General features: G+C 40.9%; 41 protein-coding genes and 2 pseudogenes (1 of these 43 running past the window's edge). 28 read left to right on the top strand and 15 right to left on the bottom strand.

The features are described from left to right. Positions 1–957, top strand: the 3' portion of a protein-coding gene (locus CSQ79_RS25480) for a chlorophyll A-B-binding protein (protein ID WP_099703912.1). Its footprint begins 426 nt before the window's first position; the window shows 957 of its 1,383 coding nt (coding positions 427–1,383); the start codon falls outside the window, past its left edge; the stop codon is at positions 955–957. A 273-nt stretch (positions 958–1,230) separates the two neighbouring features. On the opposite strand, the gene CSQ79_RS25475 is transcribed toward CSQ79_RS25480, so the two are convergent. Together CSQ79_RS25475 and apcD are read right to left on the bottom strand one after the other, a co-directional pair. Beyond that, a complete protein-coding gene (locus tag CSQ79_RS25475) occupies positions 1,231–1,716 on the bottom strand; it encodes a bilin-binding protein (RefSeq protein WP_099703911.1) in 486 nt (161 codons plus the stop codon). 97 nt (positions 1,717–1,813) lie between these two features. Then, positions 1,814–2,290, bottom strand: a complete 477-nt coding sequence (gene apcD / locus CSQ79_RS25470) for an allophycocyanin subunit alpha-B (RefSeq protein ID WP_099703910.1) — start codon at positions 2,288–2,290, stop codon at positions 1,814–1,816. A gap of 708 nt (positions 2,291–2,998) precedes the next feature. On the opposite strand from apcD, the pseudogene CSQ79_RS25465 reads away from it, so the two are divergent. Together CSQ79_RS25465 and CSQ79_RS25460 are read left to right on the top strand one after the other, a co-directional pair. Continuing rightward, positions 2,999–4,249 (top strand): annotated as a pseudogene (locus CSQ79_RS25465) (N-6 DNA methylase); the annotation flags it as partial. A gap of 64 nt (positions 4,250–4,313) precedes the next feature. Beyond that, on the top strand, positions 4,314–4,538 hold the full coding sequence (locus tag CSQ79_RS25460) for a type II toxin-antitoxin system HicB family antitoxin (RefSeq protein ID WP_099703909.1): 225 nt from the start codon (positions 4,314–4,316) through the stop codon (positions 4,536–4,538). A gap of 292 nt (positions 4,539–4,830) precedes the next feature. Here CSQ79_RS25460 and CSQ79_RS25455 read toward each other — a convergent pair whose 3' ends face one another. Both CSQ79_RS25455 and smc read right to left on the bottom strand, forming a co-directional pair. Then, entirely contained in the window at positions 4,831–5,826 is a 996-nt protein-coding gene (locus CSQ79_RS25455) for a PRC-barrel domain-containing protein (protein ID WP_099703908.1), read from the bottom strand. A gap of 63 nt (positions 5,827–5,889) precedes the next feature. Further along, entirely contained in the window at positions 5,890–9,498 is a 3,609-nt protein-coding gene (gene smc / locus CSQ79_RS25450) for a chromosome segregation protein SMC (RefSeq protein WP_099703907.1), read from the bottom strand. Between the two features lie 370 nt (positions 9,499–9,868). Here smc and CSQ79_RS25445 point away from each other — a divergent pair, with 370 nt between their 5' ends. The 5 genes from CSQ79_RS25445 to coaBC all read left to right on the top strand — a co-directional run bounded on the left by CSQ79_RS25445 (position 9,869) and on the right by coaBC (position 16,002). Then, positions 9,869–10,474, top strand: a complete 606-nt coding sequence (locus CSQ79_RS25445) for a restriction endonuclease subunit R (RefSeq protein ID WP_099703906.1) — start codon at positions 9,869–9,871, stop codon at positions 10,472–10,474. A gap of 199 nt (positions 10,475–10,673) precedes the next feature. Continuing rightward, positions 10,674–13,670 carry an L-glutamate gamma-semialdehyde dehydrogenase gene (gene pruA / locus CSQ79_RS25440; protein WP_099703905.1) on the top strand — a complete coding sequence of 999 codons (2,997 nt, stop codon included), beginning with the start codon at positions 10,674–10,676 and terminating at the stop codon, positions 13,668–13,670. 102 nt (positions 13,671–13,772) lie between these two features. After that, the gene (locus CSQ79_RS25435) at positions 13,773–14,375 is read left to right on the top strand and encodes an alpha/beta hydrolase (protein WP_099703904.1); all 603 of its coding nucleotides are present in this window, start codon (positions 13,773–13,775) and stop codon (positions 14,373–14,375) included. Between the two features lie 131 nt (positions 14,376–14,506). Then, positions 14,507–14,722 (top strand): protein IsiD, encoded by a 216-nt coding sequence (gene isiD, locus CSQ79_RS25430; RefSeq protein ID WP_099703903.1) that lies wholly within the window; start codon positions 14,507–14,509, stop codon positions 14,720–14,722. An 80-nt stretch (positions 14,723–14,802) separates the two neighbouring features. Then, entirely contained in the window at positions 14,803–16,002 is a 1,200-nt protein-coding gene (coaBC, locus tag CSQ79_RS25425; RefSeq protein ID WP_099703902.1) for a bifunctional phosphopantothenoylcysteine decarboxylase/phosphopantothenate--cysteine ligase CoaBC, read from the top strand. 203 nt (positions 16,003–16,205) lie between these two features. Here coaBC and CSQ79_RS25420 read toward each other — a convergent pair whose 3' ends face one another. After that, on the bottom strand, positions 16,206–17,927 hold the full coding sequence (locus CSQ79_RS25420; protein WP_099703901.1) for a DUF3352 domain-containing protein: 1,722 nt from the start codon (positions 17,925–17,927) through the stop codon (positions 16,206–16,208). Between the two features lie 156 nt (positions 17,928–18,083). Here CSQ79_RS25420 and CSQ79_RS25415 point away from each other — a divergent pair, with 156 nt between their 5' ends. From CSQ79_RS25415 to CSQ79_RS25405, 3 genes are all read left to right on the top strand, one after another. Then, positions 18,084–18,443, top strand: coding sequence for a rhodanese-like domain-containing protein (locus tag CSQ79_RS25415; protein ID WP_099703900.1), 360 nt, complete (start codon positions 18,084–18,086; stop codon positions 18,441–18,443). A gap of 327 nt (positions 18,444–18,770) precedes the next feature. Then, positions 18,771–19,838 (top strand): heat-inducible transcriptional repressor HrcA, encoded by a 1,068-nt coding sequence (hrcA, locus tag CSQ79_RS25410; protein ID WP_099703899.1) that lies wholly within the window; start codon positions 18,771–18,773, stop codon positions 19,836–19,838. Between the two features lie 6 nt (positions 19,839–19,844). Continuing rightward, positions 19,845–20,519 (top strand): DUF2834 domain-containing protein, encoded by a 675-nt coding sequence (locus CSQ79_RS25405; protein WP_099703898.1) that lies wholly within the window; start codon positions 19,845–19,847, stop codon positions 20,517–20,519. A gap of 119 nt (positions 20,520–20,638) precedes the next feature. Here CSQ79_RS25405 and CSQ79_RS25400 read toward each other — a convergent pair whose 3' ends face one another. Beyond that, entirely contained in the window at positions 20,639–21,565 is a 927-nt protein-coding gene (locus tag CSQ79_RS25400; RefSeq protein ID WP_099703897.1) for a cobalamin-binding protein, read from the bottom strand. 658 nt (positions 21,566–22,223) lie between these two features. On the opposite strand from CSQ79_RS25400, the gene CSQ79_RS25395 reads away from it, so the two are divergent. Then, complete coding sequence (locus tag CSQ79_RS25395) at positions 22,224–25,109, top strand: ATP-binding protein (RefSeq protein ID WP_099703896.1); 2,886 nt, start codon at positions 22,224–22,226, stop codon at positions 25,107–25,109. A gap of 40 nt (positions 25,110–25,149) precedes the next feature. Here CSQ79_RS25395 and CSQ79_RS25390 read toward each other — a convergent pair whose 3' ends face one another. Then, a complete protein-coding gene (locus CSQ79_RS25390; protein ID WP_099703895.1) occupies positions 25,150–27,630 on the bottom strand; it encodes a glycosyltransferase family 39 protein in 2,481 nt (826 codons plus the stop codon). Further along, a complete protein-coding gene (locus CSQ79_RS25385; protein WP_099703930.1) occupies positions 27,623–28,072 on the bottom strand; it encodes a GNAT family N-acetyltransferase in 450 nt (149 codons plus the stop codon). Before CSQ79_RS25385 ends, CSQ79_RS25390 begins: the two co-directional genes overlap by 8 nt. A gap of 325 nt (positions 28,073–28,397) precedes the next feature. On the opposite strand from CSQ79_RS25385, the gene CSQ79_RS25380 reads away from it, so the two are divergent. From CSQ79_RS25380 to CSQ79_RS25370, 3 genes are all read left to right on the top strand, one after another. Continuing rightward, positions 28,398–29,804, top strand: coding sequence for a hypothetical protein (locus CSQ79_RS25380; RefSeq protein ID WP_099703894.1), 1,407 nt, complete (start codon positions 28,398–28,400; stop codon positions 29,802–29,804). Between the two features lie 410 nt (positions 29,805–30,214). Then, the gene (locus CSQ79_RS25375) at positions 30,215–30,658 is read left to right on the top strand and encodes a response regulator (protein WP_099703893.1); all 444 of its coding nucleotides are present in this window, start codon (positions 30,215–30,217) and stop codon (positions 30,656–30,658) included. Positions 30,659–31,340: 682 nt separating this feature from the next. Next, positions 31,341–32,420: a trypsin-like serine peptidase gene (locus tag CSQ79_RS25370; RefSeq protein WP_099703892.1), complete on the top strand. Its 1,080-nt coding sequence runs from the start codon at positions 31,341–31,343 to the stop codon at positions 32,418–32,420. A gap of 76 nt (positions 32,421–32,496) precedes the next feature. Here the strand turns inward: CSQ79_RS25370 and CSQ79_RS25365 are convergent, their stop codons facing one another. The 3 genes from CSQ79_RS25365 to CSQ79_RS25355 all read right to left on the bottom strand — a co-directional run bounded on the left by CSQ79_RS25365 (position 32,497) and on the right by CSQ79_RS25355 (position 34,085). Beyond that, entirely contained in the window at positions 32,497–32,820 is a 324-nt protein-coding gene (locus CSQ79_RS25365) for a hypothetical protein (RefSeq protein WP_143755503.1), read from the bottom strand. Between the two features lie 42 nt (positions 32,821–32,862). Further along, positions 32,863–33,636: an alpha/beta fold hydrolase gene (locus CSQ79_RS25360; protein WP_099703890.1), complete on the bottom strand. Its 774-nt coding sequence runs from the start codon at positions 33,634–33,636 to the stop codon at positions 32,863–32,865. Positions 33,637–33,878: 242 nt separating this feature from the next. Further along, positions 33,879–34,085 carry a hypothetical protein gene (locus CSQ79_RS25355; protein WP_099703889.1) on the bottom strand — a complete coding sequence of 69 codons (207 nt, stop codon included), beginning with the start codon at positions 34,083–34,085 and terminating at the stop codon, positions 33,879–33,881. Positions 34,086–34,680: 595 nt separating this feature from the next. Here CSQ79_RS25355 and CSQ79_RS25350 point away from each other — a divergent pair. The 10 genes from CSQ79_RS25350 (at position 34,681) to CSQ79_RS25305 (ending at position 45,008) form a co-directional block, all read left to right on the top strand. Next, complete coding sequence (locus CSQ79_RS25350) at positions 34,681–35,772, top strand: hypothetical protein (RefSeq protein ID WP_143755502.1); 1,092 nt, start codon at positions 34,681–34,683, stop codon at positions 35,770–35,772. A 174-nt stretch (positions 35,773–35,946) separates the two neighbouring features. Beyond that, on the top strand, positions 35,947–36,369 hold the full coding sequence (locus tag CSQ79_RS25345; protein ID WP_099703887.1) for a DNA-binding protein: 423 nt from the start codon (positions 35,947–35,949) through the stop codon (positions 36,367–36,369). Positions 36,370–36,506: 137 nt separating this feature from the next. Further along, positions 36,507–37,862 carry an APC family permease gene (locus tag CSQ79_RS25340; protein ID WP_099703886.1) on the top strand — a complete coding sequence of 452 codons (1,356 nt, stop codon included), beginning with the start codon at positions 36,507–36,509 and terminating at the stop codon, positions 37,860–37,862. A gap of 120 nt (positions 37,863–37,982) precedes the next feature. Next, a complete protein-coding gene (locus CSQ79_RS25335; RefSeq protein WP_099703885.1) occupies positions 37,983–38,642 on the top strand; it encodes a class I SAM-dependent methyltransferase in 660 nt (219 codons plus the stop codon). A 70-nt stretch (positions 38,643–38,712) separates the two neighbouring features. After that, on the top strand, positions 38,713–39,339 hold the full coding sequence (locus tag CSQ79_RS25330) for a fasciclin domain-containing protein (RefSeq protein ID WP_099703884.1): 627 nt from the start codon (positions 38,713–38,715) through the stop codon (positions 39,337–39,339). 72 nt (positions 39,340–39,411) lie between these two features. Then, positions 39,412–40,221, top strand: a complete 810-nt coding sequence (locus CSQ79_RS25325; RefSeq protein ID WP_099703883.1) for an SDR family oxidoreductase — start codon at positions 39,412–39,414, stop codon at positions 40,219–40,221. A gap of 70 nt (positions 40,222–40,291) precedes the next feature. Next, entirely contained in the window at positions 40,292–40,822 is a 531-nt protein-coding gene (locus tag CSQ79_RS25320; RefSeq protein ID WP_099703882.1) for a pentapeptide repeat-containing protein, read from the top strand. A gap of 24 nt (positions 40,823–40,846) precedes the next feature. Further along, positions 40,847–43,531: an MGH1-like glycoside hydrolase domain-containing protein gene (locus CSQ79_RS25315; protein WP_099703881.1), complete on the top strand. Its 2,685-nt coding sequence runs from the start codon at positions 40,847–40,849 to the stop codon at positions 43,529–43,531. 191 nt (positions 43,532–43,722) lie between these two features. Continuing rightward, complete coding sequence (locus tag CSQ79_RS25310; RefSeq protein WP_099703880.1) at positions 43,723–44,754, top strand: phospholipase D-like domain-containing protein; 1,032 nt, start codon at positions 43,723–43,725, stop codon at positions 44,752–44,754. After that, on the top strand, positions 44,751–45,008 hold the full coding sequence (locus tag CSQ79_RS25305; protein ID WP_099703879.1) for a phospholipase D-like domain-containing protein: 258 nt from the start codon (positions 44,751–44,753) through the stop codon (positions 45,006–45,008). The genes CSQ79_RS25310 and CSQ79_RS25305 overlap by 4 nt, the downstream gene beginning before the upstream one ends. 94 nt (positions 45,009–45,102) lie before the next feature. Here the strand turns inward: CSQ79_RS25305 and CSQ79_RS25300 are convergent, their stop codons facing one another. From CSQ79_RS25300 to CSQ79_RS25290, 3 genes are all read right to left on the bottom strand, one after another. After that, the gene (locus CSQ79_RS25300; protein WP_099703878.1) at positions 45,103–45,525 is read right to left on the bottom strand and encodes a hypothetical protein; all 423 of its coding nucleotides are present in this window, start codon (positions 45,523–45,525) and stop codon (positions 45,103–45,105) included. A gap of 302 nt (positions 45,526–45,827) precedes the next feature. Beyond that, on the bottom strand, positions 45,828–48,164 hold the full coding sequence (locus tag CSQ79_RS25295) for an alkaline phosphatase D family protein (RefSeq protein WP_099703877.1): 2,337 nt from the start codon (positions 48,162–48,164) through the stop codon (positions 45,828–45,830). 703 nt (positions 48,165–48,867) lie between these two features. Further along, a complete protein-coding gene (locus CSQ79_RS25290) occupies positions 48,868–52,914 on the bottom strand; it encodes a choice-of-anchor I family protein (RefSeq protein WP_099703876.1) in 4,047 nt (1,348 codons plus the stop codon). 601 nt (positions 52,915–53,515) lie between these two features. Here CSQ79_RS25290 and CSQ79_RS25285 point away from each other — a divergent pair. From CSQ79_RS25285 to CSQ79_RS25275, 3 genes are all read left to right on the top strand, one after another. Continuing rightward, entirely contained in the window at positions 53,516–54,664 is a 1,149-nt protein-coding gene (locus CSQ79_RS25285; protein WP_099703875.1) for a baeRF7 domain-containing protein, read from the top strand. Positions 54,665–54,820: 156 nt separating this feature from the next. Next, positions 54,821–56,176, top strand: a complete 1,356-nt coding sequence (locus CSQ79_RS25280; RefSeq protein WP_099703874.1) for a mechanosensitive ion channel family protein — start codon at positions 54,821–54,823, stop codon at positions 56,174–56,176. Between the two features lie 165 nt (positions 56,177–56,341). Further along, positions 56,342–57,232: a DUF3267 domain-containing protein gene (locus tag CSQ79_RS25275; RefSeq protein ID WP_099703873.1), complete on the top strand. Its 891-nt coding sequence runs from the start codon at positions 56,342–56,344 to the stop codon at positions 57,230–57,232. Between the two features lie 336 nt (positions 57,233–57,568). On the opposite strand, the pseudogene CSQ79_RS25270 reads toward CSQ79_RS25275, so the two are convergent. After that, a pseudogene (locus CSQ79_RS25270) lies at positions 57,569–57,671 on the bottom strand (IS5/IS1182 family transposase); the annotation flags it as partial.

The following is a 57,671-nucleotide window of genomic DNA, read 5'->3' as shown; positions in this document are numbered from 1 at the left end:
AATCACCTGATTTTCTTGGGAATAGGTGCGTTACTTGTTGCCGCTAAAGCAATGTTTTTCGGTGGTTTGTACGATGCTAATGTTGGTGCAGTGCGAGTTGTTACAAATCCGACACTCAATCCCTTGGTGATTGGCGATCGCATCCTTCATCTATTCGCTGTAAATAACTTAGAAGATGTTGTCGGCGGTCATATCTACGCAAGTCTACTGCTAATTCTAGGCGGAATTTGGCATCTTTCTCAAGAGCCTTTTGATTGGGTAAAACGGCGCTTTATCTTTTCTGGAAATGCTATTTTAGGGTATTCGCTATTTGGGTTAGCGATCGCGGGATTTGCTGGGGCGTTTTATTGCGGATTTAACACACTAGTGTATCCAGAAGAGTTTTACGGAGTGCGATCGCAGTTCAATTTATTTCTCCTACCACACTTTTATACTCCAGGCAATCCTGAACCGACATCGCGAATTTGGTTAGCTAACGCCTATTTCTACCTTGCGTTTGTTGTCCTTCAAGGTTCTCTTTGGCATTTTGGACTAGCTTCAAGTTACTTTGAACCAGTATTAGAATCTTGGAAAAATGCTTTCTCAGAAATTTTGCCCAATCCCAACTTGGCGTATCAAAAACACTTTAGTTACCAACCGCAGTCAAATTTAGATACATTCTACGAAACTTCCATAATTGAGCAAAAACCTACTTTTGCTTATCAGCAACCTGCAAATGACAATCTTTATCATCCTTCACACGCGAATGGTAAGTTGAGTCGGATCAACTCACAACAAAATCAAAAAGTTCTTTACGACTTTAACTATCCCAAAAATCACGCAAATCCATTTTATGAAACTCCAACTGAGGAACAATCAAATTTAAAATATCCACATTCAATGCCACGTAAACTCTACGAAACAACTTACCAACCTCGCAAGAGTTCACAACAGAAAACATTCAGGTATGGCAAATAGATAAAAAATAGGGAGATGGATTCTATTCCATCTCCCATCGGGATTGCCTACTATAGCGATCCTATTTGAGTTGTAAGATTTTTTGGAAAACGTAGACGCGGAGCGGTATGCGTAGGCTAGCACATTGGCGCAGCCTTCCCGCAGGGTAGTACACAAAGAAAAAAAGGAGAGATTCTCACAAATGATTTAGGATTACAAAATCAAAGTCCCCCACACTTGGGGGATTTAGGTTATATCTGTACAACTTCAGACATTCTGGAAGAAACAAACGGTTTAACTTAAACCATTACAGATGTGATCGAAATACATCCCAATTTCTCCACCCGCTTCAGTACCAACCATGCGAGTTGTTACTTCCTTCATTGCTTGAATTGCTTGTATGGTTGGTTGGATAGGAACACCTAACGAATTGTAAGTTTCCTTCAGTCCATCAAGTACTCGCTCATCCAAAATGGAAGGATCAGCAGCTAGCATCGCATAAGTAGCATAACGTAGAAAGAGAGTTAAATCGCGGATACAAGCAGCGTAACGGCGAGTAGGATACATATTCCCACCAGGACAGGTAATATCACCGTACAGTAACGAATTTGCTACAGATTCGCGGATAATATTAGCAGCATTGTTACTAATTGCAGAGGCAGCTTTGACACGTAATTCACCTGATTGGAAATATCTTCTAAGTTTTTCCAACTCCTCGGTTTCCAGATATTTACCGCGTTGATCTGCAGGATTGATAAGCGAAGTAATCGTATCTTGCATTGCTTTTTTCTCAAACTAAATTGGTAAAAAGATTGCAGAAATGAGATTCAAAAAATGAATTGCGTAAAAAAAGACTCCTATAATTTCAGGAGTAGAGTTAATACATTGCGCGAATCAGATAATCAAAATAAGGCTTGGCGATCGCAGCTTCTTCACTACTCATCATGTTACTGGCAACTTCTTTGAGGCAGCGCATACAATTGCCAATGTTACCGACAGGAACACCTAAAGAAGTATACATTTCTCGCATGCCATCTACGCCAATATCTTCCAGAGGCTTCATATTTCCTGCTAAGACAGCGTAGCTAATCAATCGTAAATACCAGCTTTGATCTCTTTGACATAATGCTGTCTTTTTAGGATCGCCGCTATTACTTGGTGTATTCGGAACTACTTGCCAAAAGCGGCGGCTACCTTCTTCCACAATTTTTTGTTCATTTTGTGTCAAGATTTGAGCAACTTTTAGCCGTTGTTCTCCTGTTCTGAAAAAGTCTTGTAGCTTGTCTAGCTCAGTATTACTTAAAAAGCGATTAGCATCATCAGATTGAGCTATTACTTGTGCTACTATGCTCATTTGTTGTCCTCCATCTAATTGAGAACTTTAATTATCTTTTTTGTAACTGTTATTTCTAGAAAAGTCAGCAAAAATTCTCACAAGTTAATAAAGCATTTTATAACTTAATAAATAAGATTTTCTTGGGTTTAATATAGAGTTTAATCTATCGATAAGGCTAAAATTTTTGTATCTTATGAAAGACAATAAAAGCTTTTATTTATCTGTGAAGCTATCATTTCAACTTGTTTAAAATATAAATGCCAAATCAGAATTGCGGACTTAATAAATGATAATTGATTTATGTAAGCTACGTTACCAAATTACAATTCTATTGAATTAAATGTATGATAGCCATCTCGGCTGTCTATACCAATTTATACGGAAGCACTAAGGTAAAAAAAATAACTTTAAATCTCACCGTAATTATTCTATTTATTGCCAATATCAGAAAATTTACTATTAAGGTTTTATAAAGATATCTGTAAGCTAGTCAAAGTTGCTTAAGTATGAATACGGGCATTTATTACATACCCATTTCAGAAAATAAATACCATGTATATTTATGGAATTTACTAGCTATATTATTAAATTTGCTTTTTGTAGTTATCTTGAAATAGAAGCGATCGCAATATAAGATCTCTACTTTTAATAACGTATTTTTTCTGAAGAAGCTTTGTCTTCTAACAGGTTAGTTTTGACATAACTATAAATTATATTTTTCTAGTAATATCATTATTGTTAATTAATAAATATCATGCAGAAGTTGATAAGTTTATCCAGTATAGCGGTTCGCGCAAAGAAACATCAATTAGAACTGCTTTTCAAAACTTACTAAATGAGTAGTGTAAACCGAGAGAATTTTTATTAGTTTCTGAACTTGATTATAAAACAAAGAATGGTAAAGTAGTTTATCCTGATGGTACTGTTAAAGATGCTTTACGTCTAGATTGGGGATATTGAGAAAGTAAAGATCAATATGACAATTTAGATCAAGCAATAGATAAAAAGCTGGCAAAAGGTTATCCCGATAGTAACCTTCTGTTTGAAGATTCCCAGACAGCCGTTTTAATTCAGAGTGGTAATGAAGCAATGCGTGTTCCCATGCGAGATGCGGAAGGGTTAGATAGTGCTATTACAACATTTATTAATTACGTTCGCCCTGAAGTTAAAGATTTTCGCGCTGCTATTGAGACATTCAAGTAAGATTTGCCGACAATTCTTGTCACTCTAAGAGATATGATTGCTCAGCAACAAGAAACGAATGCGGAGTTTTGCAAATGTAGAGATAATTTTTGGAAGATATGTCAAGAATCTATTAATCCTGAGATTACATTATTGGATGTGCGAGAAATGATGATTTAGTACATTCTCACAGAAGATATTTTTATCAATATATTCAATAAATCACAGTTTCATAGAGAAAATAATGTTGCTTGTAAGTTACAGCGTGTCATCGATACATTTTTTACAGTAAGTAATCGTCGAAATATTTTAGGTACGATTGAACGTTATTACGGAGTCATTAGACGAACTGCTGCTAATATTTACAATCATCACGAAAAGCAAAAGTTTCTCAAAGCAGTTTACGAGAATTTTTATAAAGCGTATAACCCTAAAGCAGCAGATAGATTAGGAATTGTCTATACTCCAAATGAGATTGTGCGGTTCATGATTGAGAGTGTCGATTATTTAACACATAAGCACTTTGGTAAACTATTAGCAGATAAAAATGCTGAAATTTTAGATCCTGCAACTGGTACAGGTACTTTTATTACTGAATTAATTGAATATTTGCCTAAAAATACTTTGCCGTACAAGTATAAAAATGAAATCCACTGCAATGAAGTGGCAATTTTACCCTATTATATTGCTAACTTAAATATTGAGTTTGCCTATAAGCAAAAAATGGGTGAATATCAAGAGTTTGATAATCTCTGTTTTGTTAATACGCTTGAGCATACATCTTTTGATAATAAATGGAAATAGTTCAAAAGATGGATAGTTAACGAATGTACGCAATGAGTGAGATCAGGAGATAATAATGTCATACAAAATCAGTGTTGTGATTGAAAAAGATGAACACGGATATTATGCGTATTGTCCTAATTTAGAGGGTTGTCAATCTCAAGGAGATTCTTTTGAGGATGTAACTGCTAATATTCAAGAAGCAATTGAACTTTATTTGGAAACACTATCACGTGAGGAGAGAGAAGCACTTTTAAGTAAAGAAATATCGACGATGACGTTTGAGGTTCAAGTTGCCTAGACTACCGCGATTAACGGCGAAACTATTATTTAATGCCTGTTTTGTATTAATCAGAAGTAAAGGCAATCAGAGAATTTATCTTAGAGATAATAATAGAGTCGTTGTTCCTTTCCACGCTGGCAATATCTTACATCCTGAAATAGTTAAATAAGTTCTTGATGCTATCGAAGCTATTGATTAAAGGAAACTTGCTAATCAAACATTCAAGCTTATATTACTTAGACTATAGAAAATAACTTTATACACTTATTAACAAAAACCCCCCACTTTAGAGGTGGAGGGTAATGACTACTTAGTAGCGATCTTCTTCTTCGTATTCTGGTTGCTTGATTTTCTTGGGAATGTTTACTGGTTTTGGTTCAGTATCTTCCCAGACATCTTGGGTTAACTCCTCGTCGTCTTCGTAGCGATAATCATCACTGGAGTCTGGTTCTTTGTATGGTTCGGGTTCGACGTAGCGGGGTGGTTCAGAGTAGCGATCGCTTCCTGATGCTTCACTCCAGTTATCCTCGTATTCTTCCTCTGCGTACTGAATAGATTCGTACTGTTGTTGATAGCGCTGCTGTTGTCGTGGTGCAGGTTGAATTGGTTCGTATTCGTAATCGTCTTCATCCCATGTCTGTTCAACAGGCTGCGTTGCACGCATGGGCTTTACTGGGGCTTGTAAAGGTACGCCAGTTCCTAGTTGATTTTCTGGTTTAGCAGTCGGAGTAAAGTAAGCTTCTTCCTCTTCGCGTTCCCAAGGGGCTTTGCCAATACCCAAACGTTCAAGTAAACCTACTGTAAGCTGCGTTACCCGTTCTTCTGCGCCTTCAAATACAATAATTCGATTAGGACCACTACTAACAACTTCATCTATCGAAATTTCGTAAGTACTAATCACCTGATCGGGAATTTGCGGTAAACCTAAAGAAGCAATAATGAGTGAGGTCAGTGTTCCTGTTTCCGCATTAAACTTGAAATTACGGACTCTACCTAAGAGTTCGCCTGTCTCGGTAATCACTTCACAGTTGACTACGTTGCTGTAAACATCAACGTCGATATCTTCAATAACATCCTCGTTATCGACCAAGACCACATCACCGATTTGGTTGACGCTATTAAGATACATATAGCGTGGCACACCGGCAAACGCGATCAGGTTGTCTCGCAAGCCCATGGCTACAACCTCTCGTCGGTCAATATCCACCCATAGCTGATTGATCACACCTAGCCGCTTACCATTATCTTTGGTGATCACTTGGGTGTTCAAGATGTCGGAACGCCTTATAATCTGTTCAGAGGTCATTTTCTTTTGCCGAGTCCTGATCTCGAATCCGGTTAATTAATCAATACTATTATTAGCAAATCCTCATGACGAGGTGTTTGACTGTTGCAATTTTATTCCTAATACTTGAGTATAAGCTCCTCGGGCTTGAGTGACTCCAATTGTACGTTCGGCAGATTCTATCATTGGTCTACGCAGACTCACAACTATAAATTGTGCAAGTTGTGCTTGTTGTTTTATCATTTTAGCTAATCGTTCCACATTTGCCCCATCGAGAAACATATCAACTTCATCAAAAGCATAGAAAGGCGATGGACGATAGCGTTGTAGCGCAAAAATAAAGCTTAATGCAGTGAGTGATTTTTCTCCGCCAGACATGGAAGCTAGTCGTTGTACAGGTTTTCCCTTTGGGTGGGCGACAAGATTTAACCCACTATTAAAAGGATCTTCGGGATTATCGAGTTGTAAATAGCCATCACCATCAGAAAGCGTTGCAAAAATACTTTGGAAGTTTTGATTAACCGCATCAAAGGCTTCTTTAAAAGCACGTTGGCGCAATGTGGTAAAGTTTTCTATCCGCAAAAGTAGTTCGGTACGTTCGGCTTCTAAAGTTAGCAGTTTTTGACTTAATTCTTCTAAACGGGCAGTAGTACGTTCGTATTCTTCTAAGGCCAACATATTAACTGGTTCTAATGCTTGTAAGCGTTTAGTAAGCGATCGCACTTCGCGTTGGAGTTGTTCTAAATCAACTTTATCAGGCACTTCTGGCAAGGGATTGGGTAAATCTGCCATTTGCTCGTGAATTTGTGCTTGCAATAGCTTTAAGTCTTCCCGACGTGTTTGTTGTTCTTCCTGAAGTTTTTGCTGTTGCCATTTTAGTTGTTGATGTTGTTGCTGGCGATCGCGTAATTGTGCTTCTGTGCGATCGCGCAGTTGCTTTTGCGTACCTAATTTGTTTTCAATTTGCTGTAAAGCTTCTTTGGTTTGGGCAATTTGTGTTGCGAGAGTATCGATTTGAGTGCTAATAGAAGATTGCTGATTGCTAATAGAAGATTGCTGTTGTTGATACTCTTGGATGCGTTGTTGACATTCGGTAATTTTTCCTTGGATGAGAATTGCAGCGTTGACTAATTCAGTATGGCGTTGTTCGGCTTTGAGAACAGCTTGCAAGCGTTCTTGTAGTTGTTGTTCTTGACTTTTAATCGTTGTCTGAATTTGTTGCCATTGACTGTTAGTTTGCGATTGTTCTAATTCAGCTAATAGTTGTCGTTTTTGTTGTAGTTGCGCTTCTTGCGAAGGAAGTTCGCCATCTAAAACTTCGAGTTGCGATCGCGTACTATTCAACTGTTCTTCAGTTTGCCGCCATTGCGACTCTGTTTGTTGCAGTTGCTGAGTTAATCCTTGAATTTCTTTACGTAGCTGTTCTGCACGTAACTGATGTTCGCGGCACTGTTGACGCACTTCAGTAAATTCTTGTGATAGATGTTTTGTTTTGACGGTGAGTGCTTCAATATTAGATTCACAACGTTTTAAAATCAGCGCAATTTCTTGCAAGCGATGCGTGAGTTGTTTTGCTTCATCAGATTCAGTCGCTTCACTCGTACCAAAGTGTAAACCGGAACGTTGTTGATTTATACTACCGCCTGTCATTGCGCCACTTGTCTCTAGAAGTTCTCCTTCTAGCGTGACAATACGATATTGCCCTAAGTGTTTTCTCGCAGATTCTAAAGTTGTAAAAACAACGGTACTACCAAAAACATAAGCAAAGACATCACGATAGCGGCGATCGCACTCAATCAAGTCAATTGCGTAATTGACAAATCCCTCTGCATAACGCAGCGCAGTTGTGGGTGAAAAGCGTAAAGGTTGAATCTTATTCAGTGGTAAAAATGTCGCCCTTCCCGCCCGTTTTTGCTTGAGGATTTCAATTGCTGTGGCGGCGACTGCATCGTCTTCGACAACTAATTGCCCTAATCTTGCTCCCGCAGCAGTTTCTAATGCTAATTGGTAGCGGGGTTCAACTCTACCCAATTGTGCGACTAAACCACACACACCACTCAATCCTGATTGCAAGATAACTTTTGTAGCACCTGTACCTTGTGTTTCTTGTAACGCTTGCGCTTGTGCTTCTAACTTGTCTAATTGCCGTTGTTTGTCTCGTTGTTCTGCAAGTAGCCGCTTGAAGGTATCTTGTTGAATTTGCAATTCTTGTTCGGCTGCTGTCAATGATTGCGCTAACGTTTCTACTTGAGTTGTTAAAGCGATCGCTTGTTGTTCTTCTGCTGCGAGTTGCTGTTGTTTGACTGCAATTTCTGGTTCAATCTTGTCAATAGTTTGCTTTTGGTCTTGCAATTGTCGTTGCAGTTGGTTTGTGCGTTCGCGTAGTTGAGCTTGCGTTCTTGATTGCGGTTCAGTTGCTTGTAATAGTGCTTCGATTTCGCGGGTTAGGGTAGTTTGCTGTTGTACCCATACATCTGCTGCGTCGGCGATCGCATTTGCGTCTTCTCGGCTTTGCTCTAGTTGGTGTTGTGCTGCATCGCGTTCGGCTTGTAAAGCAACAATCGCCTCGGCTTTAGAATTTTGTTCTTGGTTCAGTTGCTCAAGTTTGTTGTCATACTCTTGCAGCTCAGATTGTTTTTGTTGTATACTGCATTCAGTTTTAAAATCTGTTTGGACGTATTCTTCGTACTGTCGTTGTAGTTGTCGATACTCAGCTTCTTGGGTTGCTAAATGCGATTGCAGTTTTAAGAGTTCCTCTTCGCCTAAAGCTTTTACTTGACGATTCAGTTGCTCCAGCTCAGCTGTTACTTGTTGAATTGCAATTGTGAGCGTAGCGTGTTGTTGCAAGAGTTCTGCTAAAGTGCGATCGCCTGCTTGAATTTGAGTTGCCAGGTGTTCTTGTTGATTTTGGAGCGATCGCCAAACTAGAACTACTTCCCACTGTGATTTTTGTTGTAATTCGGTACGCAGTTGTTGATATTTTTCTGCTTTGATCCGGTCTTGCGACAAGCGATCGCGTTGGGTAATTAATTCTTGTTCAACAATCTGACAGCGTTCTTCACGATCTTTAACTTGATCGAGAGTTTCCTTTGCTTGCGTAATTTTGCGGTCAAATGTGGCAACACCCGCAAGTTCATCAATAATTTCTCGCCGTTCGCGCGAGTTCATTGAAATAATGCTAGTCACATCGCCTTGGAGGACAACATTGTAACCTTCAGGATAAATGCGCAAGCGATTCAATTGTTCGTGCAATTCAGTCAGCGTACAAGCTTCGCCATTGATGTAATAAGTCGATGTATAAGTTCCCTGTTGAGTCACGCGCAACTTACGAGTGACACTGAGTTCATCTAAAACGCGATCTTCTGGCGTTGCTTCATCAAGGTTTCCCTTCTCCAGTGTTGTATTTCCCTGATCCCTCTCTTCCAAACCTTCCAAATCAAAAGTAACAGTCACACTCGCTTCAACAGTACGTCCGCGAGTTGCTTGCGTGTGGTTGACCAAATCTGGCAGACGTTCAGCCCGCATTCCCTTAGAACTAGCAAGTCCTAAGCCAAACAATAAAGCATCTAAAATGTTTGATTTACCCGAACCATTTGGTCCAGAAACAACAGTAAACTCTGGTAGCAGCGGGATTTGAGTTGTGCCACCAAAAGATTTAAAGTTCGATAATTCCAGGCGCTTGATATGAACCATAGGCGCTGGTTAGCTAAGCGTTGAAGTACAAGTGTATCAGGGTAATGTCGTAGCAGGTTAGCATGGATTTGCTAAAAAGAAAATGATTTCCTCTACAGTTGTCATATTTGATCCTGCTGCACGTACTAATACCTTCTTTAAGCAGTAATCATTACTACACAGCGATATTTTATTTACAGGATTCTCTCTATATCTTTATCTTTGCATCCTAGCCTAACGCCTGCGGCTAATGACAGCCTCTACGAGGAACGCGTACTTAGTAGTTTCCCAAAAAAATCTTGTAACTCAAACAAAACTGGCATAGCGCTACTATATAAAGAGAATATACCTCCTCAATAGCATTAAATTCTTTTGTAAGAATTCAATTGTGATGATAACACTTGATGCAAGAAACCTTTCTTTAAAAGAAGTTTACCAGATTTTAAAACTCGAACGCAAACCTAATAAGTCTTTTGCTGATTTATTATCATTAGAAACATTAACTAGCTACGAACAACAAGAACTAGATAAAATCCGCAATAATTTCGATAGCTATTATGCTGAAGCAAAGATTTCTGAGGGACAAGTAAAGTTTTTATTTCTTTCTCCCCTACTCTGGTTATCAGGATTTTATCAACCGAGGATCAAAATAACATTAGAAGAAAACATTGCAGATATCTTCATTGAAGACGAAGATACTTTAATTAAGGGAAGAATGGACATTTTAGCTGTTAATAATACAGTACAAAAAGCAAGTTCATTATTCTGGATACTAGTCATTGAAGCAAAAAATAGTAGTGTTGAAGCTTTAGAAGGTTTGCCTCAGCTACTGGCTTATGCACACAAAAGCTTGGATAAACGAAAATCTGTGTGGGGATTAACAACAAATGGACTTCGTTATCAATTTGTCTATCTTCAACAAGATAATCACCCTACGTATCAACTCTTACCAGAATTAAATTTACTCGACGCTGAGCGATCGCTACAGTTACTATAAGTATTAAAAGCTATCTGTAAAATTCAGCACATTTCAGTAGCCACTTAAGCGATAGGTTTACCAGTATTCTTTAGCCGCCATTATTAGGGAAAATCTTGGAAAGTTAACGATAATTAACTGCACATAAGTACCTGAAAAAGCGAAAATAAAGATATCAAGAATTTTCGACGAGACAGTCGGGACTAGGAGTTTATTACCAGTGGTATTACAAGTAGAAAAAAGCAATTACGAAGCTAAAACGCAGGAAATCGCCCGACAACTTCTAGCTGCGACACGCGATCGCTCGTTCTTTGCTGGGTTACGCGACCAAATGCGCTGGGATGATAAACTTCTAGCCTGGGCAATGAGTAATCCAGGGTTGCGCGTGCAGTTATTTCGCTTCATTGACTGTTTACCCGCACTGCACAGTAAATCGGAAATTGCCGCCCACTTACAAGAGTATCTCGGAGATCCCTCAGTTGAACTCCCCACAGCACTGAAAGGAATGCTCAACTTTGCTTCTCCTGATTCCATGCCAGGACAAGTTGCGGCTACGACGGTATCAACAGCAGTAGAGGCACTGGCACATAAGTACATTGCTGGAGAAAATATCAAACAAGTTCTCAAGACAATTGAGCGCCTGCGTAAAGAAAAAATGGCGTTCACGATTGATATTCTAGGTGAAGCCGTCATTACTGAAGTTGAGGCGCAGTACTATCTCGATCGCTACTTAGAATTAATGGAACAGCTAGCAGAAGCTGCCAAGAATTGGACACCAGTAGCACAAATCGATCAAGCTGACAATCAACCGATATCAAAAGTTCAAGTTTCCGTCAAATTAACCGCGTTTTACTCGCAGTTCGATCCCTTAGATGCACAAGGTAGCGAAGCAAAAGTGAGTTCGCGCATTCGGACTCTTTTGCTTCGTGCGGCAGAATTAGGCGTAGCAGTTCACTTTGACATGGAGCAATACGCTTACAAAGATATTACACTGGCGATTCTCAAAAACATCCTACTCGAAGACGAGTTCCGTACTCGTACCGATATCGGGATTACAATTCAAGCTTATCTGCGTGACAGCGAACAAGATGTTCATGATGTAATTTCTTGGGTAAAACAGCGGGGTTATCCACTGACAGTGCGCTTAGTCAAAGGTGCGTATTGGGATCAAGAAACAATTAAAGCGGCTCAAAAAGATTGGGAACAGCCAGTATTTAACGATAAAGCTGCAACAGATGTCAATTTTGAGAAATTAACTCAAATATTACTCGAAAATCACGAATATATTTATTCAGCAATCGGCAGTCATAATGTGCGATCGCAAGCTCATGCAATTGCTATGGCAGAAACTTTAAATATCCCTCGTCGTCGCTTTGAAATGCAAGTTCTTTACGGCATGGGAGATAAACTTGCTAAAGCACTGGTAGATCGCGGCTACCGCGTCAGAGTATATTGTCCCTATGGTGAATTACTTCCAGGAATGGCGTATCTGATTCGCCGCTTACTTGAAAATACAGCCAATAGTTCCTTCCTGCGTCAAAACATGGAAGAACGCCCCATAGAAGAACTCATCGCCCCCCCAGTAACCTCTAACCCCTCGCCCCACGCCCCACTCTCCGAGAAGGGCAAAGCCCTACGCTCCTCACCCCTCTTCCCCAACGCCGCCGATGTAGATTTTTCTAAAATGGAACAAACAGAGCGATCGCAACAAGCATTTGCAGCAGTACGTCAGCAACTCGGTAAAACTTACTTACCGCTACTCGATGGCGAGTATGTCAACACCCAAGAAAGCATTAATTCACTCAATCCTGCTAACCCTAGCGAAGTGATTGGTAAGGTAGGCTTGCTATCGGTGGAACAAGCTGAACAAGCAATGCAAGCTGCTAAAACGGCATTTCCTGCATGGAAACGGACACCGGTAAGCGATCGCGCAAACATCCTGCGTAAAGCTGCTGACTTGATGGAACAACGCCGCGCCGAGTTATCCTGCTGGATTGTGTTAGAAGTTGGTAAACCTGTACGCGAAGCAGATGCCGAAGTTTCAGAAGCAATCGACTTTTGCCGTTATTATGCGGATGAAATGGAACGGTTAGATCAGGGAGTTAACTACGATATCCCTGGAGAGAATAACCGCTATCACTACCAACCACGAGGCATTGCAATAGTCATTTCGCCTTGGAATTTTCCCTTAGCGATCGCAACTGGAATGACTGTCGCAGCCTTAGTCAGTGGTAACTGTACTTTACTCAAACCTGCCGAAACATCCTCAGTAATAGCTGCCAAAATTGCAGAGATTTTAGTTGATGCCGGAATTCCCAAAGGCGTATTTCAGTACGTTCCTGGTAAAGGTTCGCAAGTTGGAGCTTACTTTGTCAATCACCCTGATACTCACTTAATCGCATTTACAGGTTCGCAAGAAGTCGGTTGTCGCATTTATGCTGATGCAGCAATTTTAAAACCTGGGCAAAAGCACTTAAAACGCGTGATTGCTGAGATGGGTGGCAAAAATGCCATCATTGTTGATGAAAGTGCCGATCTAGATCAAGCTGTTGCGGGTGTTGTGCAATCAGCATTTGGTTATAGCGGACAAAAATGTTCGGCGTGTTCGCGGGTGATTGTGCTTGAACCGATTTATGAAATTTTTATTCAAAGAGTCGCCGAAGCAACGCGATCGCTAAATATTGGTGCAGCAGAGTTACCGAGTACGCAAGTAGGTCCTGTCATTGATGCGACAGCCCAAGCACGCATTAAAGAATATATTGAAAAAGGACGTGCCGAAGCTGAAGTTGCAGTCGAACTTGCAGCACCAGATACCGGATATTTTATTGGTCCTGTTGTTTTTAGTGAAGTTTCACCCACAGCAACAATTGCTCAAGAGGAAATTTTTGGTCCAGTAGTCGCTGTCATACGCGTGAAAGATTTTGCCGAGGCGATCAGGGTTGCTAATGGCACAAACTACGCTTTAACTGGAGGAATTTACTCGCGGACTCCTTCGCATATTGAAATAGCACAGCAAGAATTTGAAGTTGGTAACTTGTATATCAACCGCACAATTACAGGTGCGATCGTCGCTAGACAACCTTTTGGTGGCTTTAAACTCTCTGGTGTCGGTTCTAAAGCCGGAGGACCTGATTATCTATTACAATTTCTTGAACCCCGCCATATCACTGAAAACATTCAACGTCAGGGCTTTGCTCCGATTGAAGGTGCCGATTAATACTGTTAAATTCAAAGTGTGCAGCTAGTTCGCTAGGATCTGATTAAGAAGTTTAATTTAAGGAGTACGGTTCTGCCTTTAGAAGTTATTACAGTTCCCCCAATGACAGGGGAACCACCTAAGGGAGTGATTGTTTTTTTGCATGGTTGGGGCGCGAATGCTCAAGATTTAGCCCCGCTATCGCAACTACTAAACCTACCTGACTACCAATTTTTGTTTCCCAATGCACCTTTCCCACATCCCTACGTTTCTACAGGAAGAATGTGGTATAACCTACACGAAAACCAAGGACAGGGGCTAGCAGAAAGTCGTCAATCATTAATAGAGTGGCTACAGTCACTCGAAAGTACTACTGGTATTCCTTTATCTCACACGATTTTGAGTGGATTTTCTCAAGGCGGGGCGATGACTTTGGATGTAGGACTTACATTACCCTTGGCTGGCTTAACTAGTTTAAGTGGCTATTTGCATCCCCTGAAATCAATAACTGCTACACATCCTCCAGTTTTAATCGTACATGGACGTCAAGATTATGTTGTCCCTTTAAGTGCAGCTATCTCTGCGCGAGAGCAATTAATGCAGTCGGGTGTGGCAGTACAGTATCATGAATTTGAGATGGGGCATGAAATTCGTCCAGAAGCGATTCCAGTTATCCGCGACTTTGTTGTGACAAAATTATCTGGAGAAAGTAAACAAGTTTCTTAAATTAATCCGAAATTTCTACAGTTGCTACTGATGTTTTATACATCTACCGAGCTTGAATTAGTAAGATAAATGAGGTTGGACATAAATACTGAACCTGATACCAGTTTCAATTGCTCAAGGGAGGTGTGTCAATGAGGGAAACTTTGAGCCTATCAAAGCAGGATATTGCTACTATCACTGCTACCGATGTCGAAAACCTAGCTACACGGCTAGAACGAGACGACTACACGAATGTCTTTGATGGTTTAAAAGATTGGCATTTGCTCCGCGCGATCGCTTTTCAGCGCCCTGAGTTAGTTGAACCGTATATTTATTTATTAGACTTAGAGCCGTATGATGAAGCGTGAGGAGTAAGTGGCTAGTGGTTAGTGGCTAGTAATCAGAAAAGCTATAATCACTCTTGGAATAGACTTGCAGTATTGCGATCGTGGAGCAACCGCAGCGTGTACTAATTGGTATTGGTGGGGGAATCGCAGCTTATAAAGTTTGCGAAGTCATTTCTACGCTGTTCAAGGCGGGAATGCAGGTGCGGGTGATTCTGACAGATTCAGCACAGCAGTTTATTACACCGTTAACAATTGCTACGCTATCGCGTCACCCAGCATACACAGATACAGATTTTTGGCAACCTCATCCCCGTCCATTGCACATTGAACTCGGTGAGTGGGCAGATGTTTTTTTAATTGCCCCCTTAACAGCAAATACGCTCTCTAAGTTAAGTTACGGTATTGCAGACAATCTGTTAACAAATACAGTACTTGCGTCTCAATGTCCGGTGCTACTCGCACCAGCGATGAATACCCAAATGTGGCAGCAAGTTGCCGTACAACGCAATTGGCAACAACTATTGACAAATTCAAGGTTTCATGCATTAGCACCTGGTTATGGTTTGCTCGCGTGCGATCGCGTTGGTGCAGGACGAATGGCAGAACCAGCAGAAATTATCACTGGAGTTCAATCTTTACTTTATACATCTGGCAAGCGCGACTTATTTGGCAAACGTGTATTAATTAGTGCAGGGGGAACGCGCGAATATTTAGATCCGGTGCGGTTTATCGGTAATCCCTCGACAGGGAAAATGGGGTTAGCTTTAGCGCAAGCAGCACAACATCGCGGGGCAATTGTAACTTTAGTTCACGCACCGATTGAGTGGAGTGTACCGCAAGGAATTCGAGCGATCGCAGTTGTCAATGCCGAGCAAATGCAGCAAGCGATGCTGGAAAACTTTGCTGATGCTGATTTAACGGTAATGTCCGCCGCTGTGGCTGATGTAAAACCAGCAGAATACAGTCAAGACAAATTACCAAAGCGATCGCTTCCAGAACATTTACTCTTAGCACCCGTCCCCGACATTGTGGCAGAACTGGGACACCGCAAACAATCCCACCAACGCCTAATTGGTTTTGCCGCGCAAACTGGAGATATTGTCACTCCTGCACGGCAAAAATTACAGCAAAAGAAACTGGATGCGATTGTAGCAAATCCGATTGATCAGCCTAATGTTGGTTTTGGCAGTGATTTTAACTCAGCAGTGTTTTTAGACGCTCAAGGACGCCAAATAGAAGTTTCTCAATGTAGTAAACTACAACTTGCTCATCAGTTATTTGATTTTGTCAGTGGTTTGTAAATTGCGATCGCAAGTTTGATCCTACAATAAACCTCTGCATGAATCGTAAAAGCCCTGCGACTAAAGTCGGGGCTACCCAAACGAAGTTGACGAGCGCACACTAAAATAAGAGTTTTATGAGTAAGTCCACGCACCATCTGGACTTAGTTTATTTAGGAGCGAATTTATTCGCCAAGCTAGCGCGTCCTTTAAGCTTTCCTATACTACTCATTCAAGCGGAAAAATACACCACCTTTGAGTAATCCTGGTTCACTACCGTAACTACTGACAGTCAGCGATCGCAAATTATCAAACAAAGGTTTAGCGATGACTTCCACGAGCTTCAGTGCGGGTAACTGACGTTCTAGCAGTGATTGAGTCATTGTCCAATCAAGATACACATAACCTGCATTCGGCTGTGGTATGGCTTCAATACTAGCTTGAAATTTCGCATCATTGAGCAACGAACCAGCTTGATCGGCTTTAAATACTGCATCCATAGCATCTACCGAAGTCGTCAAAATTTCATATTTATCTGTTGAGCCATGAACACCCAGTACTTTTGCTTTGATTGTAATTGCGCCTGCTTCAGAGTTTGCTTTTGCTAATGGAGCTGTTGTCAGTTGTGTCCAAGCCGCAATTTTTTGCTCTCCTAGTGGCAGTGTGGTGATATCATATCCGCGTTGTCGTGCCAGCATATCTAATCGCGAAATACCTTCAGTTGCAGCTGGAGATTTTTCAGTCACAAAAATCCAATCTGAAGTTGATGTATCGGCGTGAGGTAAAAGTGCGATCGCATATTCTCCTTGCACCCAACTAAAAATATCTTCTTCTAAATTGATACCCCAGCGTTGCTGTAGGTTCGCTAATGGTTGGTTAATCAAACGTGAAATTGCATCGTAGCCAGAAGTTGATATTTGTGCAACTTGTTTCCATAGTTGGCTGAGTGCCGTGTTGTTTAAGTTACTCAAATCAGTTCCAGCGATCGCCAAGCCGCTTGTTGCGGGAACGTACTTTAAAGCACCAACAGGTTCTCTCAACTCTGGTGTAGAAGCAACTTCTTGAGGTGATGCAGCAAGAAGTGTTGTTTCGGTTAATAGTCCTTTACGGTTTGCTTCTAACGCAATAATTTGGCTTTCATAAGTTTGGGCAGTGTCTAATCCTTGCCATGAAATTACCCCAGGAAGATTGAGAAAAGCTAAACCCAGTCGCCGAGGTGGTAACTGACTTAAAGCTTGCTGATAACGACTTGATGTTGTTAAGTTGAGATCCGGAGCCTGAACATTATTAATGGCATCTTTAATCACCCGAGGGTGATTGGCAAGTAGCACAAAGCGATCGCCGACTACAGCACCTGAAAGGATACGGGTTGATGGCTGTAAGCTCTCTCCCTGTGCATGAGGTTTGTGATAAACCAAATTCACACCTTTATAGTCTTCAAATTCTAAATCAGTTGGTGCGATCGCTTGTTTGGAAAAGACAAGCTGTAAAAATTCGCGGCTTTTTTCGGCATCTTTGGTCGCAAGTGCCATCAGATATCCTGGCTGTTGACCGTTATACTGATCTCTGTCATAGTCGCTGGTTGTCACCGCAGCTGTAATTTCATCGCCTAACCAAGGTTGAACATCGCGGCGGTAATCTAAGCCAGTGTTAGCCAGCAATGTTGTTTTAATTTGGTCTAACTCCAAACGCGATCGCCGTCGTTCTTTAGGGCGGGCTATTGCTTGGCGCAATTTCTCCAAGCGGTCTGGATTGACTAAAATTGACACCATCACAGGTGCTTGTTTTGGCACAAAAATCGCTGCTTCAGGTGTTGCTTGCGTTCCACCTTGTAATAACGTTAACGGACTTCCTCGTACTAACCAGTAACAGCCACCGATACCTGTCAATAACAGCACCACTATACTGACTGCTAAAAAATAAAAGAATGGGCGTCGCTTCATCATGTTTTACCCCAGACCGCACAAAGGGATACTTATTAGCTTTTGACTGAAATTCAAATCATGCTAAAACTTAGTTTAATACTCTAAAAACCGGATATTTTCTGGCTTAGGGACTAAAACCTCCGCAAAACATGCTTGTGATGCTGGAAAAAATAGCGTATGACACCACATTTTAGTCATTCAATTGAGCAAATCAGCGTCGAAGAACTCGATCAACGCTTGCGCACCCAACCAATGCCAGCATTACAGTTGATCGATGTCCGCGAATCAGAGGAAGTGGCGATCGCATCGATTGCTAACTTTGATGTCTTACCTTTAAGTCAATTTGCCCGCTGGGCTGATACTATACTTGTTCGATTTGACCCTCATGTAGAAACACTCGTCATGTGTCATCATGGCATCCGTTCTGCTCAAATGTGTCAATGGTTACAGCAGCAAGGATTTACAAATGTGAAAAATATTGCTGGCGGGATTGATGCGTACTCTTTGGCAGTTGATTCGACAATTCCTCGCTATTAAGCCGCGATCGCTGCTGGCAATAGTATTGCTTGCTACTGCTGCAACTGGGATTAAGTAAGGTAGAATACGATTTTTAGTTTAACTTGAGTAAATGAGATATTAATCTCAAAACTCAGTGAGCGTTACTACATATACACTACTGTCTGTGCCGATGTTCAAATTCTCGAAAATTGACTTTCAGCACTCAAAGGCACGAAGTGAAATACATCTTGTTACTGATTTCCACTCGTAGGGAGATTTGTTATCTTATATTAAATAAATTAATAATTCACTATCTAATCGCTAACTTTTTTAAACTTACTCAATATCTTCGTGTTTCAATCAGCTATGCAAGTGCAGCTTAATGCTCGGCAACAGCACATTCTTTGGGCAACAGTACGCCACTACATTGCTACTGCAGAACCAGTTGGCTCTAGAGCATTGGTAGAAGAGTACAACCTTGGTGTTAGCTCAGCAACAATTCGTAACACGATGGGTGTTCTAGAAAAAGCAGGATTGCTTTACCAACCCCACACTTCTGCCGGAAGAGTTCCTTCAGATTCTGGCTACCGAATTTATGTAGACCAACTCATCTCTCCATCAGAAATTTTAGCAAAGCAGGTCGAGCAAGTTTTTCACGAGCGGCTGAAGTGGGAAGACTGGAGTATCGAAGCTTTGTTACAAGGGGCAGCACAAATTCTCTCTACAGTCAGTGGCTGCATCACGCTAATTACAATGCCACAAACTAACACAACGCGACTGCGGCATCTCCAGCTAGTACAGTTAGAACCAGGCAAGGCGATGCTGATAGTTGTTACCGATGCCTATGAGACACATTCGACATTAATGGATCTGCCTGTTACTCAAGAGCAAACGCCACTTGATTCAGAAGTTGTTGAACGAGAACTACAGATATTATCTAACTTTTTGAACGCTCAATTGCGGGGGCGATCGCTCTGTGAAATAGCCACTTTAAGTTGGAATCAATTAGATCGCGAATTTCAGCGCTATGGCGATGTTCTTAAAAGCTTCTTAGGAGAACTCAGTCGCCGCCAAGTATCAGGAACGCAAATTATGATTCGCGGCGTTTCCGAAGTGTTGCGTCAACCAGAATTTGCCGAACTACAGCAAGTCCAAACCATCATTCATTTGCTAGAAGAAGAGCAAGATCAACTCTGGCCTTTGATTTTCGAGGAACCTGAAGGAGAATATAGCAAGCATCGCGTCAGCGTGCGCATTGGTTCAGAGAATCCTCTGCAACCGATTCGGACTTGCACCTTAATTTCATCAACGTATCGGCGTGGAACAGTTCCTGTAGGTAGTGTAGGCGTGTTAGGACCAACTCGCATGGATTATGAAACAGCGATCGCTGTTGTCGAAGCTGCTGCTGATTACCTCTCTGAAGCCTTAAAATAATTAACCATGATCAGAAAAATTGGCTTTGCCACAACCTGGGTGGGACTAGCAATTTATGCTTTTTTTTTGGCACCACCGAATCAACCTGACACGTTTGAACTGATTAAGAATCTTTCTATCGGTGAAATCGACGGCATCAATCCTCTAATTGTTGCATTATTTTATATTATGGGTGTTTGGCCCATGATTTATAGTTGCCTGCTATTTTTTGATGGCAGAACGCAAAAAATTCCGGCTTTCCCATTTGCGGCGCTTTCTTTTGGGGTTGGTGCTTTTGCACTGTTACCTTACTTAGCTTTGCGCGAACCAAGTACAACGTTTCCAGGACAAAAAAACGCTTTCTTGAAGTTACTAGATTCGCGTTGGACTGGAATAATATTAATGACTGCGGCAGTTTTACTTGTTGCTTACGGCTTCAGCAAGGGAGATTGGGGAGATTATGTCTATCAATGGCGTACAAGTCGTTTTATTCATGTTATGAGTTTAGACTTTTGTTTGCTGTGCCTTTTGTTTCCTGCTTTGCTACGAGATGATATGACACGTCGAGGTCTAGATAGTTCTCTCCTCTATTGGATGACAGCGCTAATCCCGCTTTTTGGTCCTTTAATTTATTTATGCCTACGTCCACCTCTAGCAGAAGAACGGACTATGGAAGCTACTAGTAATATCATCTCCAGTTGAATAACCAGGCTATGATTAAGTTGCTAGTTGCTAATCACTCATTACTTTTAATTGCAAGCATGCATCAAATCTGTCTTCCGACTTTCTTCGGGGCTACTCATTAAGATTTGTCATGCAAGCTACAACGGTTCCCAAGCAGTTCCTTTGTAACCGTAGTCAAAAATCTCTGGATGCAAAATTTCTGCTAGAATCTCTAACGAATCAGCTAGGCGTGGTCCAGGACGATTGAAATACGCGTTGCCGTCAGTAATATAAACTCTTCCATGTTGCACTGCGTGTAACTTTTCCCACTCAGAGTGTTGAGTTAATGCCATTGCTTCTTGACGAGTACGGTGTAAATCAAAGCCACATAGCATAAAGATCATCACATCAGGATTCGTTGCAACGAGAGTATCCCAAGTCAGAGTTGGGGATGGTTGTCCGCTAACACTAAAAAGTGGTTGTCCCCCAGCTTGCGTGACAAGTTCTGGAATCCAGTTAGCAGCAGTCATCAGCGGATCAGTCCACTCAATGCAAGCCACTGTAGGTAGTTCCTCTAAAGAAAGGCTTGCTGTCTTTTGCTGACAAATATTCACTCGTGCTTCGAGATCTTCGATTAAAAAGAGCGATCGCACTCCCAATGCATTAGCAACTCGCTCGATATCGTGCCAAACGTCAGCTAAACTATTAGGCTGTAGGGAAATAATCTTGGGCTGACTTTGGGTCAGTTGTGCTACTGCTGCTTCAACATCTTGTAAACTAACAGCACAAACATCGCATTGGTCTTGAGTAATAATGTGTGTTGGTTTTAACTTTTCTAAGACGTCTATTTTAACTTGGTAAATGCTCAATGCTGAGTGCAAAATTTGGTTGACGTTTTGATGAATTTCTTTGCTGGGTGCTTCTGAGTTGAGCCTCGCTGCGGTACACACAGGAAGATCTTTTATTTCTGGCGGATAATCGCATTCATGCGATCGCCCAACCATGACATTTTCTAATCCTAGCGCCGCTACAATTTCTGTTGCACTGGGTATGAGAGAGACAATTCTTAAATTTTGATGACTCATGATACTTTCTTATCCAGCTAGTTTTTACTACAAATAATTGCTTGCTCTTGACTAAAGTTACTTGCTGATATAAAACAGTCTCACTTAAGATCTCACACTCAGCTGCGCCAAAGACTCGTTTACCTGTACACTTAATATAATTTGTTGTTTGTTCTAGAAAAATCAGCCTTGAGTATTAGTTCATTTATGAGGTCGAGTAATCAAACTAGATAGATCAACTTTATTAAATGCGAGTCAAGCTGTAGACAACTAATATTTAATGATCTTAACCTCCTGAACAAACTTTACTCAATAAAATACCTGAGGTAAGTAGATAATAACAATAGACGAACTTTCTCTCGCTATATTCTAGTAATGATTTACAGAAGTTTAATATGTATTAATTGAAAACTATGCAATCTTGTTACTCGAAATGATGCAAACAATGTCATATCCTATCCAGGATCGCATATTATACTGATAAAAAAATATTGATGCAAAGTGATCCATAGCACATTGATTTATACAACTAAGTGATATCTTCAGGTTAGTTATCAAATAGATTTTCCATGAGTGAAGAATATTACTATTTATACTAGTTATAAAAGTGCGATCGCCTCGTACACAAATTGCCTTCTCTAGTATTGGTTTCTGATTGTCGATGTGAACTGAAAAGTAAATGACTGCAGAACTGCTAAAGATTGTACTGGTAGCAGACGTATCAGATAGGCATCAAATTCAAAAAATATTGCAACAACTCAATCAGACACAGATTGAGCTAATAGCTATTGCAAGTCTAGACAACATTAAGCTACATCAATGTGTATCATATCAAGCAGAAACTGTGATTCTACTGGTGATATCCAGGCTTGATGCTTATGGCTTAAAAGTTGTTAATCAAGTACGCCACATTTATGCTGGTTTTCCTCTAATTGCAATTGGTGATACGCAAAATCAAGCACTGATCTGCGAAGCTATTAGTATAGGAGTGCAAGAATATCTTATAGCAGAACAGGTCACTAGTACAATATTGTTGCAGAAGCTACAATTCGCCAATGCAAGATGGCAGTGGCTAGGTAAACGTTTTGAAGATTTACAAAGGCTACAAAGCACAAGTAAAGTTAGCTTACATTCACCACTGAAAGAGTGTTGTTGTAGAGCAGATCAGCGCATCAGCGTTTTAGCAGAAATTAACACTTTTCGTCAGATTGTTACTCACTGCAATGATGCGATCGCAATTATTGATCTTCAAGGCTATTACTTACAACAAAATGCAATGCATCAGTTGTTACTAGGTTACTCAGATGAAGATCTGGATGGGAAGACACCAGCAATTCATCTTGGCGAACAAGTTTTTTCAACTGTTTGTCAAGAACTTGTTAAAAATGATCGTTATTGCTGCGAAGTACTGAGTCGCACAAAAAGTGGCAAGCTAATACATATAGAACTGAAAGCTTTTACAGTGCGTGATGAGCAAAATCAACCTGTTTGCTATGTAGGAATCAAAAAAGACATTACTGAACGCAAATTAGTGACATCTGTTGTGACACAACGCGATCGCTTGTTAGAAGGTGTTGCGGCGGCGACGAATCAATTACTGACAGCAAAAGATTTTACTCAAGCAGTATACAAAGCACTTGAGACTTTAGGTAAAGCAGTTCAGGTGAATCGAGTTTATGTTTTTGAGAATCATACTGATCCTCACAGTGGTGAACCACTACTGAGTCAGCGATTTGAATGGACAGATAACACAGTAACTCCTGAGATTGATAACCCTGAATTACAAAACCTTTCGTATCTTAACTTTTTACCTCGTTGGTATCAACTCCTGAGTGCAGGAAACATTGTCTGTGGGTTGGTAAAAGATTTTCCAGAAACTGAAAGACAAGTTCTAGAACCGCAAGATATTATTTCGATTCTCATCGTACCGATTTTTATTGAGGATTCTTTCTGGGGTTTTGTTGGGTTCGATGAATGTCGCTATCAAAGACAATGGCAAGAATCAGAAGAAGCTATTTTAATTGCAGCATCTGGAAGTATTGGGGCAGCAATTGTCCGTAAGCGAACAGAAGAAGCACTGCGTAAAACTGAAGCTAAAAATAGCGCTCTTTTAAATGCTATTCCAGATGCAATGTTTCGCATTAGAAAAGATGGTATTATTCTAGATTTTAAAGGAACAAAAAATTTTGATTTATATGTACCAGAAGATGAATTTATTGGTAAAAATTTAGTAGAATTTTTGCCAGAGAGTGTGAGCAAGAAAATTAGGTTAGGTATTAAGAAAGCACTCACAAATTGCACAGTTCAACTCATTGAATATCAACTTCCCATTCAAGGAAAAAATCGCAATTATGAAGCCCGAATGGTTGTTTGTGGCGAAGATGAAGTTGTGAGTATAGTGCGTGATATTAGTGAACGCAAGCAAGTAGAAATTGAACTGCGAAAAAGTAAAGAAGCTATAGAAAACGTCAGTAAAGCTAAAAGTGAGTTTTTAGCAACGATGAGCCACGAATTACGCACACCTTTGAATGCTATTTTAGGTTTATCACAATTACTACATCAAGAAATCTTTGGTTCTTTAAATGCAAAGCAAAAAGAATATGTAAGCTGCATTTATAGTAGTGGCGAACACTTGCTATCATTGATTAATGATATTCTTGACCTCTCGAAAGTTGAAGCAGGCAAAGAAGAACTGATGTTAGCGTTAGTTCAAGTACCTGAGTTATGTGAAACTTGCTTGGCAATTGTACGCGATCGCGCAATTAAAAAAGGTTTGCAACTTACTAGTCAACTCGATCCTCAGGCTGTTTGCTGCTTTGCTGATGAACGACGAGTTAAGCAAATGTTACTTAATCTGTTAACAAATGCAATTAAGTTTACTCCATCTGGTAAAGTTACTCTTCGAGTTCAAAAAGTTCCTCAAGGAATCACTTTTACTGTTTCTGATACAGGAATTGGTATTGCTTCAGAACATCTTAAGTTACTATTTCAACCATTTAAGCAGTTAGATAGTCGTTTCAATCGTCAATATGAAGGAACCGGTCTAGGTTTAGCTTTAACTCGTAAACTAGCGCATCTACACGGTGGAAATGTTACTGTAAAGTCAACGCTGGGTAAGGGTAGTGATTTTACTTTGTTGTTACCGGATTACCCTCAACCGACAGAAGATGAGCAGTATGGCTACAATCAACAAGCTGGTCATCTATTCAATTGTTCGCCACGAATTCTGATTAGTGGTAATGGTAATCATGGCAGCATTATTCAATCTTACCTTAAAGCAATTGGCTATGAAGTTAAGTACTTGAAAGTGACAAATAATATTTTGGCTCAGATCGAGAAATTTAAGCCAAAACTAATTTTATTAGATCCTCAATTATCAGAAAATGTTACAACTGTAACTCTCATACAACATCTTAAAGCAGAACTCGATCAAACAATTCCCATAGTCGTCATAACACAAACAACTGAAAAGTGCGATCGCTTCCTTGAAGCTGGTGCCCAAGAGTGTTTAAATAAGCCGATTGGTATTGCTCAACTAGAATCACTTTTGATGCGCTATTTATAGCAAAAGTCAGAGGTCAGGGTAAAATAAAGTATGACAGATTTTACGTGTTCTGCCAGGTTGTAAAATAGTGCCATGCGTCTATAAGATTGCCTTGTAACAATGCAGCAACACTGCTGAGAACTTGAATTTCTGGAATATTAGAGTTGAGTGTACGGGCATTTTTAAGGGCAGCTGCTGCAGGTGCGCCGTGCCAATTATAAAGATGGACAAAAGCAAGATAGGCATAAGCATAAGGGTTTTGAGCGTCGAGTTGAGTGACTTTTTCTAAAGCTGCGATCGCTTCTTTGACTTGTTGTTTCAATACTCTAGATAAAGCCAAAGTATACGCCCACTCTAAATTTTGTGATTCCTGCTGTAGGCGATAGGTTAAGGCTTGTTGAGTTTGCATTAAATAATCTTGCGTTGGATCGTATTGATTAATGCGGGCAATTTCTTCAAAAACCCATTCTAGTGCTGTTGGTCCTTGGGGTAAAGTAGCAGCTAAAATCCGCAACTGTGTTAATAAATCGAGTTCAGGTGCTGCAACAGGTTCAGCATTTGGTTCAATATTTACAGTCACCAGCGGGACAGCAATTGGATAAGTTTCGCCTGTATTACGGTTCAAGTAAGTTGCTTTTAATGTATAAGTTCCTGTGGGGAGATTTGCCGGTGGTAGCATTGCCATCCGTTCAATTACTTGAAATGTGCCTTGATGAGTTTGAACGACTGAATGCAGATTTCCCATTCCGACTGCATGATCGTGTATCCATTGAGATTTTAAATTGGTATCCTGATCCCAATCAAGTAATACTAAACCAGACTGCAACTCATCCCACGAACCAATCCATTGATAGGTGACAGGCGCAGGTATCCCAGGCTGTATTTGTTGAGGTACTGTAACTTGCAAGAGTTTCACATTTGCTAATGGCGTTTGCACTGAAGTCACTTCAACCTCCGGAGTGCGATCGCGATATAGATTTAATGTGCTACCGTCAGGTAATGCCCAACTTTTGTGAATTTTAAAATCAGGCGATCGCTCAATCGTTTGCACCATTTCTGCTTGGGCTGCGGGAACTGAACCTTGATCGCCAGTTTTTGTTAAGAACCAATCAAGCGATCGTGCATCTTGTGCTATTTGCTGCGATCGCGTTCCAACTTGTCGCCCATAAACTTGAAAGTCTCGTAATGCCCCATAGTAATTAAAGTTGTGTTGATTGATCTGTGGAGTAGATGGTAAAACTCCTAAGGTAGAGCGTAAATAAGGTGCTTGTTGAATGATTTCTTCGATCACTTCTGCATGCGGTAAACGAGAACCAACCAAAGCATAGTGTTCTGCTTTAGGACTCAACACTTGTGTCATACTTTGACCTATACCTCCTAGGGGAAACAGATTGAGAAACATCAGTAGTACTGCCAAAGTGACACTACCCCAACGAACACGATTTCCCCAACGTCCGCGCCAGGATGTTAAACCATAAGCTAAAAATAAGCCAACAACGGGTAAGTAAGGCAAAACATAACGTTCATCTTTATTGATATTTAATGAACATAAAAAATAAGCACCTAGCCAAAATATGGCTAACCAAGCTAATGAGGTATGATATTTTTCCTTGCGCTTCCAATAAAGAAGGATTCCGATGATTGGTACTAAAAGTAATAACCAAGAAACTTGATAAGGCAGAATTTCCCAGTAATAAGTCCAAGCTGCAAGAGTATTTAAAGGTGGATCGCCTTCAGCAATTGCAGAATCTATTGTTGCGCGTTTACCACTTGTTAAGACAGTTAACCAATTGGTGCGATACCAAGGATAGAATATCACTACTGATAGCAGTAGACTTGCGATTAACTGTAATAAACGCTGCCATTGTCGTCGATACAATGTGGCAATGCCTACCCAGAGTACTGGAACGAATAGAAAAAACAACGCGGTTTGTTTGACTAAGATCGCTAGCCCGAAGGAAATCCCAAAAGCCGCAGCCCACAACCATTGTTTGCTAGGAGATAAGCGAGATTTTACCGGTGCTATTAAGCTTGCACTAAAAGTCCAAAGTGTTAAACACAAAAAAGAGAGTGTGACTACAGCAGTCAAGGGATAATCTAAGACAAATTCTAGTCTGTAGCGGTAAAGACTAGGAAACAATTGACACAATGCTGCTGCCCATAAGCCTATTTCTCTATTGAATAGTTGTACACCTAATCCATAAACAGAAGTGAGGAGAATCGCACTAAATATTAAATGAATAAGTGTAGCTTGCTCTATTCCCCGACCAAAAATTTGCTGTACGATCGCAGCAACTGTGTATATTCCAGGCGGTATCTTTGAAGAAAGATGCCAGAAATCTGTCCACCATTCACGACTAAACCACTGTATCTGCTGTAAAGCTTGCCAGTAATTTAAAGAACCGTTGAGGTAATCAGCTTGATCCCAAGCGGGAACTGAGTTATCTATATTCAGCCAAATGCGATCGCTTACCGCACCTGCAAGCCAGATCAGTGCTAGAATCAGCAGCCCTCGCGCTTGATTGTGTTTGAGCCTAATCACACTCGTTGTTCGTTAATTTTTTCCTCATTTTTACATGAGGAATCCCCGCTTCATCAAATGTTTCTCCCTCTTGAATAAAATCGAGTTGTTGATACAGTAGTTTTATATATTCTTGAGCGTGAATCACAACTTCTTGAATCTTTTTTTCTATCGCTAGTTCTATCGCTTTTTGCATCAATCGCTTACCAATTCCTTGTCCTCTGGCAATTGATAACACTGCTAGTCGTTCTATTTTTGCTGTTTTCGCATCTAAATATCTCACACGCGCAGTTCCTACTGGCTGGGTATCTATGTAAGCAATAATCTGTTGAGCGATTTCATCTTTACCGTCAAATTCTAATGCCGGATCGACTCCTTGTTCTTCTTGAAAGACCGCACGCCGGATTTCTTGTATGTACTGCCATTCTTGCGGACTCGCAGTTTTAATTGCAATTTGGCTCATAAGCGGTGCTGATTCTGTTTGCACAAAGAATGTTGAGTTTTTACTAAGCTCTCGACATTGCTTTTACAACTTAGTACTATATTTTTATACTGGGTCATTAAGCTTTAATTTTATTTTCTTTTAAAGCCTCATTATATGGTAAACATTACCAGTTTTGTTAGTAAATTGCAATAGCTATACTAAAACAAAGTGAACTTCACTTGCCTCATACCGTTTGTTTTTCAATACAAACCTTAGATATTGTGGGCACTAGAGCTTGTAAGAGCAGCGATCAAGTATCCAAAGCAGCCACTCACTCCTACTCTCGCGCCCTGCGATCAAAATAATGGCAAGAATTAAACCATATTTCGAGCGACGCTACCCTTGGCGAGAACGTGGGATTGCGATTCTCGCCTTGATTAATTTGCTGTTAGTTGTTTTTGACCTAACGTACTTGTATAGTCGCGACTTCTATCTACAGATAATTCCTAGCTTGACACGGCTTTACGATCCGGTCAAAGGCATTCAACCGCATCCTGAAACTGAAAATTATCTTGCCCAAGTTGCAGCTTTAGAGGCGCAAGTTGTTGTCAGCGGATTGCAATCACCTGAAACTGCAAGTTCACTTGCGCAAGTACGTGTCCTGAGTCAAACACTGATTGAAGATAATCCTTTTGCAGCAGCTTACAAAAGTAGTCAGTTTGAAACAATCAAGCAACGTCTACGAGTGCGCACTGGGGAAACTTTAGCTAGAGATGCTTTTGCAAGATTTTGGAGTCCACTATATCTCACGCAAGCAGGTTGGCAGCAGGAAATGGAATTTTGGGATACGCAAATTCGCCCCTTGATGCAAACCAATTACTATCGCAGTGTTAACCGACTTGATACACCAACAAACCATTTCTGGCTACTCGATTTACCATTTGTACTGATTTTTGCGCTCGATCTTTTTGCACGGGTGAGGGCAATTCGTCGTCGTTATCCTTACTTAAGTTGGCTAGAAGCAACGTTAAGGCGCTGGTACGACTTGTTTTTACTGTTACCTTTTTGGCGATTATTGCGTGTCCTTCCGGTCTCAGTGCGTCTCTACCATACTGGCTTATTGAATCTTGACCCTCTTCGTGCCGAAGCACAACGAGATTTTGTCATTGGTTTTGCGGCAGAACTAACGGAAATGGCAGGAATTCAAATTGTTGAACAAATGCAAAATTCAATTCGCAAGGGAGATGTATTTCGATGGTTGTTGCATCCAGAACTGCGCAAACCTTATGTACAGGTTAATAATGTAAATGAGATGAGTGCGATCGCTTCACGCCTTTTTCATATCGCTGTTTACGATGTTTTGCCTCAAGTACAACCTGATATCGAAAATCTCATTCATCATAGTCTTTCTAGTACACTGCATCAGCTTCCTGGAAACCGCGCACTACAATACATCCCAGGTTTGCGTAATGTTGGTAAAAATCAAACTAAAAGATTAGCTAAAGCTATATTTAGTGTGACATACAACAACCTCACAAATTCAATGCAAGATTCTGTAGGTGCTGAACTTACCGCCCGCTTGGGGAGAAACTTACGTGATGCTTTAGAAAACGAATTACAAAAAAAACACAATATTCAAGAAATTCAATCTTTGTTGATTGATATGTTAGAAGAAGTCAAAATTAATTACGTCAAAGGTATTACTGAAGCTGGAAGCGAACAATTGCTGGAAAAAGCAGAGCAACTACATAAGCAGATCCGTCCCAAATAAGTAATAAGATGAAAATAAATTTAACTCAAAGACGTGTCAACAGTTTTGAGTGTTAAATTGAATATTTTTCTCAACTCTTTATTACCTGTTTCCAAGGCAACAAAAATCAGCTTTACACAATATAAACAGTATACTTGACAACAAAAAAGTAACTCTATTAGTTAAATAATTATAAAGTTATCACAATTATAGCCAAAAATGGTTATTTTATAACGTGTACCCGAATATAAGCCTATTCACTTGCTGATTATTTTGGAATGCAAGGATTGATAGCTGGGCAAGTTAACTCCTAGCCAATCTCAAGCGCAGGTATAACATGTTTGGAAATGCCTCGTTCTTCCTCAGGCATGGCTGTAGATCTCACACAGATTTCAGGGCTTAGCTGGCATGTGTAGAGGAACTCAACGACAATGCTTACTGTGAACTTAAAACATTTTTCACCAGAAGATTATTTCTTTCCCGACCGAGAAAATTCGCTTGTTTTAGTTGTTGATAGCGATCTAGATAGTTTAACGTTAACAACTGAGATTATTAAAGTTTATGGGTGTGGTGTGCTGACGGCGACAAATAGTCAAAATGCGTTGCAGTTGGCGATCGCCCACAAGCCAACACTGATTTTATTAGAACTGATGTTACCAGAAACCGATGGTATTTCTTTAACTCAGCAGTTACGTCAACACACGTTATGTCCAATTATTGCTGTAACTAGTTTACCCCAATATTTGTTCCAAGCAAAAGCACTAGCCGCTGGATGTAACGACTTTATGGAAAAGCCAATAGTCGTTGAAGATTTAGAAACTAAAATTTATCACTTTATACATAACTCTTTTTCTTTCTTTTTGCCTTCGGCATAGTCTCTGAATTCCTAATTAAGGTCAACACTAATAAAGCTACGACTATTATAAAAATATTACTATTCAAATTAGTGACTCAAACTTACAATAATCAGTAACTAATTGCTTTGCCTGAAATTTTGCCCATAGAAAAGATGGACGGGAAAGCGCGTCCATTTCACAGTTATTAAATAGATTTGTGAGGTAGGCTTGAAGCCTACCTTATGCCTTGATGCAAGATATATATCTTGCGTTAATCATTACCTCTGCCATGGTACGCTTCCATTACAGTTTTATGCAACTAGGTTAGGCAAAATCGGCAATTAGCAAGGTCAAAATCTGAAACGAATTATTCTCTCTACTTCTATAAAATTTGAAGGAGATTAAACGAATCCGAGTTCTAATTGAGGAGTAGAGAAGAATTAGCATGACAAGCCTAACAATAGCATAAAGAAGTTTTGTAAATTATTTTGATTCCTGCTCACTAGAAGTTATTGAACAGGTAAGCATTTTTGTCATTAAGTTAGCTGCGGATTGACTCCAGGCTGATTTGAAAAGCATTTTGTAGTTGATGAGGTCACTGCTAACTTTATTGATTTCTTAAGTAAATCTGCAATTATCCAAAACTAGCTGTAGTTGTCATCCTACATCTATCGACTTTGCCAGTAAGATAATCACACGTTACACGAGGAGTTACGGAAACATGATTAAAATTTTATACAAATCTTTTGCTTTTACAGGTACAATCACGAGTTTATTTTTAACAACATTCACACCCCTAGTTGCTACTGCTCAAACGAATGGTAACGTCGGCATAAATATACCCATAGCACAAGCAGATAAAGCCGCAGCCTACTGGACTCCACAAAGGATGCGGGAAGCTAAGCCAGTAAATATTAATCGTACTACTCTCCCTCAACCAACATCTCAAGTTGAACGATCGCCGTCTGGTCCACCTGTTAGCGCACCTAGCGGTGGTCCAATTTCCTCTCAATTAGAGAGACTCAGCGAGCAATTATCAAATAATTCATTGATAACTTCTGTTCCATTTGCTGCTAGTTACCCATTTGCGTACTCACGCTCTTTTGTTAATCTCAACAGATACACGCAGTACCCTGAAACAACTATAGGCAAGGTATTTTTTACTGAGAACGGCGTAGATAAGGTATGTTCAGCGTCAGCAGTTAATAGTACAAATAAACGTCTCGTTTGGACAGCAGGACACTGTGTATCTGATGGCAAAGGAAGATTTCATACTAACGTTACCTTTGTACCTGCTTACAAACCAGGAACTCCTGTGCCAGCGCCTTATGGAACATGGTCATCATGTGGGCTTTACGCAAGATCTGGTTGGCACAATAATAGTAATTTTGCTCAAGATCTAGGAGCAATTCAAGCTTGTGACAAAGGTAACAGACGTCTTCACAATGTTGTGGGGTTTTTAGGTTTTCTAGCAAATGCCCCGCGTAACCAATTCTGGCACGCTTTTGGCTATCCTGCAGCTGCACCCTTTGATGGTAGACGGATGATCGTTTGTGCTGCCCCTTATGCAGTAAATGATTCAGGTAATCCTAATCCAATTGGTATTGGCTGCGATATGACAGGTGGTGCAAGTGGCGGTCCCTGGTTAGTTAAGTATAGTCCTAATAGATTTGGAGCAATCAATCAAATCAATGGACTCAATAGCTATAAGTACAACCATCAACCAGGGGCAATGTATTCTCCTTATTTTGGTAGTAGCTTTCTGAGTTTACGCAACTATGCTATACAAAGAGGCTCCTGAGATTTTATTGCCAGATTGAGATTGATATAAGACTGATAAGAAGTAGTAGGCAGTGAAATGTGACTTACTACTTCTATTAATCTTCTGTTTGCGGCTGAACATCTTCTTGTGGACTCCAACTCGGAGCACTCGTTTCTGGGCTAGATGGTGGTTCAGGTTGAGCATCAGGATTAGGAGAACCAGGGCGCGTCATTGATGGTGGTTCAGCACGCTCCATGCGCTCAGGCGTCCAATATTGTTCGGCTTGAGATGCTTCGGAACAACGGATGTTTTGTCCAACGTTGCTTTCTGGGCGATCGCTCACTTCCTCTGCCTGAACTGCCATTGTTACAGGTGTCAGTGACAATATTAAAAAAGTTGCCAAGATGTTTTTAAATGTTAACCTATACTTGCAGCTCATATGCGTTTCCCTTCTGTATTCAAGTAGAACAATGTTATTTAGCTACAGCTCAGTCTCATTAATGAAGTTAGCAATAATATTTACGCACTTTTCCTCATGATAAAAGATCCATTCATGATATTCATCTTCCAGCATAATTAACTGTGAATGAGGAATACCTTGTGAAAACTCGTATGCACACTTAACAGGAACAAATAAATCGCGATCGCCCCAGACAATCAAAGTAGGGCACTGAACTTGTGGTAATAATGGGCGTAAGTCTTTTTCTAATGCAATCCATGAAGATTGAAACATATTTTGAGTCTTAAAAATCCAGTTACTTATTAGAGCTTTCATAAAAAGAAATGTCGGCTCAAATTTAAATCTGCCAATTTGAGCCGGAAAATCAATTAACCGTCGTAGTGCCACCTCAGGTAAAAAGCCTAACGGAATTCCTGTACTATCAATCAAAATGAGACTCTTAACAAGTTCGGGAAAATTAGCTGCTAAAACAACTCCAACCGCACCACCACCAGAATGTCCTACTACATGAACTTTTTTCAAATTTAAAGCTTTTAAGAAACTCATAATACACTCAACATATCCATCGTAATCTGGTACAGCAGTAGGAAAACTTGTTTTGCCAAAACCTGGTAAGTCCGGAGCAATAACATGATAGTACTGCGACAAAAGATGTAGAGTTTCTTGATAAGGCTCAGTGGCTATTGTCCAGCCATGTAAAAATAATATTGTTTCTGAATGAGTCACTCCTTCTTCTAGATAAACTGTTTGATAGTTCTCTAATTTAATTTGCTTTTGTTGTAATTGATGCTTCATTCAATCTACTCCTTGCACAACTGAAGGAGCGATCGCACTCCAGTCATATTCCATATATTTTGCCAAAGCAATCATATTGGGGTTCCACCGCCGACGTAGTGAATATAAATCTGCACCAGCTTCTCAGTTAGCTACTGTTGCAATTCCTTGCGCAGCTAAATGCTCAACAGCCTGATAGTGATGCGATCGCCGCATTTGTTCAGAGCGATAAGTACCAGTTTGAGGTCTAATATCACCGATACCTAAAGTTGACAGTGAATAACCACTGTAGCAAAATCTGTAGGAGTATCTTTTCCTTGCATTCGGATTTCACGATCTAACGCAACCCAACTGATCAAAGTAAACCTAATTAAAAGTAGCAGTATCCACACTGTAACAGTTGCATCATATACGAGAGTATGCGATCGCGCTGTCTGCGCATTGTCTTGGCACTGAAGCGAAAATGCCATAATCCTCGCGCCAGAGGAATGCTAATGATACCTTTGTCGCCTCTTGGATACAACACCGTTAAATATATGTCTGCAATGGCTAAAACACCTAACCCTGTTCCAATGCCTGGTAGTAACCAACCCCTGCGTGCTTTAACCCTTACTCTAAGCTGTACCGTACAGATGCAAAACAAACAGAAATTATCAAAATATAATCAATTAATATGTATCACTACGATTTCATAATGATACCAAATCTATACATTTAATACTTAAATTAGATACCGGAGGGTAGATACAAAAAGCGACAAAATGTTGCAATATTATCAGAAGTAATGTTAAATCCAGTTAACAATCATTACTCGATTGTAGACGATAAGAGGAGTGAGGAGCAGAATATGAAAGCTAAAACAATTTTTATACAACCTTGTGCCTATTCTTTCTGGTAGAAACCTAAATTTCTCCAAGAAACTCAACTATTACTTTTGGTAGAGATCCTTTTGATACCGACGCTTTGTCACATTTGCGTCACATTCTTCAGGAAGACTGGAATTACTCAATCCAGTCTATCACCCTGAACCACAGAGGTCAATGTAAGGAATACAAGGAATAACGTATGAAAACCATTTCGTTCAGGCGTGCTTCACTGATAGCAAGTCTCACTGCCGTGGGAGTTGTTGCCAGTGCAGCATCAGTTCAAGCTCAAACCGTTAGTAATGATGTGCAAACAACTGCAGATGTAAACAGCAATGTTTCCACTTCAGCATCTGCGCTTGTTATTGGGACAGCATCTGGAGTGACTCAAGCGGAGAGCAATTTGGTGGTGGATGGAAACGCGCCTGGGACAGATGGCAATGCTTCCACCATACTAAGTCAAGCTAACCTTGATAACTTAGGACCAACAGAGGGTGACATTGATGACCGTATTGAATCAAGTCCTCCTAACCCTTTAAATCAAACAACACCAGAAGGTGGCACAACTCAACCAACTCCTAGTCCAAATCTTGTGCAACCTCAACCAGGAACTGGAACAACAGATCCGACTTTTCCAGGACCTACCCAAACTCAACCAACACCTGGAACAGTAGATCCGTTCGCGCCTGGGACTCAAACTCAACCAGGTACTCCTTTTCCAGGACCTACCCAAACTCAACCAACACCTGGAACAGTAGATCCAACTTTTCCAGGACCAACTCAAACTCAACCAGATCCAACCTTCCCAAGTCCTACTCAGCAGCAAGTTCCTGATACAACAACTCCAGATACAACTGTAGAGCCTGCTATTGTACCTGGTACAGCAACCCGTGGTGGTGCTAGCTACATTGGAATTGGTGGTAATATCGGATTTGGTGGAGAAACCACTTTGAGTGAAGGTGCTTTTGCTGTTTATAGCAAAATAGGATTGACCGACACTTTTTCTGTGAGACCAGCAGCATACATTGGTGACAACACAGTAATTGCGATACCAATTACTGCAGACTTCCCACCTGCAGAAACAGGTGTTGCCGCTGCACAACTCAACATAGCGCCTTATATTGGGGCTGGGATTGCAATTTCTACAGGACAAGACAGTACTGTAGGTGCACTAATTACTGGCGGAGTTGACGTGCCACTAACAGAGCAGTTTACAGCAACTGCAGGCGTCAATATTGGTTTCATTGATGATACTGAAGTTGGACTGTTAGTTGGAGTTGGTTACAACTTCTAAATTTAAGTTAGGTAATATCCCTAAGTTGGCGCGAGTCTTTAAGGGCAACAACAGCGTACACTTAGGGATTACCTAAAGTCACTTTACTGTCACTTGATGTTCATGTTGCTGTCACTCTACAGTCACATTTACTTTTAAAACTATAAAGTAAGGACAATATGAGGATTTCAGCCTATGAACAAGCAATTATTACTTGGCTTAACTATAGCGGCGTCAATTCTTACATTAGGGATACCTACAATAGCACGCTCGCAAACAAGAATCGGCGATTTGCAGCAGCGCCCTCCTGGTACAACAATCTCAGGTAGAGTTGGAAATATTGTTGGCAACGACTTTATTCTTGAAGATGATAGTGGGCAAATTATTGTAGATGCAGGACCACGTTGGTGGCAACAAATCAATCTATCACCTGGAGAAGAAGTTACTGTAAATGGTGAACTGGGCAGAGGTGGTGAATTTGATGCTTTCTCCATTACTCGTGCTAACGGTACTGTGATTCAGATTCGTCCAGCACAGGGTCCACCACCTTGGGCAGGTGGTCCTAACCGTAACCGTCCTAACTCTGGCGCTAGAGGCAACGCGCCTGCAAAAAACTAGGGTCATATTAGTATGACCCCTACTGAAAGAAAGGGGAGGCATGAAGCATCATGCTTTAGCTTCCCCTTGCTAGTATTTACATTTAACTTGTATCACTCGCTGAATTGCGCTGTAGGCAAACCTGGAAATAAACCGTAGTGAGTCAACGGGAACACAACTTAAATCGAGAGGGAATAGCTAGTAGCATTGCGACAACACCCAAACCTGCACTGGCTTTTGGAGATGCGATCGCAATCATTGTTGGCATAGTTATCGGTGCAGGGATTTTTGAAACACCAGCACTCGTGGCAGCGAATAGTAGTAATGGGGCTGTTGCTCTTGGTGCTTGGGTTTTAGGAGGCGTTGTCTCTTTGCTGGGTGCATTATGCTATGGCGAATTAGCAACAACTTATCCACACACCGGTGGTAATTATTACTACTTGCTACGGGCATTTGGCAAATCAGTGGCTTTTTTATTTGCTTGGGCACGCATGACAGTAGTTCAAACTGGTTCAATTGCTTTATTAGCATTTGTATTTGGTGATTATGCTTCACAGTTGTGGCGCTTGGGTGCTTATTCACCATCAATCTATGCTGCTTTAGCGATCGCACTATTAACAGGTTTGAATATTATTGGCGTACAACAAAGCAAGATTGCGCAAAATTTGTTAACAGCAGCTAAGGTGTTAGGGTTACTGCTTGTCGTGGGCGTTGGTTTACTGATAACAACAAGTCCTCCACAACAAATCATTCCGCCAACCGAAAGCAGCTTAGGTTTAGTCATGATTTTTGTCTTGCTATCTTATGGCGGGTGGAGCGAAGCTGCGTATATTTCCGCTGAGATCCGCAATGTCCGCCGCGATATGGCGCGATCGCTGGTTTGGAGTATCTGTATTATCTCAACGATTTATTTGTTGATTAACCTTGCCTATCTTCGAGGCTTAGGTCTTGCTGGAACCGCTGGTTCAGAGGCTGTGGCAGCAGACTTAATGCGTCATGCTTTTGGAACTCCTGGCGCTGTATTTATTAGCTTCCTCATTGCTATTTCTACTTTAGGTGCCACCAATGCCACAATTTTTACAGGTGCGCGAACCAATTATGCATTAGGACGAGACTTTGCCCAATTCAAATTTCTCAGTAAATGGAGAAACAATGGCAATACTCCGATAGGTGCATTACTCGCTCAAGGTGCTATTTCCTTAGTACTAGTTTTAGGAGGAACTATCGCGCCTCGCAATGGCTTTGAAGCAATGGTAGACTACACTGCACCTGTGTTTTGGTTCTTCTTCTTGCTTTCTGCGATCGCCTTATTTGTCTTGCGACAGCGCGAACCACAAATACCACGACCTTTTCAAGTTCCGTTTTATCCTCTAACTCCGCTGCTGTTTTGTCTTATTTGTATTTATTTGCTTTACTCTAGTTTGACCTATACAGGAGTTGGAGCGCTATTAGGTTTATGCGTTGTGCTTTCAGGCATACCACTTCTGTTCTGGAATCGTAACCAACAAGTTTGAACGCAAGACAGAGTTTATCATTTGGGAATTTGAAACTGGAATTGACAATGAGGGAGATCAAGACATTAAACGTCACAAGGTAACAAACAATTTATCCAATTGGTAGCAAAGGGTGAGAATATGCATCTCAAGACAATTAAAAATTTGCTAGTTACCGGTGTGGGTATAGGTAGCTTGCTATTGGCAGGATGTAATCAACAACGTCAATTTGAAGCAGAAGCACAATCGCCAACGGTACAAACGCAATCACCAGCACCAGCAACTGAGCCTACTCAACCGCAAGAACGCTCACCAGATGTGCCTTATGTGCCTACTCCGCAAGAAGTCGTAGACCAAATGCTACAATTGGCAAATGTCACAAGTAACGATGTGTTGTACGATCTGGGTAGCGGTGATGGGAGAATTCCTATTACTGCTGTGCAAAGGTTTAATGCAAGTCGGGCTTATGGAGTTGAAATTAACCCTGAACTAGTGCAACGTGCTCGCCAAAATGCAGAAACGGCTAATGTCAGCGATCGCGTGCAAATTGTCCAACAAGACTTGTTTCAAACAGATTTGAGTGAAGCCACAGTAGTCACACTTTATCTCTTGCCAGATATCAATATTAAGTTACGTCCGAAGCTCCTACAAGAGTTAAGACCTGGTACTCGCATCGTTTCCCATGATTTCGATATGGGAGAGTGGCAACCTGACAATGTAGTTCAAGTTCAAGGTCCCAGTCGTCAACATACGCTTTATGTATGGACTGTACCAGAAAATGTGCCCGCAAATCTGCAATAGCGATTAGTGACTAGTGATTGGTCACTGGTAACTAACACGATCAATTAGAGAAAACAATCAGGAGCATTTCATGAAGAATCGTAAAAACACAATCACAAAGCTTGCTGGATTCTTAGGTGGATTGGCAATTCTACCAGTACTAGCAGCATGCGAACCACAAACGACGACAACACAAACATCTCCAGCACCTGAAGCTACTCCTACCATCGCTCCTGCACCTGGCGAAACACCAGCTGATCAAACAACTCCAACAACTCCAACCACAGGAGCTACAGATGATATTGTTAACGTTGCATCTGGAGATCCATCATTTAGTACATTGACTGAATTGATTAATGCAGCAGGTTTAGCCGATACCCTAGAAGGTGAAGGACCTTACACTGTATTTGCTCCTACAAACGAAGCTTTTGCTGGGTTATCTGAATCTACGCGCCAGCAGTTAGCACAGCCAGAAAATCGCGAAACCTTAAGAAGAATCTTGCAATACCACGTAGTTCCTGGAGAAGTGACTTCAGATCAACTGCAATCAGGAGAGGTAGCAACAGCTGAGGGTAATCCTGTCAATGTACAAGTTGATGCTGCAGCTAACCAAGTGAGAGTTAACGATGCTACTGTGACTCAACCTGATATCCAAGCCAGCAATGGCGTGATTCATGCAATTGATAGTGTCATTCTTCCCCCAAACCTTAACCTGTAAGTGACATAGTGAAAGGGCGTACTGCGGTACGCCCATAAAATTATCTTGTTGCATTCTTGGAGATTAGTGCTTATGCAGGGTCTTAAAGGAAAAAATGCTTTAGTTACAGGCGCAACTTCTGGGATTGGTCAAGCGATCGCAATTCGTTTAGCACAAGAAGGCGTCAATGTTGCGATCAACTATCGTTCTAGTCCTGAAGGTGCGGAAAAAACTGAAGAACAAGCAATGCAAAGAGCTTGTGGTGATGTGGAAAGTTGCGGCGTAAAATCACTACTAGTTCAAGGCGATGTCTCTAAAGAAGAAGACATTGTCCGGATGGTCAATACCGTTGTTGCACAATTTGGTAGTTTAGATATCCTAATCAATAATGCCGGAATTCAAACTGAGTGTCCTTCACACGAAGTTGCAACCGATGATTTTGACCAGGTGATATCAGTTAACCTGCGTGGTGCTTATTTGTGTGCGCGTGAGACACTAAAACATCTGCTTTCCCAAAACCGCCAAGGAGTCATTATTAATATCTCTAGCGTTCATGAAATTATTCCTCGACCGATGTATGTCAGCTATTCTATTAGCAAAGGTGGCATGGAAAATCTGACAAAAACTTTAGCTTTAGAGTATGCAGATAAAGGTATTCGCGTTAATGCTGTAGCACCTGGAGCAACAGTAACTCCTATTAACGAAGCTTGGACAGAAGACCCTCAGAAAAAAGCAGAAGTGGAAAGTCATATTCCAATGGGACGTGCGGGAACTGCTGAGGAAATGGCTGCTGCTGTAGCTTTTTTAGCTTCGGATGAAGCCGCGTATATCACTGGACAAACGTTATTTATTGATGGCGGACTCACCCTTTATGCAGACTTTCGAGAGGCATGGTCAGCTTAAAGATAGAAGATAAAAAAATACTCCTCTGACAAAATTAGTAAAAATAATCACAATGAGGAGTATCAATAGTATGATAACTATTAAAAGTCTTACTTTACCTGTGATGCTGAGTTTTTTGGGGCTTGTGGCATGTTCTTCACAGCCAACTCAGGCAACAAGCCAATCATCACCGCAGTCACAATCTGCAGAAGTACAACGTTTGCTTGAAACAAAGCAATGCCCTGAGTGTAACCTCAGCAATGCAAATCTCCAAGAAGCTGATTTAGACGAAGCTAACTTGCGAGGAGCAAATTTACAAGGTGCTAATCTCCAAGGCGCAGATTTAGAAGAGGCAAACCTGCAAAATGCCAATCTACAGCAAGCTAATTTAAGTAATGCAGACTTGGACAAAGCCAATTTACAAGGTGCTTCTTTACAAGAAGCTAACTTGAGTGGTGCAGATTTAGAAGAAGTCAACTTGCAAGATGCAAACTTAGAGAATGCCAACTTGTACCGAGCCGATTTAGAGAATGCTAACCTACAAGGAACTAACCTTGAGGGAGCAAATTTAGAAAGAGCCGATTTAGAAGGAACGATTCGCGCTAACCAAAGTACCCAGTAAATAAGCATTAAGGGAGCGACACTGATGACTCAAGAAGAAATCAGACTAGAGGAAAACCGCACTCGTAAAGCCTATTGGAGACGTTGGGGACCCTACCTTAGCGAACGCCAATGGGGGACTGTGCGTGAAGACTACAGCGCTACTGGTTCAGCTTGGGACTATTTTCCCCACGATCATGCTCGCTCCCGTGCTTATCGTTGGGGTGAAGATGGTATTGCCGGAATTTCGGATAATCACCAGCGGTTGTGTTTTGCGATCGCACTGTGGAATGGTAATGATGCGATTCTCAAAGAACGTATTTTCGGCTTAACTGGACCTGAAGGCAATCACGGTGAGGATGTTAAAGAGTATTACTTTTACCTTGATAATACTCCCTCCCATGCATATATGAAGTGTTTGTACAAGTATCCACAGCAAGCTTTTCCTTATGCCGAATTAGTCCAAGAAAACCAACGCCGTGGCTTTCACGATCCTGAATTTGAGTTACTTGATACTGGGATATTTGATAGCGATCGCTACTTTGATGTTTTTGTGGAATATGCAAAAAACACCGACGAAGATATCTTAATTAAAATTAAAGTTATTAACCGCAGTTCAGAAGAAAAAACACTACACTTATTACCAACTTTATGGTTTCGTAATACTTGGTCGTGGGAAGAAAACGCCCAAAAACCAATTTTAAAGAAAATTCAATCAGATGTTTTTAGTCTAGTAGAAGCAGCTCATCCCACGTTAGGCGAAAGATGGTTATATTGCGATCAATCACCAGAACTTTTATGTACTGAAAACGAGACAAATTCTCAAAGATTATTTGGCGAGCCGAACAAGTCACCTTACGTCAAAGATGGCATTAATGACTATGTTATTCATGGTAAGAAAGAAGCTGTCAACCCTGAACAAGTAGGTACAAAAGTTTCTCCATATTATATATTAAATATTGGTGCAGGACAAGAAAAAACTGTCCATTTAAGACTTTGCAACACAACAGTATCAGCACCTTTTGGCGAAGAATTCGATCGCGTTTTTGAAACACGCCAACAAGAAGCTGACGATTTCTATCAACGTATTTCTCCTAATGTGACCGATCCAGATGCCCAAAGTGTACAACGTCAAGCATTTGCTGGTTTACTGTGGACAAAGCAATTTTATCACTACGTTATTGAAGATTGGTTGAAAGGCGATTCGACACAACCTACACCAAATAGAACTTACGAACGTAATAAAGAATGGCTTCATGTATTTAATGACGACATTCTTTCGATGCCCGATAAGTGGGAATTCCCTTGGTTTGCTGCTTGGGATTTAGCTTTTCATGTCTTACCTCTAGCTATGATCGATCCTGATTTTGCCAAGCGTCAAATGGATCGATTCACACGCGAATGGTATTTGCACCCCAACGGACAAATGCCAGCTTATGAATGGCATTTTAGTGATGTCAATCCACCTGTTCATGCGTGGGGAACTTGGCGCGTCTATCAAATTGAAAAACAAATGTATGGACGTGCAGATAAAGATTTTCTAGAGCGTGTATTTCAGAAATTACTTCTCAATTTTACTTGGTGGGTAAATCGTAAAGATGAAGAAGGCAATAATGTTTTCCAGGGTGGGTTTTTAGGGCTAGATAATATCGGAATTTTTGACCGAAGTTCAGAATTACCGACAGGTGGTCATCTCGATCAATCTGATGGTACAAGTTGGATGGGGATGTATTGTTTAAATATGTTGGCGATCGCACTTGAACTTGCAAAAGATAATCCCCCCTACGAAGACATTGCCAGTAAGTTTTTTGAACACTTTCTTTATATCGCTGATGCGATGAATCATATAGGTGACACAGATGTAAATCTGTGGGATGACACAGATGATTTTTATTACGACGTACTGCATTTTCCTGATAATCAACGGGTACATCTTAAAGTACGTTCTATGGTTGGACTTGTCCCTATCTTTGGTGTAGAAGTTTTAGAACAAGCAACTTTAAATAATTTTCCTGGTTTCAAAAAGCGATTTGAGTGGTTTATTACAAATCGCCCAAATTTGACAAGAAACATTGCTTGCATGGAAGCTAAAGGAATAGGAGAAAGACGATTACTCGCAATTGTTAATCGCAATAAACTAGAACTGATTCTGCAAAAAATGTTAGATGAAACAGAGTTTTTGAGTGATTACGGCATTCGCTCACTTTCTAAGTTTCATGCAGAAAACCCTTATATTTTTGAAGTTGATGGTCATCAACATCGCGTAGATTACGAAGCGGCGGAGTCTACTAGCGGGATGTTTGGGGGAAATTCTAATTGGCGTGGTCCTATTTGGTTTCCTATGAATTTCCTCATTATTGAATCGCTACAGAAATATCACAATTATTTAGGTGATGAGTTTACTGTTGAATATCCTACAGGTTCTGGTAAATTGATGAATCTGGAAGAAATCACTACTGAACTTGCACAAAGGTTAATGCGAATTTTTCTGCGATCGCCACAACGCAGACCTGTTTTTGGCGGTATCGAGAAGTTTCAAAATGACCCTCATTGGCAAAACTGGATTTTATTCCACGAATACTTCAATGGCGATGATGGCGCTGGACTTGGGGCTAATCACCAAACAGGGTGGACAGGTTTAGTTGCTGACTTAATTCATCAAGCGTATCAACAAGGGACTTCTGCAACTGAGCCGCAAAAATCACTTAAAGCGTCAGTAATTGATACATAGATATTTTAAGTAAATCTGCAAAACTTATGGGTTAGCTAGCTTGCCTGCCCTTTACTTTACTTCTCCTCCTATATCAAAAGACAGGTGTTGTCTTCATTCGATTCAAGGTATATTTATACACCTAACCTGAGAAAACTATACCTTGTTGCAACATTGTTAGTGGAATCAGGAAAGAGGGGAGAAAGCTAACAATGGCTAAAAGAAACTTACTCGCATGGCTTGCTGGGGGTGTTGCTGGAGTAGCTTTATTGACATTCTTTTTTCTTTATCTACGTGGGATTTTTCGCCAAGAACCTGAATATAACATCGTAGCGAGTCCAGCTATTGAAGATCCTCGTTTCCCACTAGCAGTTGTCAGCCTCACAAATGCTTTACCTACCTATGGTCGCATGACAGGTTTTTGGAACAATGTAGACGATATCTATGCTGCACGTAATGCTGCCATTCGTAGCGCTCAACGCTCAATTCGCTTTGAGACTTATTTTATGACTCCTGGTCGCCGCGCTGATGAGTTTGCTGCGGCACTGATTGAGCGAGCGCAAGCAGGTGTAGAAGTTCAAATGCTGATTGATGACTATGGTACTGACGAGCTTCCTGATGAATATTGGCAGCAACTACGCAATGCTGGTGTACAAGTAATATTTTTCCGTCCGTTCGATTGGCGAGCACCATTAGAGTATAATTCTCGGACTCATCGCAAACTATTGATTATTGATAGTCAACAAGTCTTAATTGGTGGTGCAGGAGTCTCAGATAATTGGGATGGCGATCCTGATATTGGCGATAATGCATCATGGTTAGAGTTTGAGGTAAGCTACGAAGGTCAAATTGCTAGTCTACTCGAAGGTAACTTTTTTCAAAACTGGGCATACATGGGTGGCGAACTTGACCTTGGACCTGGTACGCTTCCTGCTAAACCCAGCGAAGGTGAGCCTTTATATGTAACTAATGATACTTCAACATTAAGTGAATCCACGATTAGAATGCTATTTCAGATGAGCTTTTTAGGAGCTAAGGAGCGCATTTGGATTGGTAGCCCTTACTTTTTACCAGAACAAAATACTCGTGCTGCACTGATTCAAGCAAGGCAAAGAGGCGTAGATGTGCGAGTTATCACAATGAGTAGTAGAAATGATAAACCGATTGTCCGTTATGCGGCGCGGGAAAACTACGAAGAATTACTAGCAGCAGGTGTGCAAGTTTGTGAGTACCAACAAGTATGATGCACGCTAAGTTAGCACTTATTGATAGTAGTTGGGTCAGTACTGGTAGCGCCAATTTCGATCCGCGCAGCTACTTTCACAATGATGAGTTAAATATTTCAACGAATAAACAAGAAGTGATTGAGAATATTTCAACCTTTTTAGAAAATTCGTTTGATGATAGCCATTGTTTAACTTACGAGGAGTGGCAGCAACGACCTTTTACTGAAAGGGTAATGGGGCAACTTGGACTCATTTTCAAACCCTTGTTGTAAAAATACTGAAGATTAATGTACATTGCTTCTTCGTTTTAAGTAGATGCAACAAATGAAACAACGCACATTAATCTTTTCAGCTACTGTTTAGTTTTTAATCGCTAAAAGCATCTTTGATACTATCAACTGTACGTTCAATAACGTTCTTTGTATTGTCTACAGCTTTTTGAGTCCGCGCTGTGTCTTCTTCTGCTCTTTTCTCAATTCTAGCTGCGTCTCGCTTAGCTTTGCCCTCAATAAAACTACCGTCATCGGTAGCTTGATCGACTCGCTTGGCATTTTTCCTTGCCGTTTCCTCAACTTTGTCTGCGGTGTCGCGGATAAAGTTTTTAGCACGTCCGGCATCTTCACTGGTTTTCTCTTGAACTTGATCTCCAAGATCTGCTGCAATTAAAGTTGCATTGGGCGCAGCCATTGCAGAGAACGCTGGGAAAAACGCGATCGCTGATAAACAAAACAGCATTGTTGCTATCCAACGTTTTACTGTCGAAAAGCGTGTTAAACGATTTAGTTTCATAGAATACAATCTACGTTAGATTGGGCATCCTATTTTTACTTCATTTGGTTTATCAGTCAAATCGTGCTCTAGACAGAGGTTTTATCACTTCAAGTTATTAAGCGAAATCATTCTTACGATAGACCAATAAACCTCCTGCGTGAATACTGGGCGAATAAATTCGCACCTAAATAAACAAAGTCCACCTCCGTGGACTTACTACTAAAAATCTCATTTTAGTGTACGAAGGTACACTTTGCCTGGATAGCCCCGACTTCAGTCGTAGGGCATCTACGATTCATGCAGGAGGTCTAATAACCATTTTACAGAGCAGATGCTTGAGTGAAAGGTAAACGATATGGCCAGCCAGGAAACTGCTTAGCATTGGTAGAAGTAGGATCGACATTCCAAGACCAACACTCAATCGCATACTCGTTTGCATTGACGCGAATAATACCGTATCCTTCGCTTTTAAGCCTTCTATCGCCAAGATTACGGCTCTTACTCAAGGAATTATCTACATGATATTTTTGAGTAATTTTTGGATTCGCTACAGCTAAGACGCGCATTTTGTTACCAAATCCATCGATAAAATCCCCTGTATATGGTGTAGAACCACCATTCGGCAAAAGTCCAGCAGGTTGAAACCATCGTTGCCAAAGTGCGCCTCCTGCAGGTCCAGAAAATTGCACAACACTATCAGTAAAATTGTTGATTCCATGTCGTACTAAGCTAGCTAGGTGCTGATCGCCAGAAACAACTAAAGCCCCTGCTTTACGCAAAAGCGCGATCGCACGATTCCTTCCTGCTTGCGGAAATCCATTAGAGTCATAGTTATTGATGACGGGGCGGCGATTTTCATCTGTTGCAACGCAACCAAAGACAGTCTGCGTGATACAAATCTTGGCACGTACCCCTTGTTTGTCTTGCGCCCAAGCTTCTAAAAACTTCTCTTGTCGTTCTCCTAATAGTACAGATGGTTGTGTTGTACTGGCAGTCTTAAACTTGCGATCCTCTAGAATTGCAAAACTAACCCCACCATAGCGGAAAGCACCGTAGTAAACATTGATATTCTGTAACACTGGCGTCGGATCGTAAGCATCTGGATTGTGACCGCATTGCGTTCGCTGAACTAGGTTGACAAAGGAACCTGTGTAGACGTAACCTCCGCGATTTTCATCATTATTGGGAGCAGGCTTGCCATTTTCTCCCCAAATATTACTTTGGTAAACGTCGTGATCGTCTACTAAAACAATGGTGGGAGTGTTGCGTGTGAGACTGCGAAAAGACCACAACCAGAGATACCATTTGTACAAATAGTCTAGTACTAAATTACTCGTGTCTTTCAGCGTTGGACTTGTTTCATAGAGTTGATCGCCAACGAATAGTAACAAATCAGGTTGATGACGACGAAGATTTTGGACAAGCTGAGAGTAAGGAAAATAAATGTTTTTCGAGGTGTAGCGTCCTAAAAGTTCCGCATTGGGTAGTTCAGGTTTACCTATACCACTATCGAGGGGACGTGCAGTAGCGATCGTGCAGCTAACTAGCCCAATAGTCAACGATTTGTTGATGGGATCTTTTCGGATAATACCGTTGTAATAGGCTGTTAATGTTTGATACTTATAAACAATTCGATATTCCCAATCTTTCGTAGAGTTCCAATTAGTTAAGTGAAATAGTGCTGTATATCCTGCTCCAATAGTTGCTTCAGAACCATTTTGCCAAGCTCCGTTAGTACTGCGATACTGAAATTGTGCTACGCGTGCTTGTGTGTCGCCGATAGGCATAAACTGAGCTAAGATTTTGAGAACTTTGCCATTGAGTGAATACATAGTTCCCAAGATGGGACCAAGCGTATTTTGAGGACGTGCAGCTATCTTGTTCCCACCCGTGCAAGGATCGCGAAATCCATATCTTGCTCCTGCTTGTCCTGTATAGGGAGAAGAAACAAGTAGAATACTGCCACAAATACTAGCATCGGCAACGTTTTTTAAAATTGCTTTCCCTAATATTTGACCTGTTTTTTCCCGCGAGGCGGTTAGTTGCAATTGAAATTTACCATCTGGCTGAGGAGATATATCGAGGTGTAGTAAGACCTCTTCATCGAGATTAGCAACCGAATTTATCGAGCCTACTTGCTGTGATGGTAGCTCAGCAAATTGTAGAGGTTGCTGTTCGCTAGTGTGTTCGCGAAACCGGACGCGATGACCATCATAAGTGCAAAGCAAACCACCGCCGATACCAGATGCTTTCTGTACAAGCGCCGCTGCACGGTAGTCTAGCTGTCCGCCGCCACCTCCGATGAGAAACCCACAAAATCCTCCACCATTATCTGTTAAACGCTTGACAACAACACTCATTTGTGCAGAAGTTGAACCAGGAATTAATTCACGGGTAAGCAGCGAAACTGTTCGGATCTCATCTCCAGCGTTTCCTGTTAAACATTCGATAAAACCTTGATGCAATCGCCAATCTTGCAAGCGATTTGCCCAGAAAGAACGCCCAATCCAGGTTCGTGTCAAATTTTTAGGTAGCACTTGCACTGGTTGCAAGTTAGTCGCAGCGTTTGTTCTTTTTATGAAATAAACACTTGATAGTGCAAATCCAGCAGTCGCATATTTAAGAAATGAGCGTCTGTTTATTCGATAACGATTCATTATTACTTGAGAAATCCTTTAGGCGTTTGACTACTTGTCGTGCTATCAGCTAAGTAAGGAGAATTAATCGTACTACTTTTGTTTATGATTACCTTGTTTTCCCAAGTAGAACACAGAGATTTTTTAAATTTTTGTATAGAAAGTAAAATTAAGTACGACAATTGTATATAAAATAACTTTATGGATTCAAACTAGTTATTTGTCGGAATAATCTTAAAAGAAGAATATTAACTTAAAAACAATGTAGTATGAACGTCTAGCAAATGAATTTGCAGCCAAAAGAACAAAGTTCGTCTCTGTGAACTTACTGCTAAAAATTTTATATTAGTTTGCAGAAGCACACTTTATTGGAGCATGTGATTCGTGCAAGAGATTTAACGCTTTTTAATAAATTCTTCTTAATTAAGACTCAATCTGCTGAAAAATTAAATTGCGATTATAGTGATGATTCGCGATCGCAATGCAGCAGATCAAGCGAGATAAGATCTCTTGCAAAAGTTGAAAAATTATGAATGTCATTCCCAGCGGAATGTCATGTAGCGCAGAATCTCGCGAGATGTTTCGCTTGGCTCAACATGACAGTTTAAGTATTTTTTGCAAGAAGTCTATAGTTTTGCAATCAAGTGTATAATTTTCAACTTTAAAAAAATAATTGCACCTCTTGCTTATAAAAGGTGCAATTTGTTGCTTTTAAAAGAAACTACTAAGCAAACACAAAGCTGTTACTGTCAAGCGCATTGGCTTGGATACCTCTGAGTAAAGCTAAGTCTGTATCTGCAGCATTAATCAGTGTATTAGCGCCGTCTTGGGTAAGGGTGAGGTCGCTGAAGCTACTAACTCCGGCTAAACCACCAATACCGATGATATCTGTACCGACTTGGAAATCAGTAACTGTGTTGATGCTATCAGGTAATCCATTGTAAGCAATCCAGAATTGATCGACACCAGCACCGCCATTCAAGAGGTTATCGCCTTGTCCAGCAAACAAGACATCATCGCCTGCACCACCGAACAAGCGATCTCCAGTACCCCCAATTAAGGTATCATTACCCGCACCACCATACAATCTATTACCACCACTTCCAACAGCAGCATTGAGAATATCATTACCTGCTTCACCGAATAGGCGATCGCCTCCGGCGCTACGCAAAGCGTAATCGTTGCTTCCAGCAAATAACTCATCATCGCCATCGCCGCCGTAAAGTTGATTACCCCCGCCACCAGTAGAAGCATCAACAATATCATTACCCGCACCTGCAAAGATGGTATCTTTGATATTCGCAAACAACTCATCATCAGTTTCTGTACCAAAAATGAGTTCTCCGGTGGGTTCAGGAGTACCGTCACTGTTTACCGTAATTTCAAAAACAGTTGTCGTTCCACTAATTTCATTTGCAGCAACTATTAATGGCTTGCCATTTGGACTATCTTCAGCAGAAATGAATGTTAATCCTTCTATACCAAGATCGCCTGCTGTACCAGCTTCAGCATCACCACTAAAATCACGGTTGTTGATGTACTGAACAAACTGCGGATTAGTAGGATCAGTGACATCATAAGTCATTATCCCGCCAATCCGCTCTAAACCAATGAACGCATAAGTCCGGTCATCAATAACACCAACAGTCACGCCTTCGGGTTCCGGTCCTTTGGCATCACTGCGGCTATCAAAAGAGTCATTTTCGCTATTGTCAGAGTTGAACTCTTGAGGGTACAGCGCTGCTGTAATTTGCTCAAAATCATTACTGCTATCGTAAACTAGTTCTCCTTCCTCAGTCCAAATCGCAAACGAACGACCACCAAAAACGTACAGTTCTTCATACTCGCCATCACCATCAGTGTCACCATTTGCTGTCGTGACAATTAAACGACCAAGTGCTTCCTCTGCTTGTAATTCTGCAGCATTAGGAAAAGCAACGGGATCTAAAACTAAATCTTCTATCCGTGCTTCTTCGCTATAGGCATCATAATCGCGAGCATCGCCTTCGTTGGCAGTAATAATAAAAGTCTCGCCATCGACTTCGTAACTTGCGATCGCATCAGGTTGGTAGATACCAAATACTGGCCAGTTGGTAATATTAATCGCGTCATCGCGATCGCTAGCATCGAATGCATTTTCTGGAAGAGTATGATCTTTAAAGCCCAAAGGTAAAATATCAGTAATTTCCCCAGAAGCGATATCAAGCACTCCTAAAGCATTGTTCTCTTGCAGCGCAACCCAAGCAGTCGTAGAGTCAGATGAAACTGTGATATATTCTGGTTCTATATCTTGAGCAACTGTGGCGTTAGGTCCAAAGATTCTGACTTTTTCTGCAATCAGTTCTTCTTTGCGATCGTTAAACGCAGTAAAGCCAGCTGTTGTAACGTTATCTTGTGTCAGGTTTTCAAAACCACCTGAGACATCAATGATACTTACTGAACCTTCAGGGTCAACCGTGTAATCGTCACTTGGTTCGCCTTCATTAGCAACTAAAACCTTCTTACCATCAGGTGTGAAGGTAAGCATATCTGGTAAAGCCCCGACTTCTACGGAACTTAAAAAGTTACCATCAGTATCAAAGAATACGACGTTACCAGGTAGCTGTGTATCCTCATTTTCTACTGCTACAGCTAGTACACCATCGAAAATATCAACACTATTAGCTGCAGCACCATATGAGGTTAATGAAATTGCCTCAAGTGCTTGAATGTTAGTCGGATCGCTAATATCTAAAACATCCAGCGTGGCACTATTTGCATTGACAACAAACAAACGTTGTGTATCAGGATCGTACTCGACGATTTCTGCGGCACCTTCATCAAAAATGCCTGTTGCGTAAGTGCCAATGGGAGCTAAACTAATAGCATCCGATGCATCGATTAAAGGTGTAATCACAGTATCGCTGCGATCGTTGAGATTCTGAATTCGGCTATCTTGTCCAGGACCAACATCTGCAATATCATAAGGTTCTTCTGCAAAATTGGCAAGGAGATACTCAGCTAAAGCATCTTGTTCAGTACCAGCATCGGCAAAAGTAGCAGTTCCTGGTGCTAAATTTAAATCAGTGAGATCAACTCGATTTAATCTTTCTGAATTAGCTTCAGCAAATTGATCGAAGGGATAGCTATCTCCTCCACTTGCTAAGAAGTTCAAAGTGACTATGCGAAACTCGCGATCGCCATTTCCGACAAGTTCGCCATTTTCAACAATAATATCCCTAGGATTACCGTCTGCATCCTCAACAACTAAAGATTGAACTCGATTTCCTGATTCTAAATCTGGGTCAAAACTGAAAGATACACCAGCAACTTGGGGAAATTGTCCAGGAGTTGCACCTGATGCAGTCGCCGCCACACCGTGTTCAATAACTGCCAGAAGTTGTTCAGCTGTTAGAGTTAACAGAGTGAGTTCATTATTAAAGCGCAGCGCATTTTCAATATCTAACTGAGAAATATCACCCGCTTCTTTACCCGTTAATTCGTTCGCTGCTGTCGGAAGTGTTTCTCCGGTTTCAGGATTGACAACACCAATCGGTGCGCGGATTCCGCCACCATTTTTGATTGAGATGACAACTGAGTCATCAACAGCCTGCGCCGCAGCTAAATTAGCATCAGCAGTTAAATTACCTAAGTTTGTTTCTTGAGTGCGGACATCCTCTCTTTCACCGTTGAGGAATACATCGGAACTACCAAAAAGATTACCGTCTTTTTCTAAAATAACTTCTTGAATAGCTGCTGTAATTGCAACAACATCAGGATCGGCGACAACAGCATTAGGATTCGCAACAAAATTACGCAGATCTTCGACACCTTGTTCGTCAGTCGCATAAGCGCCACTATTTAATGGATCGATGCTTTCTGGTAGTAATACGCCATTATCGTCAAATTCTGCAACTAAGCGCCCGACATAGTTATAGTTACCATCAGTACTCACAATTGCAACAGGATCGCCACTCGCAGACTCGGTTAAAATCGGGTAAGAACCTGCTGCTTCATCACCTGGACGGAGGCGATCGCTTTCATCAGCTAAAATCGTATCCGATCCACCAGCAATAATAATGTCTACGTCTTCGAGTAATGTCGCTAATTCTTGTTCAAGCGCTATTTGCTGTAAGTGAGAAGTCAGAATAATTTTATTGACTCCCTGATCGGTGAGATTATCTACCGAAATTTGAATTTCTGCTGCAAGTGCATTCAAATCATCAGGATCGGGTGGTGAAACAATCACATCACCAGGAGAAGAAATAGATTCTAGTAGAGGTGTCGTCGCACCAACAACGCCGACAATTTCGCCATCTACTTCAAACACTACACTTTTTGTAATGCTATTTGGTTGTGGTGCTTGTCCTTCAGGAACAACTAGATCGCTAAGATTGGCATCTTCACTAAAATCTAAATTAGCACTCAAATAAGGAAAACTTGTACCAGGATAATCGCCATCAGGTGCAATGACACTTGCGACTTGTCCTGTACCCAAGTCAAATTCATGATTACCCAACGCTGAAGCATCAAAGGCGATCGCATTCATGATTGCGATATCGCCTCGCCCAGCGCCAGCACTTCCTAATATTTCATCTAAACTCGGATCGGCACTCGCTAGTAAAAAAGGACCAGGAATATAATTATCACCAGAAGAGATAAGAAGCGTTTGTTCAGGCAATTCCGATCTCAGTCCATTAACAACTGCTGAAAACCGAGGTGCATCCTCAACAGCAGAAATACCAGCTTCTAGGTCAGTAGCGTGAAGTAATTGTAACTTAAATGAATCCATAGGTGATATGTCTGCAATATCGATAAATTACAGGGAATCTCTGCATAAAACAGAGCTATTGCTTTAAGAAAAAGGCAGCTTACAGATGATTTATTGCAACTCTGCTTTGCTGAAAATGGTGCAAAGCATCTAAGTTGTGTGCTACGGTCGTACTTCTGTAACTTACCAAAGAAACGTTAAGAAAATATTAAATTTCTACTAAAAATCACTAGTTATCCTAGAGCTAGTCTTTTGTGCGCCAATAAACAAGCAATTATTCAATATTTTTAAAAATGTCTACTTAATGATAGATGTATTTTTTTGGTGTATTTACCTTTAATAGCAAAAATCAATCGCTAGATAGACAGTATACAGAATATTTACTAAGGTAGTTGGAAGTCAACAAAAGTCAAAAAGTTTAGCATAAAACATAGCTTACATTGTGTGCGAGGCTCTCCCTTGATATCCACTTCTATGTGGGACGGATACTTTCTTCAAGTAGAGGCTTTGCCCGCTCAACACAATATCATCCTCTGCGCCTTCGCGGTTTGTTGTTAAAAATTATCTTACAACTCAAACAAAATTGCTACATTGAACTTTTCACCAAGTAGGAGAATATTGCATGAAACTGTTCTCTATCGAAGAAGCAAAAATATTAATTGAACAGCCAAAAGGTACTTGTATTTCCATTTATATGCCTACGCATAAATTAGGAACTCAAACACAACAAGATCCCATTCGTTTCAAAAATTTAATCAAAGAAGCTGAAAATAAACTAGTTGAAGGAGGTATGCGTCCCCAAGACGCGCGAGATATGTTAGCACGACCGCAAGAACTTGATGAATATCAATTTTGGCAACACCAAAGTGACGGGCTGGCAATTTTCATTGCAGATAACTTTTTTAGCTACTACCAAGTCCCATTAAACTTTGATGAATTAGTTGTTGTAACAGATCGCTTTCATCTCAAGCCAATGTTACAGCTACTGACAAATGATGGTAGATTCTATCTACTTGCACTTAGTCAAAATCAAATTCGGTTATTTCAAGGAACACGCTATAGTGTCAACGAAATTGAATTAGAAGACATACCGCAAAGTATTGCAGAAGCATTACGCTATGATGACCCTGAAAAGCAATTGCAGTTTCATACTGGAACTTCGCAAGGTGGGGGCGATCGCGCCGCAATATTTCACGGACAAAGTGCAGGCGAAGACGATCAAAAAGAAAATATTTTGCGTTACTTCCGCAAGGTAGATTCTGGTATTCAAGAATTACTCAAAAATCAACAATTTCCGCTGGTTTTAGCAGGCGTAGAATACTTATTTCCAATCTACAAAGAAGCTAATAACTACCCTTATTTAATTGATGGTGGTGTTACAGGTAATCCTGATATTTCCAAACCTGAAGAATTACACGCGCAAGCTTGGGGAATTATTCAACCCTACTTTGAAAAAAATCGACAAGAACTTGTTGAACGCTATCAAGAATTAGCAGGAACAGGACAAACAAGTAACAATATTTTAGAAGTTGTCCCCGCAGCTTACTTTCAACGAGTTGATTCTTTATTTGTAGGAATTGGCATACAGAAATGGGGTAGCTTTGATGCAGAAAATAATCAAATTGAAGTTCATGATGACCAGCAAACGGGTGATGAAGATTTAATGGATTTAGCTGCGATTCATACTTTGATCAACAGCGGTACAGTATATGCAGTTGAACCTGAATCTGTACCAGGAAATTCATCATCAGCAGCGATTTTCCGTTATTAAGATAGTATGGTGGGCAGTGCCCACTATATTATTAGTTGCACGAACCACATTCCCCGTAGGGGTTGCCAAAGGCTAGACGCAAAGAAAAGACATAGAAAGAGATTTTTACAAATAATTTAGGATTGCTATAGCGCATCGTTTAGTAGAGAGTAAGGAATGGGCAAACGCAAAGCTGATAGGATATGCATTGTCGTAGTTGTAGCTAGCTTGATATTACTCAGAAGTCATATCGGTTTAGCCCAAGATATTCCTATAATTGAAACTCCTCTTGATCCACCTGCAGAAACTTCCGTAGATGGAGTTTTTTTTGCAGATATTTTAGTTCGGGGAAGACCAATATTTCAAGTAGGGAGCTTAGCAGAACTGAGTGCAACAGAACGTGCCCAAATTATCAATCGCAGAATTGCAAGTATATTAGCGCGATCGCAACCTATAGGAACTGTTGGCGTACAAACGAATCCGCAACGCAATATCGCGACGTTGCAAGTAAATAACCGCGTGTTGATGACAGTCACACAACAAGATGCAGAAGATTTTGGTGTCTCTGTTGAAAAGTTAGCACAACAGTGGGCGATCGCACTCAATCAAGCCTTTGATCAGCCACCATTAGCCATTGATGTTGTCCAGCGCGTTAACATAACAATGCGCGAATTAGTCCGCGATATTATTGATAATTTGCCTTCGATTATCGGTGGTTTAGTTATTGTAGTGTTGACATGGGCGATCGCGCGTGGAGTTCGACAAGTTGCTTATGCTTGGGCGCAGCGTACTGAAGGCGATCGCAGTACCGAAATCCTCATTGCTAAATTAGGATATGGTGGAGTATGGGTAGCTGGTTCTATCATCGCCTTGGGAGTTTTAGGACTCGATTTTACCGCCTTATTAGGAACGTTGGGATTAACTACAGTTGCAATTGGTTTTAGTCTTAGAGATATCCTGAGTAATTATATTTCTGGTGTTATTTTACTTGCAGCTCGACCGTTTCGACTCGGCGATCAAATTGTGATTAAAGAGTACGAAGGTACAGTAACTCAAATTCAACTGCGGACAATAACTCTCAACACCTACGATGGTCGTACTGTATATATTCCTAATCAAGAAGTTTTTCAGGCAAGTATTACAAATAATACTGCTTCTGTGGTACGCCGGAGTTCTATCATTGTAGGTATTGATTATGCTGCAGACATCACTACAGCAAAGCAAGTTATTAAAAATACGATTGCTCAAATCGAAGGTGTAGAAGTCAGTCAACCGATAGACATTCTTGTGAGAGAACTTGCAGCTAGTACTGTAAATATCGAAGTTCGCTTTTGGGTAAACTCGCGTCGCTTAGCTTTTTTAGAAGCAACTTCGCAGGTAGCGCAAGCTATTAAAGAATCACTCATGAATGCGGGAATTGAGTTACCTACAGATATTTATGCTATAGAATTTCGTAATTCGTTGCCAATTTTGCAGCAAAGACAACAGAAAACAGCATTAGAACAACAGAATGGACAAGGAAGCGAAGAATAGACCTCCTGCGTGAATGCGATCTCGTATAAATTCACTAGCTGAATAAACAAAGTCCACGGAGGTGGACTTACCCGTAAAAATCTTATTTTAGTGTACGAAGGTACACTTTGCTTGGATAGCCCTGACTTTAGTCATAGGGCATCTGTGATTCATGCAGGAGGTCTAATGAATCCTACTTCCTTTAATACACAAACATTGCACCAACGCGGCTATCAACTATTAGATGAATTAACACTTACTCGTACTTTAGCTGCAAAGTTTTTCTTTCTGGCTACAGGAGGGTTTTTCTTATTTTTACCGATTTTTTTAGCTACTTACGCTTTTCTTGCGGGAACCAATCAAAACATTAATTTTGGATTTTCCCAAGTACAAGGATGGCTAGGAATTTTACTCTTGATTGGGTTAACCATTATCTTTCACGAACTCATTCACGGTGCGGTAATGTCTATTTATGGTGGTAAACCGCGTTATGGAGTAGGGCTATCTCACTTTGTTTTGCCTTATGCTTATGCAACTTCGAGCAAAGTTTTCACCCGTAATCAATTTTTGCAAATTACGCTTGCGCCATTCGCGATCATTTCGGTTTTAGGTGTATTGTTGATGGTTGTATTGCAGACACCTTGGCTTGCGATCGCACTAGCAATCAATGCAGCAGGTGCAATTGTCGATGTGTGGGTAAGTTCGATTGTTTGGCGCTACCCTCGACATATCTTAGTAGAAGATACGGTCATTGGCTTACGCATCTATGGTAAATCAGGCGATCGCCGCGTAGCGCATTCGGCAAATGGCTTATTCTGGAATTTTTTTACAGGTTTTGCGCTCGCCATGGTAGTTATTTGGCTAGGCTTGGGGTTTGTGCTACCTGTTATTTTGTCGATGCTTGGTGTGGAGACTTTGACTTTAGGAATTCCAGATACACCCTTGAGTTTGTATCAGTACCAACGTACCGATGACGGTGGATTTCTTTCTTCAATTCAATTTATCAATGTTTTAGCGTTGAGTAGTGCGGTGGGATTAATTTACGGTATCAACAACTCAAAACCGAAAACCAAGTAAATTCCAGTAATCTAAAAAGGGGATAAATCCTAAAATAGCTAGAGTGACGACAATACCCGAATGCCTTCTACTTCAGAGCAGCGGCGACATAGTTGGGTGTTGCTACATTGCAACACCTAGGTTGCTAAATCATTCCAATCCCACGGACTATTTATTAATCTGGTTCGCTGCGCTGCTGTTGTTTTTAATACCAACTTGAAAAATGGTTGTGACAAATTATAATTTTCTAATTTCTTTTCTTTCCCTGCTCCCCCAACTTCTCTAGCTTCCCCAGCTCATCCATATGTAGCAACCTCAAAACCAAATGGTCTAAGAGGATGTTTGAGAAGTAGCAAATTATGCCAATCTATGCAGAAGTATACGTAGAGACGTAGAGTAGATGAAAGCTTCGGATGTCTCCGGTAAACACTCATAATCCTTGCTGAGTCGCCGATATCGT

Origin of the sequence: Gloeocapsopsis sp. IPPAS B-1203 (assembly GCF_002749975.1) — a bacterium.
Taxonomy (GTDB): domain Bacteria; phylum Cyanobacteriota; class Cyanobacteriia; order Cyanobacteriales; family Chroococcidiopsidaceae; genus Gloeocapsopsis.
The sequence above is the reverse complement of the archived record's forward strand: the minus strand, read 5'-3'. Positions and strand labels throughout refer to the sequence as shown.

Excerpts from the sequence above, each read along its gene's own strand:
- CSQ79_RS25475 (WP_099703911.1), bottom strand. The coding sequence starts at position 1,716 with ATGCAAGATACGATTACTTCGCTTATCAATCCTGCAGATCAACGCGGT.
- apcD (WP_099703910.1), bottom strand. The coding sequence starts at position 2,290 with ATGAGCATAGTAGCACAAGTAATAGCTCAATCTGATGATGCTAATCGC.
- CSQ79_RS25460 (WP_099703909.1), top strand. The coding sequence starts at position 4,314 with ATGTCATACAAAATCAGTGTTGTGATTGAAAAAGATGAACACGGATAT.
- CSQ79_RS25455 (WP_099703908.1), bottom strand. The coding sequence starts at position 5,826 with ATGACCTCTGAACAGATTATAAGGCGTTCCGACATCTTGAACACCCAA.
- smc (WP_099703907.1), bottom strand. The coding sequence starts at position 9,498 with ATGGTTCATATCAAGCGCCTGGAATTATCGAACTTTAAATCTTTTGGT.
- CSQ79_RS25445 (WP_099703906.1), top strand. The coding sequence starts at position 9,869 with ATGATAACACTTGATGCAAGAAACCTTTCTTTAAAAGAAGTTTACCAG.
- CSQ79_RS25435 (WP_099703904.1), top strand. The coding sequence starts at position 13,773 with ATGACAGGGGAACCACCTAAGGGAGTGATTGTTTTTTTGCATGGTTGG.
- isiD (WP_099703903.1), top strand. The coding sequence starts at position 14,507 with ATGAGGGAAACTTTGAGCCTATCAAAGCAGGATATTGCTACTATCACT.
- CSQ79_RS25420 (WP_099703901.1), bottom strand. The coding sequence starts at position 17,927 with ATGATGAAGCGACGCCCATTCTTTTATTTTTTAGCAGTCAGTATAGTG.
- CSQ79_RS25415 (WP_099703900.1), top strand. The coding sequence starts at position 18,084 with ATGACACCACATTTTAGTCATTCAATTGAGCAAATCAGCGTCGAAGAA.
- hrcA (WP_099703899.1), top strand. The coding sequence starts at position 18,771 with ATGCAAGTGCAGCTTAATGCTCGGCAACAGCACATTCTTTGGGCAACA.
- CSQ79_RS25405 (WP_099703898.1), top strand. The coding sequence starts at position 19,845 with ATGATCAGAAAAATTGGCTTTGCCACAACCTGGGTGGGACTAGCAATT.
- CSQ79_RS25400 (WP_099703897.1), bottom strand. The coding sequence starts at position 21,565 with ATGAGTCATCAAAATTTAAGAATTGTCTCTCTCATACCCAGTGCAACA.
- CSQ79_RS25395 (WP_099703896.1), top strand. The coding sequence starts at position 22,224 with ATGACTGCAGAACTGCTAAAGATTGTACTGGTAGCAGACGTATCAGAT.
- CSQ79_RS25385 (WP_099703930.1), bottom strand. The coding sequence starts at position 28,072 with ATGAGCCAAATTGCAATTAAAACTGCGAGTCCGCAAGAATGGCAGTAC.
- CSQ79_RS25380 (WP_099703894.1), top strand. The coding sequence starts at position 28,398 with ATGGCAAGAATTAAACCATATTTCGAGCGACGCTACCCTTGGCGAGAA.
- CSQ79_RS25375 (WP_099703893.1), top strand. The coding sequence starts at position 30,215 with ATGCTTACTGTGAACTTAAAACATTTTTCACCAGAAGATTATTTCTTT.
- CSQ79_RS25370 (WP_099703892.1), top strand. The coding sequence starts at position 31,341 with ATGATTAAAATTTTATACAAATCTTTTGCTTTTACAGGTACAATCACG.
- CSQ79_RS25365 (WP_143755503.1), bottom strand. The coding sequence starts at position 32,820 with ATGAGCTGCAAGTATAGGTTAACATTTAAAAACATCTTGGCAACTTTT.
- CSQ79_RS25360 (WP_099703890.1), bottom strand. The coding sequence starts at position 33,636 with ATGAAGCATCAATTACAACAAAAGCAAATTAAATTAGAGAACTATCAA.
- CSQ79_RS25355 (WP_099703889.1), bottom strand. The coding sequence starts at position 34,085 with ATGGCATTTTCGCTTCAGTGCCAAGACAATGCGCAGACAGCGCGATCG.
- CSQ79_RS25350 (WP_143755502.1), top strand. The coding sequence starts at position 34,681 with ATGAAAACCATTTCGTTCAGGCGTGCTTCACTGATAGCAAGTCTCACT.
- CSQ79_RS25345 (WP_099703887.1), top strand. The coding sequence starts at position 35,947 with ATGAACAAGCAATTATTACTTGGCTTAACTATAGCGGCGTCAATTCTT.
- CSQ79_RS25335 (WP_099703885.1), top strand. The coding sequence starts at position 37,983 with ATGCATCTCAAGACAATTAAAAATTTGCTAGTTACCGGTGTGGGTATA.
- CSQ79_RS25330 (WP_099703884.1), top strand. The coding sequence starts at position 38,713 with ATGAAGAATCGTAAAAACACAATCACAAAGCTTGCTGGATTCTTAGGT.
- CSQ79_RS25325 (WP_099703883.1), top strand. The coding sequence starts at position 39,412 with ATGCAGGGTCTTAAAGGAAAAAATGCTTTAGTTACAGGCGCAACTTCT.
- CSQ79_RS25320 (WP_099703882.1), top strand. The coding sequence starts at position 40,292 with ATGATAACTATTAAAAGTCTTACTTTACCTGTGATGCTGAGTTTTTTG.
- CSQ79_RS25315 (WP_099703881.1), top strand. The coding sequence starts at position 40,847 with ATGACTCAAGAAGAAATCAGACTAGAGGAAAACCGCACTCGTAAAGCC.
- CSQ79_RS25310 (WP_099703880.1), top strand. The coding sequence starts at position 43,723 with ATGGCTAAAAGAAACTTACTCGCATGGCTTGCTGGGGGTGTTGCTGGA.
- CSQ79_RS25305 (WP_099703879.1), top strand. The coding sequence starts at position 44,751 with ATGATGCACGCTAAGTTAGCACTTATTGATAGTAGTTGGGTCAGTACT.
- CSQ79_RS25300 (WP_099703878.1), bottom strand. The coding sequence starts at position 45,525 with ATGAAACTAAATCGTTTAACACGCTTTTCGACAGTAAAACGTTGGATA.
- CSQ79_RS25295 (WP_099703877.1), bottom strand. The coding sequence starts at position 48,164 with ATGAATCGTTATCGAATAAACAGACGCTCATTTCTTAAATATGCGACT.
- CSQ79_RS25290 (WP_099703876.1), bottom strand. The coding sequence starts at position 52,914 with ATGGATTCATTTAAGTTACAATTACTTCACGCTACTGACCTAGAAGCT.
- CSQ79_RS25285 (WP_099703875.1), top strand. The coding sequence starts at position 53,516 with ATGAAACTGTTCTCTATCGAAGAAGCAAAAATATTAATTGAACAGCCA.
- CSQ79_RS25280 (WP_099703874.1), top strand. The coding sequence starts at position 54,821 with ATGGGCAAACGCAAAGCTGATAGGATATGCATTGTCGTAGTTGTAGCT.
- CSQ79_RS25275 (WP_099703873.1), top strand. The coding sequence starts at position 56,342 with ATGAATCCTACTTCCTTTAATACACAAACATTGCACCAACGCGGCTAT.